Genomic DNA, 57,671 nt, shown 5'->3' with positions numbered 1-57,671 from the left:
GCGAATAAATAAAAGACTATCTTAACGTGTGATTACGCGGTGCCACCCACGGTCATTTTATCGAGTTTCAGTGTCGGTTGCCCTACACCCACTGGCACGCTTTGCCCTTCTTTACCACAAACGCCCACGCCTTTATCCAGCGCAAGGTCATTACCTACCATGGAGATCTGCTGCATAGCTTCAACGCCAGAACCAATTAAGGTCGCACCCTTCACTGGTGAGGTAATTTTACCATTTTCAATTAAGTAAGCTTCAGAAGTTGAAAACACAAATTTACCTGATGTGATATCCACCTGACCACCACCAAAATTTGGTGCATACAATCCTTTTTCAACACTGGCGATAATCTCTTCCGGTGTTGATTCACCCGCTAACATATAGGTATTCGTCATGCGAGGCATTGGTAAATGAGCGTAAGATTCACGGCGCGCATTCCCTGTTGGCGCTACACCCATTAAACGCGCGTTATGCTTATCTTGAATATAGTTACGTAGAATTCCATTCTCAATCAACACATTGTATTGACCCGGAACCCCTTCATCATCAATCGCTAATGAACCGCGACGCCCAGCAATGGTTCCATCATCCACCACAGTACACAGGGAAGATGCGACTTGCTCGCCCATTTTTCCTGAGAAAACAGAGGTGCCACGACGGTTAAAGTCACCTTCTAGACCATGACCCACCGCTTCATGGAGCAGAACACCTGGCCAACCAGCACCTAATACTACAGGCATCATGCCAGCAGGAGCGGCAACTGCCGATAAATTGACTAACGCCATGCGTACCGCTTCACGGGCATACTGTTCCGCAAGCACCTGTCCTTGATGAATTTCGAGGAAATATTCATAACCATAACGACCACCGCCACCGCTTGCTCCGCGTTCACGTTTGCCATCATGTTCCACCAGTACACTCACCGATAAACGCACCAGAGGACGAATATCCGTCGCTAATGTGCCATCGGTTGCAGCGACTAACACTTGTTCATATACACCAGTTAAGCTGGCATTCACTTCAATCACGCGAGGATCTTCAGCGCGCGCCACTTGGTCAACGCGATGCAGCAATTCAATTTTCTGTTCACGCGGTAAGCTACGCAAAGGATCCGCTTCAGAATAGAGTTTTTTGTAGTCTACATTGGTTAAAATCTGTGACTTTCCAGCGCCTTGTTCACTGACGATACTGCGGGCTGCTGTGGCACTTTGGGTGAGTGCCAGCAGTGAAATTTGGTCTGCATAGGCAAAACCCGTTTTTTCACCCGTAATCGCTCGAACTCCAACACCTTGGTCAATATTGTAGGAGCCATCTTTAATGATTCGGTCTTCTAAAACCCATGATTCATGGTAGCTAGACTGAAAAAAGAGATCCCCATAATCAACACGGCGCTCAGATAGCAGCCCTAAAACATCATACAGATTATCTTGACCAAGACCGTTGGCAGCCAGCAAATGTTCGCTGACAGAAGCTAAACTCATATTCGTTACTCTTATTTGGTTTATTTTTTAATCAATGATGTTAATTGTGGTCTAAAGCGGTTATGTTTCACCACTCGGATCTGTTCACGCATCACTTTTAAGCTGTTTGGCTGGACATTCACGACCAACGCAGAAACTGCATCCACATTCTTTTTCATCACTTTACCCCAGCCATCTACGGCAAGAGTATGTCCCCATGTACGACGCGTACCATGCACCCCAACTTGCGCTGGCGCTAAAACATAGCACTGGTTTTCAATCGCACGGGCTCTTAACAGTGGCTCCCAGTGAGCTTGTCCAGTATAACGAGTAAACGCCGCAGGAACGGAAATAATCTCTGCGCCGTGTTCACGTAATGCTTGGAATAAGCCTGGGAAACGTAAATCATAACAAATGGTCAACCCTAAGCGGCCTACTGGCGTATCAACCACAGTCAGGTGCTCACCACGTTGATAAATAACCGATTCGTTATACTCGCCTTGTTCATCTTCGATGTTCACATCGAACATATGAATTTTATCGTAACGCGCAGTAATATTCCCTTTGGCATCAAACAGTAAGCTACTGCTGGTAATACGTTCGGGATCTTCACGGCTAATCAATGGCATTGAACCAATCAGGATCCATACATTGTAACGGATAGCCATCCCACGGATAGCGTCTTGTAATGGGCCATGACCTTCTGCTTCAGCCTGTTTACGATAGGCTGCAGCATCAGCAAATAGCAATGCATTTTCAGGAGTAAGAACTAACTGCACGGTATCAGGCAACTGTTTAATTTGCTGCTCTATCTGTGCCAAGTTGTGTTTTGTATTCTTACCACTACATAACTGCAAAAGTGCAACATTACCCGTTTTCATTACTCTTGAGTCTCCTTAAGCTGACGTAGTACTTCATCAATTTTAGGTTCATCCAGGCTACCGCTTACGCGATAGCGAATAACCGAAATTTTACTCCACAACGGACCAAGGACTTTCGATGCCGCAAATACTGCCGCGCCCGCAAACGGGTTAATCACAAATGCGGTGGCTACACCTACTGTAGCAGAAATTTCAGGGGTAATGACCGCTTCCGCATTAATTTGACGCTTAACAAGGTCAATATTACCATTCAAGGCAATATCCGCGACTAATCCATCAATATAAAGATCCTTCGAGGTTAGAATACCTTGATTGATGACCGCATTGCCTTTAATCGAATCAAAGTTAAAGTCATTACTGAACGTATCCCGGAAATCTAATTGAAGTTTGCGCAATAATGCATCAAAACTGACTAAACGTAGTAACTGTCCAGCTCGACCGCCCCCCATATGAGCAATCGCGCCTTTCCCTAATTTCGCTGACATTTTCCCATTCAGTGTGGCAACCTCAGGTTCCCAAGGAACCTGTGCCCAATTTAGATCAAATTCAATCGAATATGGGGAGTCGATAATCGGCACCAAGACACCAAAATAAGCTGCTGTTTCATCGAACGCCTCGCCGGTAAGCGAGCCTGCAATCTCAGTCTTATTACCATCATTACTGCGCCATAGAGCATCCAGCTTTAACTCACTGGCACTGTTTTTCAGTGAACCCGCGGTTAATTTTAAAGTGTGCTGCCCTTGAGGTGTAATTTTCGCCGTGATTTCTCCCAACTTTTGTCCACTCACCCAACACTCGGCGCAATGGATATTCACTTTAGGCCACTGGCTAAAGTCGAACACTTCCGACGGAGAGGTCTTTTCACTTGAAGCCAGCGAGCCTTCAGGATTGTAATACAAATACTCAATATTCAACGCCCATGGCTGCTGCTTCCAAATCTGTAGCTGTCCTTTTAGGTTTGCGCTTTCTACGTTGATTTGTTGTTCATCACGGTATAAATCGTAAGAGAAGCTCAAATCTTTCCAACGCTGTCCCGCCAAATAAACGGATGGCGCTTTAACTTCAAGGGTATCTGGGTAGCCAATTTGCCCCACATGCTCACTGGCTGAAGACGATAAAAAGCCACTCGCTAATTTCTCCCAATTGACATCTTCTACGGCAGGTAAATCCACCAAGATGGTCGAGCCGTTTGGTAATGCCGGAACCTGATTATTCCATGGGGCAATGTGCGCTTTTTGTAGTTTCAATGGCGAGCTGGTAAGCGACCACTGAGAGTTAAAACCAAGGCGTTGACCAATATCACCACCTACCGTTAATTGCTCCGTCGTGCCTTTGGCTTGAACGTTCATTTTACCAAGCTGTTGCAGTAGTTCGGTGTTCAGCGCAGGTAACTGACTTTTTAGCTTATTTAACCCCGCCGTAATCTCAATCTGTAAGCCTGTCGCTTGTTTAGATGATTCTGGTAACGTGATATGAATTTGGCTTTTCCAATCACTCACGCCAGAGACTTTCCCTTTGATATCACTTGGCAACATAGGAACTTTATTCAGTTCCCAATTTCCGCCAAGGTTAATATCCACCAAATAATCTTTCGGGCGCGTTGATGTCGTGAAATCCAAAGAAACTGGCTGCTCTAACCATTGTCCCGTGATGTTATCGCTGACTAAATCCCCATTGGTAAACTTGAAGCTTCCTGTCAATCCGTGCAATGTGCTATCGATTGGGCGTACAAACACATCATTTTTATTAAGATTAACTTGCCCTTTCGCGACAACGTCTTTTCCAGCCGATAATGGAATAGCAAGATTAAGCTTACCTGTTACGGTACCATCGATTTGTAGCTCATCCAGCGTGTCGCCAAGGGAATGTTTGAGTGGTGTATGGGTGAAATATTGTTGGATCTGTTTGCCCGTTCCACTCACTCCCGCATCGATATATAACATTTCATCGAAGTAATCATGGATCACCGCATCGAGATTTTCTGCCGTTGCATCCCCTAATTTCACCGAGTCCGTATGCATCGCTAAACTTGCACGGCTAAAGTCTAAATCGAGGTTTAAATCCAATAATGCAGGCCATTGGTCATCGTATTCGAATGTACCATCACGCAGCGGCACATACACTTGGAACTGCCCATCATTTTTATAGTAAGGGTAATGAGCGGGGTCACCTTTATATACCAACGTCGCATTTTCTACATGTCCGGCAATAATCGCTTTGGTCAGATAATCAGCGAGCTCCTGCCCCATCAGCTTTTGCGGGAAATAGCGCCAAGCTTCTCCTGCATCATCGGTACTGATCCCCGCGAGAATGGCCAAATCGGCAATATCATGCTGTTTCGCTTTTGCATAGCTAAAGTCACCATTGGCTTTGACGGCCTTAGCTTGCAAATTCATACCGGAACTCCACAATTTGAATTCGCTGCTGTTATTGATCCAGTTTAATTTGCCGCTGGCGTTACTAATTTCAAACGGAGCTTTAAATTCATCGCGATAATCCACGATACTATCTTTAAGCGAAAATGAGAGAATGCCTTGTTGAGCTCCGCCAATAAGTACCCCGGAGAAATGGTTTACAGAAGGAAGTTCTTTCCATTTTTTCCAGCTAACATCCTGCCAATCCATACTGATTTGCGTATGGTCTTCAGTGTCTTGCGTTAGGTCGAGGGCAAATTCCGAGACTAATCCCGTCGGCTGACGATGCTGCCAATCTTGCACTAATTCTGGCGTAATAAACGAGAATGTCGGCAACACTTCACTTAAACGTTCTAGCTCAATATTTTTAGCACGAATGCGCCAGTGATCTTTATTTTGATATTTTGCTGATGAAGGCAAATACAGAACGGAGACACTCCCTTGCGGCCAAATGTATTCATTGGTTTTCAGGGTATCTAGCTCAGGAATATTAAACAGCCAACCGTTGCCTTGGCGCTTCATTCGCACCAGTAAATCATTCACTTGAAGATTTTGCGTGAGAGGCTCTTCCCCCCAGTTCGCCTCACCTTGGCGTAGCTGGATCAGACCATTATCTATACGATTATTCTTGAGGGTGATCCACGATGATAAACTGAAGTTGGCGTCCCGTAGCCCCGTATTATCGCGTAGCCACTTGCTGAGCCAAGGCTGCATATCAATGTTATCGGCCTGCAAATAGAACATGCCGTCACTGAGTACGCCATTTTTATCCGACACATCCAGCTTCACTTGCAGATAACTATTTTGCTTATTTAGTGTTTCAAGGCTAACGAAACCTTGGGCGCGGTGACGGGCATCTTGGTTAAGCCATGAAAGTTCTGGTAGCAGTAACGTCATCTTTTGATCTGATGGCGTCAAAAATGTCACTTGGCTATCTTTTAAAATAAAATGGTCAAACTGCCTTAAAAACAGGTCATCCACGCCATCATAGTTCGTAGTTTCATCTTCCGTCCCATCAAAACTAAGCGGGACTTTATAATCCACATTCAGTTGATAAAACGTCAAATCACGAAAACGCCAACGCAAAGATAATAGCGAATTCCAAATATCTAATTCGATGGTGACTTTGTTGACTTGTATATCGGTGGTTGGGTTTTTGATAGCAACATCGGAAATGATAAGCTCGGGGCCATAATAGCGCCAAGCTCCTTCAATCTGACCAATATCCAGTGAGATATCACTGTGACTTTCAGCGTAAGTGATAATTTCTTGGCGATAATTATCGATATTGGGTAATAGAAAACGCAAACTGGTGAGTACCAACGCACACAGCAACAATACGGCAGCGGTTGTCACGAGTACGATACGTGGCAGTCGTTTCACCAGTTTCTCCTTCAAGCAGAATGCTACATCATGACAACATCAAAGCGTTCTTGGCTATATAACGGCTCAATCTGCACTTTAACTTGTTTCCCTACAAAGATTTCAACTTCCGCTAATGCGTGAGATTCATCCCCGGTTAACACATCCACTACCGCTTTTGATGCGTAAACTAAGAATCTATCAGCATCGATTGTGCGGTGAACTCTCACGATTTCACGCAAAATTTCATAGCACACGGTTTCAACTGATTTCACCGTACCACGACCTTGGCAAGTTGGGCAGGTATCACACAGCACATGCTCCAGACTTTCACGGGTTCTTTTACGTGTCATCTCAACTAATCCTAGTTGAGAGAACCCATTAATGGTGGTTTTTACCTTATCTTTACTTAAAGCTTGTTCAAGTGAGGCTAACACACGGCGGCGATGTTCAACATCAGACATATCGATAAAGTCGATGATAATAATACCACCGAGGTTTCTTAAGCGTAATTGGCGCGCAATGGCTTGGGTAGCTTCAACGTTGGTATTAAAGATAGTTTCTTCTAAATTACGGTGACCAACAAATGCGCCCGTGTTGATATCGATGGTGGTCATCGCTTCAGTTTGGTCGATGATCAGATACCCGCCCGACTTCAATTCAACCTTTCTGTCCATCGCACGTTGAATTTCATTTTCCACATCGAACAAGTCAAAAATAGGTTGATTGCCTTGGTAAAGCTCAAGCTTCGCCGTCATTTCCGGCACATATTCCGCAATAAACTCTTCCAACTGCGTGTAGGTTAAACGAGAATCCACACGAATACGGTCGAGGGATGCGCCTGCAAAATCGCGAATAATGCGGTATGCCAGTGAAAGCTCACCGTAAATTTTAGTGCGCGTGACATTACGTTTTTTTCGTTCAATCACTTTCGCCCATAAGCGTTTTAAAAATGCGGCATCTTGTTTGACGTCATCTTCAGCCACACCTTCTGCGGCAGTACGAATGATAAACCCGCCATTTTCATCGCAATATTGTGCGACGCACTCTTTTAAACGCTCTCTTTCTTCTTCACTATCAATACGCTGAGACACGCCAACATGGGAAGCCCCCGGCATGAAAACCAAGTAACGAGAAGGCAGTGTAATGTCTGTGGTGAGCCTTGCGCCTTTGGTGCCGAGTGGGTCTTTAACCACTTGGACAATTAAATCTTGCCCTTGCTTTACCAACTCAGCGATATCTCTGACATGAAAGTTTTTCTGCTCATCACCTGCAATGCATTCAGTGTGAGGCATAATGTCTGAGGCGTGTAAAAAGGCTGCTTTGTCCAGACCAATATCAACAAAGGCCGCCTGCATACCGGGTAAAACGCGGCTCACACGACCTTTGTAGATATTCCCTACTAGCCCTCTTTTCGCCTCTCTTTCAACGTGTATTTCTTGTAAGATCCCACCATCAATATAAGCTACGCGCGTTTCAGATGGTGTTACGTTTACTAATAGTTCCGTAGTCATGAATTCCCCTTCCCATCACCTAACGCTAAAAATCGTTGTATTAATTCTTCTGTTTCGACCAATGGTAAGCCCACCACGGCATGATAGCTGCCATTAATGCGTCGAATAAAACGTCCACCGAGGCCTTGGATACCGTAAGCACCGGCTTTATCCATTGGCTCGCCAGATTGTATATAATCCTGTATTTCTAGCAAAGATAACTCGCGGAATGTCACATCTGTCGTAATCAATGAGGTTAACGTCTCATGGGAGTTTGATACGGCAATGGCGGTCATTACCTGATGTGTTTTACCGGAAAGGTCACTGAGGATTTGCTGAGCATGGGCAGCATCTCGCGGTTTTTCTAATATTTTACCGTCAAGAACCACAATAGTGTCTGCGCCCAAAACAGGATGATCCGCAGGGGCGATTGCCACGCCCGCACGGGATTTATCTCGCGCTAAACGTTGGACATAAGCCTGAGGCGATTCCCCTTCTTGCCATTTTTCTTCCACTTCGGGACGCAAGATTTCAAAGGAATAACCTAGGAGTTGGACTAATTCACGTCGTCTCGGTGAACCTGATGCAAGATAAATTAAGCTCATAAATTGTCATTCCAGTTATCATCAACGGCCACAATCTTAACATACTGAAAATTGACGGCGAATTTTTCGTAACAGTAAAAATAACCATGGCCACAGAATACCATTCACCAAACTATTCCAGAATACTTGCGGGTGGAATAAGACTTGTGATGAAAGAAATTCACCCCAGAATACGGCAAGGTCTTGCACCACCGTTAATGCAACAATAATCAAAGCTTGCTGCCACAGTGCCATGTTACGTAAAAGCTGATGCTTGTATGCCACGAGATAACAAATGATGCTGAAGGAGAGCGCATGTACGCCCAGCGCTGATCCTTGAATAGAATCGACAATAATTCCTAAGATAAAGCTAGTGCCCACACTGACGCGATGCGGTAATGCCATTACCCAGTATATTAAAATCAACAGTAACCATGATGGTCGGTAAAATGCCAATTGTTCAGGCCAAGGCATTACCTGCAAAATCAGTGCTATAAAAAAAGATAGCCAGATAATGATGCGCCCATTGCCGCGATACTCATCCATTATGATTTCCTCTCCATCCTTTCATCATACCGTTTCCCTCACTCTATCTTATGGTTGAGGTTGAGGTTGAGGCTGTACAGGTTGCATGGACGGCGGTAATGGTGGTCCTTGAATTTCGCTCGGCGTTGGTAACACCTGCGGCAACACTTTCATTAAACGCTCATTTGCAGCACGGTAAACATCGGATGGCTGTAATGGGGTTTTCGGATCATTTTCATTGCCCCACAGCAGGAGTAAATAACGTAGACGTTGTAACTCAGCGCTTGGTCTTGCAGAAATAATGGTATAGGCACGTTGAGTATCATGCTTCACCGCTGAAACAACCGCGACAGGATACCCTTCAGGGAATCGTCCACCTAACCCCGAAGTCACTAACACATCACCAACACGAATATCCGTATTTCCAGGAAGTGGTTCTAATTGCAGGTCATCAGCACAACCTGAACCCGCAGCAATAACACGGATATCATTACGCAAGACTTGCACAGGCAATGCATGGGCAGTATCGCAAATTAATAAAACGCGGCTATTAAAATTACTGGTACCAATGACCTGACCTACCACGCCTTTATCACTGATAACTGGCTGACCTTCATAAACACCGTCATTACTGCCTTTATTTATTACGACTTGGTCGCGATAAGGCGTGTTCGCACCTGAAATGACTTGTGTCACCATCATGTGTTCATCTTGGCGTAATGGGGAACCTAACAGTTCGCGTAAGCGGGCATTTTCTTGTTTGAGTTGCTCAAGCAGCAAGTTATCCGCTTTTTTTAATAATAACTCTTGGCGCAGGGCTTTATTCTCAAACTGGAGTTGATCCCGCGTTGAAAGGGTGTCAGAGATATTATCGAGGAATTGACGTGGCCCGTTAGCTAAAAAATAGAATGGGCTAACCGCCGTGTCTAAATAATTACGGATTTTATTGAAAGGCTCAAATCGATGGTCAATCACCACCAGCACCAATGCAATTATCACTGCAATAAAAATGCGTAACTGTAGGGAAGGACCTCGCCTAAAAATTGGCTTCATGTATGGCTAAGTTTCGCTAATGGTCGGAGAATAAAAAAATAGTCAAAGCAACTGGAGCTAAAAAACTCCAGTTGCTTATGGCGTGATTTAGTCTTCGCTAAACAGGTCACCGCCGTGCATATCAATCATCTCTAACGCTTTACCGCCGCCACGAGCAACGCAAGTTAAAGGATCTTCAGCAACGATGACCGGAATGCCAGTCTCTTCCATTAATAAACGATCTAAATTACGCAGAAGAGCACCACCACCCGTTAATACCATACCGCGCTCTGAGATATCAGACGCTAATTCTGGTGGGCACTGTTCTAACGCTAACATTACCGCACTCACGATACCGGTCAGTGGCTCTTGTAATGCTTCTAAAATTTCGTTGGAGTTCATTTTGAATCCGCGAGGCACACCTTCAGCCAAGTTACGACCGCGAACTTCAATTTCATAAACTTCATCTGTTGGGAAAGCAGAGCCGATACCATGCTTAATGCGCTCAGCCGTTGCTTCACCAATTAAGGAACCATAATTACGGCGTACATAGTTGATAATTGACTCGTCAAAACGGTCACCACCAATGCGTACAGAAGAAGAGTAAACAACACCGTTCAGGGAGATAACTGCGACTTCAGTGGTACCACCACCGATATCGACAACCATCGAACCTGTTGCTTCAGAGACAGGTAAACCAGCACCGATTGCCGCTGCCATTGGCTCTTCAATTAAGAAAACTTCGCGGGCACCTGCACTTAATGCAGATTCACGGATAGCTTTACGTTCAACTTGAGTTGCACCAACAGGCACACAGACTAAAACACGAGGGCTTGGACGCAGGAAGCTGTTGCTATGAACTTGCTTGATAAAGTGTTGTAACATTTTTTCAGTTAAGAAAAAGTCTGCAATCACACCATCTTTCATTGGTCGAATTGCAGAAATGTTACCCGGTGTACGCCCCAGCATCTGTTTCGCTTCACCACCAACCGCTGCCACGCTTTTTGGCGAGCCTGCGCGATCCTGACGAATTGCAACTACAGAGGGTTCATTTAATTTGACGCCTTGTCCTTTGACATAAATGAGGGTATTGGCCGTACCCAAGTCAATTGACAGGTCATTAGAAAACATGCCACGAAATTTTTTAAACATAACGAAAGGATTATCCTGCAAGCTGGGGACGAATAAAAACCCGTCTACTCTACCAACCACTTGAAGCTGCCTCAAGGCGTAAATCAATCACTTCATAAATATGGTTAATTCATCTATTTTCACATACTAAAATCGTACATGCTTCTATAACAAAACGAAGCAGATAAAAACCTCGAAAATTGCCCTTAATTCATATGCATCGAAAATAACCCATCATTCGCGCACAATAAACAGACAACCTCTGGTTGTTATATACTCCATCTTTGCGTTCTTCCCAGTGTGACAAGCGATTATGTCTACAAGTTCAAATAAATTTTTTATATTTTAATTATTGCTATACATCTAGCTTTTTAACAACAAAATAAGTGAACTTAAATTTCGCTGATTCTATTATCAACTTTAAATTAAGCCATAACCATGTCGATACGCTGATGTATTCGTCAGAGTAGGACATTTTGCATGATAAAAGCCTAGTTATGCCAGAAAAAAATGCATTTTTACAAATTAATTACATAAGTAATAGTGTGAATACCATTCTGACGTCAATGAAAACGATTTTACCTGTGTGTAAATTAAAAAAAACACTTATTTAATCATAAAATTAGGGGTGGATCATGAAAGCGCTCGTTTTACAGCAACAAGACGATAAAATCGTCCCAGAAATCCTCAATGTACCTACTGAGTCATTACCCGCTGGCGATGTCATCGTCGATATTCATTGGTCGACAATTAACTATAAAGATGCGCTAGCTATTAATGGAAAAGCAGGCGTTGTCCGTCAATATCCAATGGTGCCCGGAATTGACTTCTCAGGCATTGTTCATCACAGTGAAGATCCCCGCTTTCATATTGGCCAACACGTACTATTAACAGGATGGGGAGTTGGCGAAACACATTGGGGTGGACTCGCCACACAAGCAAAAGTCCCCGCAGATTATTTAACCCCTCTTCCTGAAGCATTATCACTGAAGCATGCCATGACCATCGGCACCGCAGGATTTACCGCCATGTTATGCGTAAATGCCCTTGAAGATGCAGGGATCACCCCTGAAAGTGGCGAAATTGTAGTAAGTGGTGCCAGTGGCGGTGTCGGTAGTGTCGCCACCCGATTACTTTCTTTATTAGGCTATCACGTTGTGGCGATTTCAGGTCGCGCAGAAAATCACGATTATTTACTGAAAATTGGCGCGAAAAGCGTGCTACCTCGCAGCGAGTTTACTCATCCAGCCAAACCGCTTGATAAACAACGCTGGGCTGGCGCTATCGACACTGTTGGTGGTGACGTACTAGCCAATATCTTGGCGCAAGTGAATTATAATGGTGCGGTTGCGGCCTGCGGACTGGCTGGCGGGTTCTCACTGCCAACAACCGTCATGCCATTTATTTTGCGTAATATCCGTCTGCAAGGGGTCGATTCCGTTTACTATCCTTCGGCAAAACGCCCAAAAGTGTGGGAACGCTTAGCGCAACTCTTACCTGATGCGTTTTATGAGCAAGTTAGCTGCGAAATTTCATTAGAAGAGTGTGTAGATCACGCAAAAAAACTCTTAAAAAACGAAGTCACTGGGCGTACCCTAGTAAATCTTCAAAATTAAATCATCAACACACGTAATTGTGTCGCCACAATGTGGGTTACGGCACAATTTATAAAATAAATTCGGGTAATTTCTCTGATAAGACCAGTATTTTGCTGCTATATGCAACGAAATAATTATAATGCTCTTCCTTGTCAGTGGAAAATCTATTTATTTTTATGATAAAAGATGACAAACCGTCGACATCGCGTTATGTTGTCGGATTATTGACATATCGTCGGAGTTAGCAACACAATGACAGAAGATACTCATATTTTGCTCCTTAACGGCCCGAACTTAAATATGCTGGGTTCCAGAGAACCTGAGAAATATGGGGCTCGACCGCTTTCTGAAATTGTATCGAACCTGATGCAAGAAGCAGAAAAATTAGGGGTGAAACTGAGCCATTTTCAGTCAAATGCAGAGCATGAACTTATCGATAGAATTCATGCAGCACAAGGTAATGTTGATTACATAATAATCAACCCGGCCGCATTCACGCATACAAGTGTTGCTCTGCGTGATGCGCTATTAGCAGTTTGTATCCCATTTATCGAGATCCATCTGTCTAATATTTATGCTAGAGAACCCTTTCGTCATCACTCCTATTTCTCCGATATGTCTAATGGAGTTATTTGTGGTCTTGGCGCAGATGGTTACAGTTTTGCATTACAAGCCGCGGTTAACCGTGTGCGACTAATTAATTCAATCCAAATATAAGAGTACGGAATCATATCCATGGATATTCGTAAAATTAAAAAGCTGATCGAGCTTGTTGAAGAGTCTGGCATTTCTGAACTGGAAATTTCTGAAGGTGAAGAGTCAGTACGTATCAGTCGTGTATCACCAGCATCTCAAATGATGGCTGCACCTCAACAGTTCTACTCAGCACCAGTTGCTCAACAACCTGCATTAGCTAACGCGGTTGCTCCAGCACAAGAAGCAGCGGCTCCAGCAGCACCTGCGGCAGTTTCTGGTCACCAAGTTCGCTCACCAATGGTTGGTACTTTCTACCGCTCACCAAGCCCAGAAGCAAAACCATTCGTTGAAGTTGGTCAAACAGTCAAAGTTGGCGATCCTCTTTGCATCGTTGAAGCGATGAAAATGATGAACCAAATCGAAGCAGATAAAGCTGGTGTTGTTAAAGCTATTTTGTTGCAAAACGGTGATGCAATAGAATTTGACGAGCCATTAGTTGTCATCGAATAACGAGGCGTTTCCATGCTGGAAAAAATTGTTATCGCAAACCGTGGAGAAATTGCACTGCGTATTCTGCGTGCATGTAAAGAACTCGGCATCAAAACTGTTGCGGTTCACTCCACGGCAGATAGAGATTTAAAACACGTATTGCTGGCAGACGAAACTATTTGTATTGGTCCAGCCGCATCGGCAAAAAGCTACTTGAATATCCCTGCAATCATTGCCGCTGCTGAAATTTCAGGCGCACAGGCGATTCACCCAGGATACGGTTTCCTGTCTGAAAACGCTGACTTTGCAGAGCAAGTAGAACAATCAGGCTTCATTTTTATCGGCCCAAAAGCTGAAACCATCCGCCTAATGGGCGACAAGGTTTCTGCGATTAGCGCGATGAAAAAAGCAGGCGTTCCTTGTGTACCGGGTTCTGACGGTCCACTGGGTAACGACACTGAAAAGAACAAAGCAATTGCTAAACGCATCGGCTTCCCAGTCATCATCAAAGCATCTGGTGGTGGTGGTGGTCGTGGTATGCGTGTGGTTCGTAATGAGAAAGATTTAGAATCTTCCATTAACCTGACCCGTGCAGAAGCAAAAGCCGCATTCAACAACGACATGGTTTACATGGAGAAATTCCTTGAAAACCCACGTCACGTTGAAATCCAAGTGATGGCAGATGGTCAAGGTCATGCTGTTTATTTAGCTGAACGTGACTGTTCAATGCAGCGCCGCCACCAAAAAGTGGTTGAAGAAGCACCAGCACCAGGGATCACCCCAGAAATTCGCCGTAATATCGGTGAACGCTGTGCGAAAGCCTGTATCGAAATCGGCTATCGTGGCGCAGGTACTTTTGAGTTCTTATTTGAAAACGGCGAATTCTATTTCATCGAAATGAACACCCGTATTCAGGTTGAGCACCCAGTGACCGAAATGATCACCGGCGTTGACTTAATCAAAGAACAGCTGCGTGTAGCTTCTGGTTTACCATTATCTGTGACTCAGGATCAGATCAATGTTCACGGTCATGCGATTGAGTGTCGTATCAACGCAGAAGACCCGCACACATTCCTGCCTAGCCCAGGTAAAATCACTCGTTTCCACTCTCCGGGTGGCTTCGGTGTTCGTTGGGAATCTCATATTTACGCAGGCTACTCTGTTCCTCCGTTCTATGACTCAATGATTGGTAAATTAATCACTTACGGTGAAACTCGTGAAATCGCGATTGCTCGTATGAAGAACGCGCTGAACGAACTGATCATCGATGGGATTAAAACCAACATCGAATTACAACAGATGATCATGAATGATGAAAACTTTGCCAAAGGTGGAACCAACATCCACTATTTGGAGAAAAAACTCGGTATTCAAGAATAATCCCCTGAATAATCGACATTTTCGTCATTAAAAACAAATACCGGAAAGTCAATTTCCGGTATTTTTTTGCCTATAAATGGCGGGATTATCGGTTTTATTACGCTATTTTTCACACTCCCCCTTCAGATTGTCGTACAATCCCCGATTATTTTTGTCAACATGAGGAGGAAAAGCGGATGGACAAACGTTTTCTTCAATCAAACAGGGAAGCTCGTTGGGCGCTATATCTGACTATTGCCTACATGATAGGTTGGGTACTTTGTGCTTATCTACCCAGTAACACACTTGGTGTTACCGGATTACCGTTATGGTTTGAATGGTCATGTCTGATTCTCCCTATCATCTTTATTTTGCTATGCATCATGATGGTTAAACTCGTATTCAAAGATATCTCGTTGGAGGAGAAAGATGCAGACTGAAGTTCTTCTGCCCTTAATCGGCTATCTGCTCCTCGTTTTTCTCCTTTCGCTCTACGCTTATAAAAAACGCACGAAAGGCGAATTTCTTAATGAGTATTTTCTAGGTAATCGCTCGATGGGCGGCTTTGTTTTAGCCATGACCATCACCGCAACCTACATCAGCGCCAGCTCCTTCATCGGTGGTCCCGGTGCCGCCTACAAATACGGGTTAGGCTGGGTACTCCTCGCCATGATCCAACTGCCTGCGATCTGGCTCTCCTTAGGCGTACTTGGCAAAAAATTTGCCATCTTAGCTCGCCGCTACAATGCAGTTACCCTTAACGACATGCTCTACGCCCGTTACCAAAGCCGTTTTCTCGTTTGGTTTGCTAGCGTAAGTTTATTAGTGGCTTTCTTTGGGGCAATGACGGTGCAGTTTATCGGTGGCGCGCGACTACTCGAAACGGCGGCCGGCATTCCTTATACCTACGGATTAATAATTTTTGGCGTCTCTATCGCGCTGTATACCGCGATTGGAGGCTTCCGAGCCAGTGTTCTTAACGATGCCTTACAAGGGCTGGTTATGTTGCTTGGCACCGTTATTTTGCTCGTTGCAATTATTTACCATGCAGGTGGTTTACCAGCCGCTGTAGAAAAAATGCACGCCATCGACCCGAAATTAGTCTCCCCTGAAGGTGCGAACGATATCCTAAGCGGGCCATTTATGGCCTCATTCTGGGTGTTAGTCTGTTTTGGGGTTATCGGATTACCGCATACCGCAGTGCGTTGTATTTCCTACAAAGACAGCAAAGCCGTCCATAAAGGTATTATTCTCGGTACCATTGTGATGGCAATCTTGATGTTTGGTATGCACTTCGCGGGCGCCTTAGGTCGTGCCATACTGCCGGATTTAACCATTCCAGACCAAGTGATCCCAACCTTGATGGTTCAGGTTCTTCCGCCATTTGCCGCGGGGATTTTCCTAGCAGCACCAATGGCCGCAATTATGTCCACCATTAACGCCCAGTTACTACAATCTTCGGCGACGATCGTGAAAGATATCTACCTTAACGCCGCACCTGAACAAATTAAAAATGAGAAAAAACTGGCGCGCATTTCCAGCTTCTCAACGTTAATTTTAGGCGCGCTATTATTGATTGCTGCGTGGAACCCTCCACAAATGATTATCTGGCTGAATTTATTAGCTTTTGGTGGATTAGAAGCGGTATTCCTGTGGCCACTGGTTCTCGGATTATATTGGGAAAAAGCCAACGGCACTGGCGCCCTGAGTGGCATGATTGTTGGCGGTGTTTGCTACGCCATCTTCGCCTCATTCAAAATTGAAATTATGGGCTTCCACGCTATTGTGCCATCACTAGTTCTGAGCTTAATTGCCTTTTTGATCGGTAACCTTTTTGGCAAAAATCCAGTACAATCGGCACCAAACGAACAGGTAACTAGCACTCATTGATTTTGGCTTTACCTCATGTAAATGAACAAATGCAATGTTCTCAATATTGACGTGAAACATAGCAAACCATTTTAGTGCTCTAAATAATTCACGTCATAGCTAGGCGGCAAACGAGCTAATCTCAAGGAGCATACACAAGTATGTGACTAGGGTTAGCGAGCGCAGCCAACAACACTATGGCGTGAAGAATGACGAGCATCCTAGAAGAGAAAAAACAATGCCTTGGATACAAATCAAACTAAACTCAAACGCCAAAGACGCAGAAGCCCTTGGCGATGAACTCATGGAAACAGGCTCCGTGTCCGTCACCTTCCAAGACAGCCATGATACCCCTGTTTTCGAGCCGCTTCCGGGAGAAACTCGCCTGTGGGGCGATACTGACGTTATTGGTCTGTATGACGCTGAAACCGATATGAAATGGGTGGTCGCTCAGTTAGAAAATAGCCCATTACTCGGCGCTGGCTTCGTTCATAAAATCGAACAAATCGAAGATAAAGATTGGGAACGTGAATGGATGGATAACTTCCACCCAATGCGCTTTGGCCAACGTTTATGGATCTGCCCTAGCTGGCGCGATGTGCCAGATCCTACCGCGGTTAACGTGATGCTAGATCCTGGCTTAGCATTCGGTACGGGAACCCATCCGACGACGTCATTATGCCTTGAATGGCTCGATGGATTGGATCTTGAAGGCAAGACGGTTATCGACTTTGGTTGCGGATCCGGGATCTTAGCTATCGCAGCATTAAAACTCGGTGCAGCGCAAGCGATCGGGATCGATATCGATCCACAAGCTATCCTCGCGAGCCGTGATAATGCAGAACGTAACGGCGTCTCAGAGCGTCTGTCGCTCTATTTACCCAAAGACCAACCTCAAGACCTTCAAGCCGATGTTGTGGTCGCTAACATCCTTGCAGGCCCACTGCGTGAGCTTGCTCCGATGATCAGTGTGCTGCCGCGTGCCGGTGGTCATTTAGGCTTATCTGGCGTATTAGCCAGCCAAGCTGAAAGTGTTGCTGATGCTTATCGTGCCGACTTCAATATTGACCCTGTTGCAGAGAAAGATGAGTGGTGCCGTATCACTGGTGTCAAGCATTTTTAATGGATTTGCGGTAAAAATCAAAGAATAATTTCTTTGAAATTAATTGCAGAATGGATTATCTTACAGCTCAAATATTGCTCAATAGCTGATGATAATCTGTTCTGCTCGAGAAGTGAGTCTTGGATATTCAAAGTAATCGTTATTTTTAGCGCTTGTTGTTAAAAAACACCTAACAACTTGTTAAATAACACTAATTTTATTATTTTCGAAAAAGCAAGATAAAAAAGTTAGTGATAAATAACCGTTTGCTCAAAGTTTGTCCTTTCATATCTCGTAAAAAATGCGTAATATACGCGCCCTTGCAGTCACAGTATGGCCCCCATTTAGTTATGCGAATCGGACAATATCAGTTGAGAAACTGTCTTATTGCTGCCCCCATGGCAGGCATCACAGATAAACCGTTTAGGTCCCTGTGTTATGCGATGGGTGCTGGAATGACGGTATCGGAGATGCTTTCTTCTAACCCACAAGTTTGGAAGACAGATAAATCGAGACTCAGGATGGTTCACCGCGATGAACTCGGGGTACGTTCCGTTCAAATAGCTGGCAATGATCCCGATGAAATGGCCGCAGCAGCTCAAATTAACGTTGAGAGCGGCGCTCAAATCATTGATATCAATATGGGCTGCCCAGCTAAAAAAGTGAATCGTAAGCTTGCAGGCTCAGCCTTACTGCGTTATCCGGAGATTGTAAAATCAATCCTGGAAACCGTTGTAAACGCTGTGGATGTGCCAGTCACACTGAAAATCCGCACAGGCTGGTCACCTGAAGAGCGTAACTGCATAGAGATTGCCCAATTGGCCGAAGATTGTGGTATTCAAGCCCTGACCATTCATGGCAGAACCAGAGCCTGTCTGTTCAACGGCGAAGCTGAATATGACAACATTCGGGCAGTTAAGCAGACTGTTTCCATTCCGGTTATTGCCAATGGCGACATTACTGACCCGCTAAAAGCCAGGGCTGTTTTAGACTACACAGGGGCGGATGCCTTGATGGTAGGACGAGCAGCTCAGGGAAGACCTTGGATCTTTCGGGAAATCCAACATTATCTGGACACAGGTGAAATATTGCCACCGATGCCTATGGCAGACGTGAAAAGCATTATGTTAGGGCATGTACGGGAACTGCACGACTTTTATGGTCAAGGCAAGGGAGCCCGTATAGCGCGCAAACATGTTTCTTGGTACTTACAAGAACATGCACCTGATGACCAGTTTCGGCGCTCCTTCAACGCCATTGAGGATGCCAGCGAACAGCTGGAGGTGTTGGAAGCATTTTTTGAAAATTTTTGCGTAAATAAAAGATAAGAGCTGACAGAACTATGTTCGAACAACGCGTAAATTCTGACGTACTAACCGTTGCAACTGTAAATTCACAAGATCAAGTAACTCAAAAACCGTTACGTGACTCAGTTAAGCAAGCACTGAAGAACTATTTTGCTCAATTAAATAATCAAGATGTTAACGATTTATATGAGCTGGTATTGGCTGAGGTAGAACAGCCTTTGTTGGACATGGTTATGCAATATACCCGTGGAAATCAGACCCGTGCAGCCCTGATGATGGGTATCAACCGCGGAACTCTGCGTAAGAAACTGAAAAAATACGGCATGAACTAATCCTAGTCGGTTAATGCAGTGTTTTTAGAAGCCCTTTCTGATTTTAGAAAGGGCTTTTTTGTTCTCATCGATTTGCACATCTTGCTATACATTTCAATAATCACTCTTCTTTTTAATACAAAAATTATTGATTTAATAAATAAATCAGCCTCGTTTTAATCTGGCACTTTATTTATGAGCATCATCACAGTTCATAGAATCCTATTTTTTATCTCTTGCCATTTTTTATTTAGCTTTATAAATTCAAAAACCTTTTATTTCTCATCATTCGAAATTAACCATAAAATTTGAAAAGGATTTAAATGACAATGATTGATTTAAGAAGTGATACACTAACGAGGCTAAATAAAGAAGATTTAAATAATATAAATTATAATTATATTAGTGATGATTGTTACAATGAAGATATTTATGTCCAAAAATTAGAGTCCTATATATCTGAACTCTTTAATAAAGAAAGTGCCCTATTTATGCCATCGGGTACCATGAGTAATCAGATTGGCTTAAAAGTTTTATCCTCACTCGGTAATGAAGTGATTACCGAAGTCGGTTACCACATCTGTTTTTTCGAATCTTCACAAACCTCCGCACTGAGCGGATTAATCATTAATAATATTAAAACACGAAATGGTATTTTGACCGAAGACGAGGTTATCCAAGCCATCAACAGTAAAGCTCGTTGGTCCAATCTTTATGCCACCCCACAAGTGATCGCAATAGAAAGTAGCATCAGTACCTACGGAGGAATGGTATTCCCCCTCTTAGAAATAAAAAAGCTCAAAAAATTGTGTCTTGAGAGGGGCATGTCTCTATTTTTAGATGGTGCACGGGTACTCAATACTTGTATTTCTCTCAAACTTTCCCCAGAAGAATACGTCAAAGAGATTGACCTGCTTAATATCTGTCTCTCTAAAGGCATTGGCGCGCCATTTGGCTCCGTATTAGTGGGCAGTAAACACCACATAGAAAACGCTAAACGGTATCGAAAATGGTATGGTGGAGCGCTGCATCAATCGGGATTACTTGCTGCCATTGCGTTAAATAAATTAGAGCATTATGAGTCCCAGCTACGCACGGATCACCAAAATGCGGCTCATCTTGCCTCTATTGCTTCAACCTATTTTCAACTCGCTTACCCTGTTGAAACCAATATTGTCATGATAAAAACACCAGATGCCAGGCGTGTTGTCCAAGCGTTAAAAAACGATGGGATACTGGCTATCGCTTGGACAAGCGATATTGTGCGTTTTGTTACCAGCAGTAATATTACGGAAGCTATGATCAATCAACTTGCCCCTCTATTTAAAAAAATAAAAAATATTTAATATGATAAATAAAATCATGACGACTCGATTTTTATCGGGGATCTCTTTTTACAGTTTTCTACCTTTTTTTTCTTTATATCTGATTAATGAAAAAAATCTCGAAGAGAATGATGTCGCCATTATCATTCTTATATTCCTTTTTATTAGCCGTTCATTTTCTCTTTTCACTCACTTTATTATTGATTTCATTAATTATAAAAGAACACTTTTCTTAAGTTATTTAATTTCTTCATCATTTATTATTTCTATCTATTTCACCTCAAGCTTTTATATCCTTCTGTTATCCTCAGCCTTTATTGGTGCGGGCTTTTCTATTGCCAATGTGGGTACAAGTTTATTTATTGCAGAAAATAGTCATCATTCACAAAGAGCCAAGAATTTTTCAATATTGAATGTCATTGTTAATATTTCGTCAGCTGTAGGAGGTGCAGCAGGGGAATGGTTTTATCATGGTTCATATTCGAGCGTTATTTTTCTTCCTTCAGCCATTATGTGTGTCGCTGCGCTGTACTCATTAACCTTAACGGATAAAAAGCATACCTCGCCAATGCAAGGTCAGCCAACGGAAGCCACCACCCGCTTTTTAGCATGGGGACTTTTTCTCTGTTATAGCTCGATTCCCTTCTTTATGTTGGGATTAGTCTTTCGCAATTTAGCTTACTTATTTGAGCTACATTACCAAGGTGCTCGAAGCTATATCAGTGTTGCTTATTTGTTCGCTTTGAATGCATCTATAATCATTCTTCTGCAAATTAAAGTAACTCAATTCATTGATAAACAGGAAAAATCACACCAGACTATCATCTACAAATGTAGCCTTATTTTGATTGCTATCTTGCTGTTATTTTTAAACTTCAATGCATTAGTCTCGCTCTATTTATTAATCATCCTATTTACCTTTAGCGAGTTGATTTGGAGCCCTTACAACAATAGCCTTGCAATAGAGAAGTGCCCATTTACCCGCAAGAAACTCTCACTGTCTATTTGCCTATTTTTCTGGGGATTAGCTGAGTCCCTTGGTGCCTATGTTGGCATTATTGCAAACGATGTCCAAATGCATACTTATATCCCTATTATCCTATTTTTATTACTTATTTCTTTATTCACTGCTGAATACTCTATCCATTTAAGGCGCTCAGATGAAAACCATCCTATTTCTCGAATGTAATATCTCTGGTACAGGTGTCAAAGCCATTAAGCTGGCTAAAAAAAACGGTTATCACACCGTTTTATTAACCAAAGAACGCAATTATTATGCTCAATTAGCTGACAACCCAACGCTCTATGTTAATGAAATTGTAGAGGTTAATACCGATTCCATTGCAGCTATACTCAGTCATGCTCTCGAGTATAACCCGCAAGGTATCGTGGCTTTTGATGATTATAGGCTCGTCAACGCTGCCGCGGTATCCCATGCCCTCGGTTTACCCTCTCCGAGTTTAATTGCCCTGACGATGTGTCGCTACAAGCACCAAACCAGACAACATTTGCACCAACAGAATGCCAATTGTCGTTACAAAGTTTGCAATATCCATGACAAATTTGACCTTAACAATATGCCATTCCCTGTTGTCATAAAACCCTGTGATGACAGTGGGAGTAGCCAAGTTACTGTGTGTTACTCTGAGGAAGAAGCTCGTGCTGCCGTCCATGCATTAACCGAGTTTAGAGTTAACCAACGCGGATATCTGCTCTCCCCATATTATCTTGTCGAAGAATTTATTGGCGGGGAGGAATACAGCGCTGAAGCTTATTGGGACATGCAATGCGATGAATGGAAAATACTGGGCATCACAAAAAAATACACGACATCTGGGCAATATGCCGTAGAAATCGGTCATGATTTTCCAGATGAATCCCTTGATATCGATGACGTCACGAAAACTATCATTGAGTGGCTCACTGAGGTAGGGTTATCCCACACGGTCGCACATGTTGAATTTAAACTTAATCAGGGTGAAATAAAGCTTATTGAGATTAATCCAAGAGTTGCCGGTGGGATGATCGACACTCTTTGCTATCAATCAACAGAGTTTGATTTAATTGAATGCTATCTTGCGTTACATGTAAAAGGTATGACCTATGCGCCCACATTAACGCTCAACAAACAGTATGCGTCTATTCGATTTTTAACCTCCGAAAAACAAGGAACTATCCTTGATTTCCATGCAAACTCCCACTTAGATCTACCGTTATTGTTTAATTTTGTTCCTACTCCAGTGCATGTCAACACACTAAAAGATAGCTATAGCCGGCTTGGTTATGTGATTACAACAGCACCTACACAACACTTAGCCGCAGAAAAGGCAGAAAATTGGCTCAAGAATATATCCATGAGCTATCAATAAAAAACCCAGTACAAACCTGTGTTTGTACTGGGCTAAATGGATTACCGTTACTTGATAGTTTGCCTCTATTAGGCGGCAACAACCTTGGCGTCGGTGAATGCACTTCCATCGCAGGTTAGCTGGAACTTGCTCACCGATTCTTGTAACTCTTCGGTTTGATGCTCTAACGAACTTGCAGCGGTTGCCACTTGTTCCACCAAAGACGCATTTTGTTGTGTCACACTATCCATTTGAGTAATCGCGACACCCACTTGTTCTATCCCCTTACTCTGCTCTTCAGATGCCGTGGTAATCTGCTTCATAATCGCAGTCACGTCATTGATCCCTTGCAGAATATTACTCATCGTTGAACCCATTTCATGAACCAAATGCGTTCCTTTTTCCACACACGAAGTCGATTCAGCAATGAGCTTTTCAATTTCCATCGCAGCATCAGCACTGTGACTTGCCAGCTTACGTACTTCAGCGGCAACCACCATAAACCCTCGTCCATGCACACCCGCTCTCGCGGCCTCAATAGAGGCATTCAATGCCAAAATATTTGTCTGGAAGCTAATGTCATTCATCATACTGATAATGTCAGAAATTTTCTTGGCGCTCTGAGAAATTTCATCCATTGTGCTCACGACGGATTCAACAATTGCATCCCCTTGATTTGCGACTACAAACGCTTCTGCAGCTAGCTGGTTTGCTTGGTGAGTATTTTCCACATTCAATTGCACTGCTGCGGTAATTTGCTCCATACTCGCTGCGGTCTCCTCCAACGCTGCTGCTTGCTCTTCTGTACGAGAAGAAAGGTCGCTATTGCCGTTAGATATTTCTGTCGCACCGCGATAAATACTTTCGCTACCATTGCGGATCGTCAACACCGCATCACGTAAGCTGTTCTGCATCTCTTCTAATAATGGGAAAAGTTTACCGACACAGTTACGACCAAATGGCTCGATTGGCTGGCTTAAATCCCCCTTCGCAATCTTATCGAAATATTGGCGGATCAGCTCCAGCGGTCGTTGCATCATCTTAGCCAAATAGCGGTCAGTGAAGATCAAAATGAGCAAACCAAAAATGGTCGCGATGATAATCACTACTCGCGTCATATTCATATGCTCATCAACCGCTTCCCGCGTGTGTTCAATCATCACATCCGCAGTTTGGTTAAACTGTGTGATAGCCGCGCCGAATGTACGGCTCAACGCAGGTGTGACATTATGGGCATGAGCCAAATAAGCCGCTTTATCATTCCCCATGGAAATAGCTAATTGTGGTTTCACGCCTTCATCGAGCAGCGCTTGCCAGCTATTTATCACTTGGTCGGAAATGGCTTTATCCATCGGGCCTGGGGAAATTGACTTCATCTCCTCAAGATAACGCTCCATATTCACGAGCGCGTCTTTGACTAAAGCGTAATCCCCTTCTTTGCCCTCATTTTTGGTTTCCATCACGCGGGTTAAGCGAGTAACAAAACGAAAATATTGGTCATTGCCCTGACTCAGTACCGTCATCTGTTTCACCAGTTGTCGATCAACATGGATACCGTCAGAAATGCGCGATAAGGACCAACCGCTATACAGGCTTATGCCCCCAAGGTTTAGGCATAAAATGCCAAGTAGTACGAGCATCACAGCACGTATTGAATAATTTCGAAGTTTCTGCATGGAATTTCTCTTTTGATAAAATAAAATGATCTTTGTTTAATTTATCGGCGGTAAAAGAGAAAAATTTAATTATTTTCAATTGCTTTCTGACTTTCAGATATCAAAAAAAGCGCAAAATAATCCGATTAAAAATTAGCTTAATGATTGATTTCAGAGACATAATGCCTGTTTTTTATCCACGGACGTTCTATTTTCATACAATTACCCTATATTCCAGTTTGTGACTAACCTCCCAAAGTATTGCTCTGTTTCTGTAAGCAAACTCCATCATCAGGTTCTGTAAATATAAGCAAAAATCTGTTTTATCTCTTGAGCTTCCCCCTACGGGAAGCTTTATGGTTCAGAGGTTCCATAAGAACTCGAATAAAAGAAATACAAACCTGCTTAAATTTCGCACCCTTATTTTTTATTTAAATAACAATATCTTATTTTTGGAGTAATACTGACATGAAAAAATTGTTATTCACTGCACTATTGGCAGCGTCATTTTCCTCTGTTGCAGCAAGCCAAGTTGTTGACCTGTACAAAGAAGAAAGTTGCGGTTGCTGTCATCTTTGGGGCGAAGCAGTAAAAGCAGCAGGTTATGACGTGAAAATTCACGATGTCACCTATCAAGAGATCGATAAAATCAATCAAGAAGCCAATTTACCTAACTCATTACGCAGCTGCCATACCGCCAAAATTAATGGCAAATTGGTTGTTGGTCACGTTCCTCTCGATAGCTTAGCGAAAATCAATACACTACCTGATGATGTTGCAGGTATTGCTGTCGGAGGTATGCCAGCAGGCAGTTTAGGAATGGAACAGCCAAGTGGATTTAGTCAGCCTTATTCTGTGGTCAGTTTTAAAAAAGATGGCAGTCAATCCATACTTAAGCGTTATTAATTCCACGAATTCATAAAGCCGATAAGCCAATAAGCCAAAAAAAAGGTACAGCAAACCCTCGCTGTACCTTTGGCAGTGATTACTACATCTTAATTTGAAAAATTAACGGTATATCGGTAATACATTAAACTGCGCTAACAACTGACAAATAATACCAACAACACCAAAGGCTATAACTGCATAGATTAGCCCTTTGCCTCCCCACACTTTAAAGGTCGAGTTAGGGAAACGCTCTCTCACTTTTAATGCCATGACTGCCGGGCAAATAATAGCCCAGATACACGCCGCCATCCCCGCATAAGCAATCGCAATTAAAAAACCATTTGGGAATAACATGCATAAAACTAGAGGAGGTATAAAACATAACAGTGCCGCTTTCATTCTGCCTGAAGAGTTATCATTAAAGTTTAATGACGCCAGAATGTAGTCGAATAAACCAATTGCTACCCCTAAGAATGAACAAAATACAGCGCTAATCGAGAACCATAATAAGAACGTTGCAATATGTGGGCTACTTAATACCGCATACAGTGATTCAATAAATGCGTCGAGGTTTCCGCCTTTATTAATTATGGTGAGGAATTCTGTTCGAGGTAAATTTCCCATGGTACCTAATATCCAAAGGAAATAGAGTATTAAAGCCAGTACACAACCAATCACACAGCTTTTAACCACTTTACGTTCATTTTCATGATACAGCTTATACAAGCTACAAACGTTACCGTGATAACCAAACGAAGTGATGGCATAAGGAATAATAATAAAGACAAATGGCAGTAAAGATAACTGACTATCACCCACTGGAGACGTTAATAATAAGTCAGTTTTGACAATTAAGAATAACCCTGAGAAAGCAAGAATAAATAAAACAATTTTAATAAATAAAAATAATGATGTTAATCGACTTGCCGCAATACCACTCCACCAAATACTTGCACCTAACAGTAAAGTGAAGATAACAAATATCACTCTTAAGTTAACATCAAATCCATATATTGCCGACGCTTCTTTGATAACAGATCCGGCCGCAGAAATATAAGCATATATCAATATATATAAAACAAATATTAATGCTGCATTGGCAATATAACAGGCCCATTTTGGTAATAATTCTTTTGAAATATAAAAATAGTTAGTGCCGGCTCCATATTTGGATATACATTCTAAAATATAGATCCCTGAGTGAAACATAAAGAAACAAACAATCAGTAATATTACTATCGAGTTAATAAACCAAGCTCCAGCCATAATGGTTGGCAAGCTAAACATACCTGCCCCGATCATGGCTCCGCCTAGCACAAAACCCCCTACCATTATGGAGGGTTCTTTCTTGGCTGCCGAATTGTTCATGTTGGTCACCTTAAAAATAAGGGATAAGGTTCCCGCATTGCACGGGAACCCGCAGATCTGACTATTACAGAACTACCTATTATTTAATGGGTTTCAATCTTGCAGTGAAGTGTCTTAATACTGGTGGCTCATATTCGAAATCTAAACCTTTCAGCGTTGCGAATTTATCTTTCAAGCCAATCAGAGCATCTGCAATGTAATCCATATGGTCGTTGGTATAAACACGTCTTGCGATAGTTAAACGCATGAATTCCATATCAGCATGTTTTTGTTTGCCCGTTTCAGGATCACGACCTAATAGGAATGAACCAATTTCAACAGCACGAACACCTGACTCTAAATACAGCGCGTTAATCACAGCTTGCGCAGGGAATTGGTCACCTGGGATCTGTGGAACCAGTTTTTTACAGTCCACGAATACCGCGTGTCCACCGGTAGGATACTGAATTGGAATACCGCCTTCACGTAAGCGGTCCCCCAGATATTTCACCTGACCGATACGATAATGCAGGTAATCTTCCCCAGCCCCTTCTTCTAAGCCTTGTACCATTGCCGCCATATCACGACCCGCTAAACCACCGTAGGTCACGAAGCCTTCCATTGGTACGCAGCGCTGTCTTGCCAACGTAAAGATTTTCTCGTCATTCTTAATACAGACCAGACCACCAATGTTTAACAGTGGGTCTTTTTTCGCTGACATAGTGAGCGCATCAGCGTATTTATACATATCCAGAATGATTTCTTTAATTGTGGAATTTTTATATTTTGGATCACGCTCTTTGATGAAATATGCGTTTTCACAGAAACGTGCAGAGTCCATTACCACAAAGATATTATGCTGTTTCGCGATTTCATAAACTTCCTTCAAGTTATCCATCGCGACTGGCTGACCACCCGCACTGTTACAGGTGATGGTAGAAACAATCGCTACCACGTTTTCAGCACCATGTTTTGCAATATTATCTTTTAATTTTTGAATATCGAAATTACCTTTCCAATCATCATAAGTTTCTGAGTCATAGGCTTTTTCGGTAACAATGTTAATCGCTTTACAACCATTTAATTCAACGTGAGCAGCGGTAGTATCAAAGTGGAAGTTAGAAATAAATACCGGCTTTTTCGCGCCGCCTTGTTCTTGTTTCACTTTCAGTAAAACAGGGAATAACATATTTTCAGCACCACGACCTTGGTGAGCAGGAATAACATAGTCGTAGTCAAACATCTCTTTAACTTTATCTTTTAAATCATAATAGTTACGAGAACCCGCGTACGCTTCATCACCCGTGATCATCGCGGCCCATTGGTGGTCGCTCATTGCGTTAGTACCGGAGTCCGTTAACAGGTCAATATACACCGCGCTACTTGGTAACAAGAATGGGTTATAACCCGCCTCTTTTAATGCTGCTTCGCGTTCTTCTCTTGATGGAATACGGATGTTTTCTACCATTTTAATACGGAACGGTTCTACGATTCTTTTAGCCATGATAATACCTTTAATTTTTCATTAAATAATAAAAACAGAAATTCGAACTTATAAAAATAAGCGAATAGATCTTGAGAGAGAGAAAAAAGAAAGGTTATTTGTGCGGAAAGAAAAAGGCTAAAGAAATATCAATATTGAACCATTTCTTCAAATAGAAGAAGCGCCTCGACATTAACAACTCACTTAAAAGAAACATACTATGGCTCCCATTAGCAAGGAATTAGTACAACCTTGAGTATGGTATATAACAATTCTTAGATAAATATAATATCAATTGTCTATTATTTGTACCTGCATCACAAAAAGCTTTAAATACTACTCCGCACTATGATTAGGGTCACAATATTATTTATTTTAATCACTATTAAATAAACGTTAATAAATTGAGGTCATTTTATAATTAAATAATAGATAGTAATTTAAAACTTAATTTTTTAACGTTAAAAAGCTATTTAAAGTCAAATTTATTTTAATTAAGTAAAGCCTTATACAAAGGCTTTACTTTTGAATATTAATCTAACAATTACTCTGCATCTTTGCCATATTTTGGCGATCTCGGTCCATAGAGAATGCCATTTGGTTTACCTGCGGAGAGGAGTCTGGCACTTGTTATACCCGCAATACCATAACTCTTATCTGTTATAGTATCTGCGATTTGATTAACAACCGCGGAAACCAAAATACCGACAATACCGTTGGATGATGAGTTATTTTCAGTACTAGAAGCGGTTGCTGAGCCACTCCAGAGTAACGTTCCAGTGCGGGCATCAACAAGCTTAGCACTTGCTGTCACGCGAGTGTCACTCGCAATAACCTGATAACTTGTTCCATACTCGGTAATGCTCAAATATAAGATAGCATCATTACCGAATATTTCGCGTAATTTGGCGGCAGGAACGGCTTGAATATCTCCCGCATTCATCAAACCATTTTGTTTGAATGTTTCCTCAACCACCGCCACAGGGAATACATAGTAACCAGCTTCAGCTAATGGCAACATCGTTTGAGATAAAAGCCCGTGACTTGCTTGCACTTCTGTTGTGCTATTTTGAGGCAATAACACAAGAATACTTTTTGGCTTACTTTGTTTAAAAGCACTGTAATCTGTTTTAGTTGGTTGAGCACAACCAGATAACAGCCATACCATAACCAAGCTGCTAATGATCATTAAACGTTTCATTTTATTTTCCCTTTCTTCTTCATTAGAAAATCCATGTAAACAGCAGATTCTGGATATAACGCTTTCTCCGTTTTAAATTCAGCCATCGCTAAATCCACTGCGCCTGTCGTTGCATATAACAACCCTAAATGAGCATGCAATCCAGGTGCAACTGTCAAACCTTTAGCTTTACTTGTTTCAATATTTTTCTTCAGGGTATCAATTTGTTCTTGAGGACTGGTTTCTGTTTGTTGGTAATGTTGATATACCGTTTTCTGATAACCATCCCAGTTATATAATGGCTTAGGCTCATTTGCACAACCATTAAGAAAAATGGCGCCCGCTACAATAAATAATAATTTAACTTTCATCATATTCCCTTACTTTTTTATTATTTTGCAGGCTGCCAAGCACCACTTTCAATGCCGGAAACTAAGTTATTAACAGCTTCTCTAATCGCTAAATCCAAAACTTTGCCATTTAACGTTGAGTCATAACTTGCCGTTCCACCAAAACCTATTACTTCTCTATTTGATAATTCATATTCCCCAGCACCTTGTGAGGAAAATACCACTTCGGAAGTTTGAACATTTACAACATTTAAATTAACTTTGGCATAAGCAACTTGTGTTTTGCCTCTACCTAAAATACCAAATAACTGACGATCACCGACTTCTTTACGTCCAAATTCAGTGACATCACCAGTAATAACATAAGTCGCCCCTTTCAACTGCTGAGTCTGACCTTTAATACCGGCTTCTTCTTTTAATTCCTGCATGTTGGTACGATCTAAAACATTAAATCGACCCGTTTGTTGTAAATGTGTTGTCAAAATAGTTTTTGATTGATTACCTAAACGATCAACACCATCAGAAAAAATTCCATTCATATAACTCGAACGATTATCAAACTTCCCTATTGATATTGGGCTTTTAGGTCCTGAGTAATTCGTATTATACGTAGCAACTTTTTCAACGGCTAATGAGCGAGATGATTCACTAGCACAACCACTTATTAATGCACTTGCAACTAAAAAGGCTGCGATACCAATTCTTGATTTATTCATTTAGCACTCTCAATTAAATTTTTATTTGTATTAATTATTGCGCTTATATTCTGCATCAAGAGTCTTTCTTATTCCAGCACAAATAGCTAAATCAATTTCACCCATAAAATATAGTTAATCCAATAAAGATAACCCGTATAATTTAAAAACAAAAATGTCATTTACCTTACAGATAACAAGATTGATCCTTATTCAATCAAACAATGTATAATTAAGTATGATATTAGTTAACCCCACAATGAAATATATATTTGTTTAGTTAATATAAACTAATATAAAAATCCATAAAGAGAGACTTTATGGATTTTATATTTAGAAAGCTTAATTAGCGATCATTTTCCAAACAGTTTTTGCGTGTACTCTTTGGATACTGCGCTTCGTTTACCATCCGCCTCAAAGTAACGGTCAACATGGCATTTTTGCTCGTTAATATCGCAGAAAATTCCATTGGCAAACGTCATGGCCGTTTTATCAAAATCGCCACCTTGCTCAATTGCTTTCGCGCGTTTATCACCTAAATATTTTTTCGTTAGTGCCACTGAAACGCCCTCTTTGGCGCTAACGCACACATATTTATCGCATAACACATTCTTTTCTGGGGATTTTAACGCTGAAGTCGATTTTGCTGACGCCAACATTGGCAATGCTGCGATCGCAAGCCCTACAAGACACATCGCTTTTAAGTTCATATAACGCCTTTTTTGAGTAATAACACAGCTGCAATATCCCATTAGAGTTGTATTTTGTGGATAAATTCCCACTCGCCATCACTATTTCATGTTTACTGCTAACTCTATCCACTTAGTGCATGATTTTAACTTTTCATTAACACTTTCAATTGTTATTTATTGCAGAAAAGATGAGTGTATAAGCGACAATTTAAATAATAAAAATACCTGCAACTCTACATTCAACCCAATTAAGCACCCCATAAGAGAGTGATGTATGACAACAGAGACAGTCGCGATTAAATCTTTTGGCACCACAAAAACCACCTCGAAAGTGTTATTTATCTGCTGGATGAGCATTCTATTTGAAGGCTATGATGTTGGCGTGATGGGCGCTGTTCTTCCCACTCTTGCAGAATATAAACAGTGGAACCTCACCCCTTTAGAACTTGGCGCTCTTAGCAGCTACGCTTTAGTCGGCATGTTTTTTGGGGCATTTATTATCGGTACGCTGAGTGAACTCTACGGGCGCCGCCGTATGCTTTTAGCCTGCGTCACGCTCTTTTCATTGACGATGCTTGCCGCTGCCCTAGCCCCAACACCTTGGATGTTTGGGTTGATGCGTTTTATTGGTGGTATTGGACTTGGAGGTGTTATTCCCGTCGCAGCCGCGTTAACCATCGAATATTCTCCTGCTGAAAAACGTTCTTTTAACTACGGCATTATGTATTCCGGTTACTCATTGGGGATCCTCAGCGCCGCACTGGTCGCCATGTGGTTACTAGAACAATTTGGATGGCGCAGTGTGATTGGCTTTGGTGCATTACCGCTTTTGTTAATTTGGCCGATGGCACGCATCTTGCCTGAATCCCTTGAATTTCTGACGCACAAAGGACGCCACACCGAAGCACAATCTCTGGCACAGAAATTAGACGTTGAATATCAAGCACCACCCGCACAGCAAAAACAGCAACCTCAACGTTTGAAAGAGATAGTCTCCGTGGTTTTTGCGTGGACACATTTGCGCGCAACCGCATGTTTCTGGATAGCGTTATTCTGCGGCATGTTGCTGGTGTATGGCTTAAATACGTGGCTGCCGTCGATTATGCGCAAAGAAGGCTATAACTTGGGCTCCAGCCTAACCTTCCTTGTGGTGTTTAGCTTAGCATCCGCATTAGGGGGCTTATTCTTAGGAAAAATTGCAGATAAACGCGGCGTTCGCGGCTCGGTTGCCTTTTTCTTCTTGCTCGGCGCAATAGGCATTGGCTGCATGGTTTTCAAACAAAATATCTATATTAACTATTTACTTGTAGCGTTTGCTGGGGTCGGCAGCATTTCCGCAGCGCTGATTTTGACGGGCTACATCGCCAATTACTACCCATCAAAAGCCCGTGCTTCAGCGACCGGCTGGGCATTAAGCTTCTCACGAATTGGCGCCATGACAGGCCCCATGTTTGGGGCGTATATCGCCAGTTTGGGGATAGCGACCAGCTGGAACTTTATCGCTTTCTCGGTCGTGGCGGTGATAGCGGCAACTGCCGTGATTTTACTACCACGAAAACGCCCATAGATAGCGGGTTAGCCAGTAAATTGGCAAATAGGGGCATATCGCCCCTATTTGATTTTGGAATTAATATCTTTATTTTGAAACTAATACGCAAGACGGTAATGCACCGTCTCGCCTGCGGCTAACTCTGGTGAATCACTGTAATTACTTGATAATTCAATAAACCCACGTAATTCAGGAATATATAATTTTTGATACCACTCTAACTCTGAGCGGCGATGCAATTGATTGCTGGCAAAATCGAGGAGCAAACATTTCCGTCCGCTTCTCGCGGACTCCATCACCAACAAGCCATCGCCCCAGATAACCATATCTTGCAGATGGTTATAACCCGCTTCCTTGATCAGCTTAAAATTCCCGTCTTGATACTGATAAAGGGAAAATAATCGGCGAGAAGGCTCTTGAGCCGCTAAATAAATATCCCCTTTCTGATTTTGAACCGCCTCATTAATACGAATAGGCAACCATCGATGGCTCACCACGTTTTTCTGCGCAATGTTCACCACCACTTCAAGAGAGCCCATTTCGTTACCGTAGCTGTACCATACAATCACATTGCCATCATGAACCGCATAAGAAAATGTTGAATTATCTGCGATTTCTTCAGGATAAAAACGCTTCACAAGCTCACGTGGATCCAGCAAATATTGCCATGTAAGCCCTTTATCCGCGCTGGTGAAGATCTTTTGGCTGTCGATCAGGACATAGGGCTCCCCCTGACCACTTTGGTACATTTTTCCGGTAATTGCCGCATAAATGTATTCACCATACCCGTCCTTCCAGGGCGTTAGAGGTGTAATCGAATTGTCCGCTAAATTCACAGTGCGATACCCATCGCGCACCATTAAAAGGCACTGAGACTCTTCACACACCGCGTTATAAAAACTGTCGCTAAATTGTGTAATAAAACGCACGCCATCTTTATTGGCAAATAACACCTGATAGCTGTCTTCCTGTGCAGGCGAAAACAAATCTGAACGATGGTAATAGTAAGATGAGCGACCATTTTTCTGCGCAATAATCAGCGTGCCGTCTTTCGCAGGGTAAGTTTTGGCGTAATCATAATCCGCAATATAAGCATTGCTATCTTGGCTATTCTCTTTCCACTGCCATGGCGTATCATCCCCACCAAATACCAGTATCAATGTTGAGCCTAAACACACCAAGAAAACGGCACCCGTCACCAGAAAGCGCCAACTTAGAAATGGATTCATTAGCGTACCTCCATAACATAAGTATCTTTACCTTGTTGGCGTCGTAATGCGCTCAAGACAGCTTGGGTTTGGTAATAGCCATTACCCCGTTTCGAAAATCGATAATAAGCCGCCATACCAAGGGCAATTAAGAAACAGATACCCAATGTTATCGAGCTAGCAAAACCAATAAATATCAGGTCATTATCGAGCAAATACAGCCAATCCCAATAATCCCAGTGATTTCCCCTGTCAACAATATCGCTAATTGCTGTCGCGCCAAAAATCGCCAAGAATAATGCCAAAATAATGCCCGTGATCCCCCATAACGCCAGATACAACCCGCGTTCTTGCGCCATACCTCGAGCAGACAACGTGTAAGCTAAATTATCTTGGTGGTTATACAGACCAAATACGACGCTATCAGGAAACCCATCTTCGACTTTGGAGTGATAGACTTCGACCTCATCCCCTTGAGCGAGAAAAAAGCTGTGGTTATTAAAGAAGGGTTTTGAGCCATCTAACTTGAGGTTTAAATGGCTTTTATTCACTTGAAGCTCTATTTCATTGCGGATGTATGTTCCCCCACGATAATAATATTCAATCGTCTTGATACTCTTAATATTCACTTTGCCTTTTGTCACCTGTAACGCGGTTTCAGGGATAGGCTTTTGCTTTCGAGAATTTATTTTGAGTGGTTTGGATTTCGGGTTTTTAATTCCTTCAATCTGAATCAGATTTTCGCCAGAAATTACCTGAAACTTGCCCGCTATCACTAAATCTAATGCGCGTAAGATGGTTTTTCGTTTTCGGCTAAAAATAGTGAAGGTTTGTGAAATGCACATAGACAGCAAAACTACCCCCACAAAAGCCGCCATGCCTAATAATGACCCTAACACAATTAACCATGTGCTATCTTCATCATTAAACACGCAAAAAAATGCGGGGATAAAGAGTGCAGCAAGCCCAAAAGATAGCAGGTACTGCTTTACTAACCCTTTGTCAAATTTAAGGTTTCTATCGGGTTCCAAACGGCCATGTTCTGGGTGATACACCCAATTGAGCCAATAGCTCCCATCATTCAGTTGTTCAGCAGAAATAATCAACCTGTCGTCTTTATTCAATCGTTCCAAAAATATTTGGCTGTTTTCAAAATCTTCAGCATTGAAAAAAAACACGTTATCCGAAGTGATTAGTCTCACCATGCCCTCTGGTGAAACCTGTTTATAATCGCACTGAATTAGCTTAGCGTGAAAATATTGAACACCCATCAATGATGCCTATTTGTTATAGTTAATTTAACATTATGATAATAAATAAAGGTATATTGCCCTAGTTAAACTTGCCCTATACTAGAACAATTCAGATAATTACAGGCTCAAGGGCATAATCAGCTAAAAGCTGATAAATGCCTGTTTTACTCTTAAAATGCAACCAGACTCTAGTAAAGGAAATAATTACTGCTAGACTGACGCAAATGAGTTATTTTGAATCCATTACATCCCAAAATACCGTTATTTTATCCCTACCGTTAACAACAAATTTGAATAAATACGATGACATCAAAACCGGCCTACAAACAAATTCAATCTTACATTCTGCGGAGTATTGATTTAGGGATTTTCAAACCCGAAACTCAGATCCCCACTGAACTTGAGTTATGTGCCCAATTTAATGTTAGCCGTATGACGGTGAATAAAGCGATTTCTGAACTCAGCCAGAAAGGCATCTTAAATCGGATTGCAGGAAAAGGGACTTTTGTTGCCACTCAAAAACATGAGCTTCCCGTCACGAAAGCCTTTGATATTTTTGATGAAATTTCAGTTAGTGGGAATAAATATGCCGGCCACCAGCTACAGCTAAAAATCATCCCTGCTACCGCAGAAATTGCCCTACAACTTGGCGTCACAGAAGGTAGTGATATTGGCTACTGCAAATTACTGCATTTTGAAAATGACATTCCACTGATGCTAGAAGAACGCTATGTGAATCATAATATTGCCCCTGAATTTGTTCAGCAGCATTTTGGCAATAGTGAAACTCCAAGCGGCTATTTACAACGCCATTTTCCGGTCAGTGAGATGGAACACACCATAGAGGCAATTTTGGCTACTAAGCCTATCGCTCAAGCCTTATCCATCAAAGAACATGCCCCTTGTTTGCAGCTAAGCCGCCGTACATGGACAGGCAGCACGTTGATCAGCTACGTCAATATGATCAGCGCAGGCTCCCGCTATAAATTGAAATTACATTCCCGCATTGAAAGTTAATCTTTGGTCATAAACATTCATCAAATAAAACACGCATAAAAAATGGGGCACTCTGGCCCCAAAACGACTGATAAACAACGAAAATACCGTTCGATAATCTCCACATCACAGACATTACGTCAGGTATCAACACATCAACATCACAACAAATCATTTTCTCACAACAAAGATAACTACATGCCTTGATAAATAGGTCCTTCTCCCCCTTGCGGTGCTGTCCACGTAATATTTTGCAGAGGGTCTTTAATATCACACGCTTTGCAATGCAGGCAGTTCTGCGCATTTATTTGCAGTTTTTCCTGCATCTGATCACTCACTATTTCGTATACACCCGCAGGGCAATATCGTGTTTCCGGTGAAGCATAAGTGGATAAATTCACGCGAATAGGAATTTCATTATCTTTTAAACGTAAGTGGCAAGGCTGCTCTTCTGCATGGTTCGTATTTGATAAAAACACCGACGAAGGTTTATCAAATGACAACTTGCCATCCGGTTTTGGGTAATGGATCGGCTGAAATTCACTGGCAGGTCTAAGCCCTTGATGGTCATCCAGTTTGAGTTTAAGCGTCCAAGGGCTACGACCCTTTAATAACCATTGCTCTGCACCGAACATCAACGACCCCATCACTAACCCTTTTTTCATATATGGCTTGAAATTGCGGGTCTGATAAAGTTCGTCATACAACCAGCTTTTTTCGAATTTCTGCTGAAACTGGCGGGTAAATTCCGCATAATCGACGCCATTTTCGGCGAACGATTCAAATAAAGCCTCTGCCGCTAATACGCCGCTTTTCACCGCGCAGTGGCTGCCTTTAATGCGTGCTGCATTCAAAAAGCCCGCATCATCACCAATTAATGCGCCGCCGGGGAAGCTTAACTCTGGCAATGCGGGTAAGCCCCCCGCCACCATGGTACGCGCCCCATAACTCACACGCTCGCCGCCTTGCAAAAAAGCACTGAAGGCAGGATGGGTTTTCAAACGCTGGAATTCATCAAATGGAGATAAATAGGGATTTTCATAATTTAGCCCCACTACCAGCCCCACTGCCACCAAGTTTTCTCCATAGTGGTAAGCGAATCCACCCCCATAGGTTTGGTTATCCAACGGCCAGCCGATTGAATGCACCACGAGCCCCGCTTGATGCTGCTCTTTAGGAATTTGCCAAATTTCTTTGAGACCCAGTCCATAAGTCTGTTTACCGCGGTTTGCCGCTAAATCAAAATGAGAAATTAACTGTTTACCTAGTTGCCCTCGGCACCCTTCAGCGAAAAAAGTCATTTTGGCTAATAGGTTCATACCAGCTTGATACATAGCCGTTGGGTTGCCCTGTTTGTCTAGCCCCATGTCGCCAGTGGTGACGCCAATAACCTGCCTCGCATCATCAAAAAGGATTTCGGTAGCCGCAAACCCCGGGAAAATATCGACACCGAGTTGCTCCGCTTCTACTGCAAGTGCTGCGCTGACTTGCCCAAGGCTACCAATCACATTACCGTGGTTTTTCAGGCTAGTAGGTAACAAAGATAATGGCAATTTGCTGGCTTTGTTCTCTTTGAGCCATAAAAAACGATCTTCACTGACGGCAGTGAGTGAGGCTGAAATGGTTTGCTGCCAGTCGGGTAATAACTCATTCAGTCCACGGGGATCGATGACCGCGCCCGATAAAATATGCGCCCCAACTTCGGCGCCTTTATCAATTAAGCAGACGCTAAGCTCCCGACCAGTTTGTAACGAGAGTTGTTTAATGCGAATTGCCGCCGATAATCCTGCGGGCCCACCACCGACAATCAGGACATCAAACTCCATGGATTCTCGCGTACAAGACGCCGAAACATTCGCACTATTGTCGATAGTCATTTTGCTCTCTCCTACGCCAGCGCTTTATCGAATTCAGGTAAGATCTCAAACAGATCCCCCACAATGCCGTAGTCTGCCACTTGGAAAATCGGCGCTTCCGGATCGCTGTTAATCGCCACGATCACTTTGCTCTCTTTCATGCCCGCGATATGTTGAATGGCGCCGGAGATCCCAACCGCAATATACAGATCTGGCGCGACGATCTTGCCCGTTTGTCCGACTTGATAATCATTTGGCACATACCCCGCATCCACTGCCGCACGGGAAGCCCCCACCGCAGCCCCTAATTTGTCGGCAATGGTTTCCAGCAACGCAAAATTCTCACCGGAACTTAAACCGCGCCCCCCTGAAATCACCACTTTGGCAGAGCTTAATTCTGCACGGCTCATCTGGGTTAATGACTGGCTAGTGAGCGCCGAAAGTTGGGTGAACTGCGCAACAGATACAGGTTCGATTCCTACAGGGGACTGGGTTGCAGTCGCTCCTGAAAATGCTGAGCTGCGTACGGTGATCACCACCTGATTGCCATTGTTTTGTACCGTTGCCAACGCATTTCCAGCATAAATTGGGCGGACAAACGTTTGTGCATCCACCACTTGGGTAATATCCGAAATCTGGGAAACACCCAGCGTGGCAGCGACACGAGGGGCAATGTTTTTACCAAATGTAGTCGCAGGAAAAATAATGTGGCTATAGCCCTGCGCCACGGCAACCACCGCGCTCGTCATGGATTCCGCCAGCGCATTTTTGAGCGGTTCGGCATCGATGGTGATTACCTTTTCGACGCCAAGAATGGAAGCCGCAGATTGTGCCACTGCAGCCACTTGGCTTCCCGCCACCAGCACATGTAGGCTTCCACCCTGTGCAATGATTTCGCGTGCCGCCGTTATGCTGTTATAGATTGAAGATTTAATGGTTTGGTTATCGTGCTCAACAACGACTAAAACGGATAATTGGCTCATGTTCAGGCTCCCTGTTAAATCACTTCTTTGGCTTGCAGTTCAGTCACTAACGTGGCGGCATCATTCAACATGGTGCACTGCCCAGAACGCTTTTTCGGTTCAGTCACGTTGACGATTTTTACTTGCCCTAATGGGCTAAAATTCAGTGTCGTAATATCAATGATGTCTAATGGTTTTTTCTTTGCCTTCATGATGTTAGGCAATGTGGCATAGCGAGGTTCATTTAAACGCAAGTCGGTAGTCACAATCGCAGGCAATCCCATGGATAAGGTTTCTAAGCCGCCATCGATTTCACGCGTGACTTGCAGCGTTTCGCCCTCGACCATAATCTGCGACGCAAATGTAGCTTGTGCACAACCCAATAGCGCCGAAAGCATCTGCCCAGTTTGGTTGCAATCATCATCAATAGCTTGCTTGCCGAGCAAAATTAAATCCGGTTGCTCTTGATTCACCACTTGCTGCAAAAGGCGGGCAATATCCAGCGGCTCTAGCGCCATCTCGGCGGTTTTTTGAATCAAAATGGCTCGGTCAGCCCCAATCGCCATTGCACTACGCAGCGTATCTTGCGCCGAGGCTTCGCCGATGGAGACAGCGACGACTTCGGTGGCTTTGCCCGCTTCTTTTAAGCGTACCGCCTCTTCTACCGCAATTTCATCGAATGGGTTCATCGCCATTTTGACATTCGCCAGCTCAACCCCTGAGCCATCGGCTTTAACCCGCACCTTAACGTTATGGTCAATCACCCGTTTTACTGCGACTAAAATTTTCATAACCACTCCTATCGCGCACTTTGTTACTGCTATTTTTGAGTTGAGGGAGCCCATAGCAGTGAATATTTTCACTGCTAGGACGCCATCACTGACTATTTTTATCGTTGGAAAATTAAGATGTTACCTAAGAAATAAACCTTATTTGGTTTCTGGCAATATCAGGCTTGGCGCCACTGACATTGGCCAAATTTTTACCGCGACATAGTAGATAATACTGGTGGCGACTAAACCGACAATCCACGAAATATCCACGCCGCCTAGGCTATCGACCAACGGACCTGTATAGAATCCGGTGGCAATAAATGGCATTTGGATCAATACGCCAACCACGTAGGTGATGATCCCCACTTTGTTCCAGCGACCATAACGGCCATTCGGGTTGGATAATTGCGGAACATCGTAGCGACCTTTCGTCACCCAGTAGTAATCCACTAAGTTAATCGCACTCCATGGCGTAAAGAACGCTAATAAGAACAGCAAGAAAGCCGAGAACAGTTTTAAGAATGAGTGTTGCCCAGCAAGACCTAACGCCGTCGAAAAGCTCACCATGAGGATAATAAAAAACAGGCGCTGACCACGGGATATCTGGTGTTTACCACGGAAACCACACCAAATTGCCGCCATCGACATAAAGCTGCCGTAAGCATTCAGAGCGGTAATCGTCACTTTGCCAAAGAAAATACTGATATACAGCAGCGCTGCAATTAACCCCGTGCTGCCTAAGCCAACAATGTAGGAAACTTCATGACCTGCAAATTGATTACCGGCAAGCGCTGCCGCAAACACCCCTAAGATCATTGAGGCTTGAGTTCCGATCACTGTCCCTGAACCTACAGCTAAAAACGCTTTGATGGTTGGGGTTTTGGTCGGCAAATAGCGGGAATAATCTGCCACATAAGGGCCAAACGCAATTTGCCAAGAAGCCGACAGCGACATGGCTAATAGGAAATTCGTCCAGTCAAAATGACGATTTGATAATAATACCGAGACGTCATTCATATAGAACAGACGGAAGAATAGGTAGAAGAAGGCGATAACACCGACGACACTCGCCACTTTACCGAGAATGTGGATGATGCGGTAGCCGCAGATAGTGATACCGATGATCACAATTCCGAAAATCACGATCCCCATCCAATCACTGACGTTCAGTAATTGCCCCACCGCCTGCCCCGCCAATACTGTCCCACTGGCAGAAAACCCAACGTACATCATACAGACTAATAAAATCGGGATGACCGCACCATAAACCCCAAACTGCACGCGACTGGAGATCATTTGCGGTAGACCCAGCTTCGGCCCTTGTACAGCATGGAGCGCCATCACTGCGCCCCCCAGTAATTGACCGATAAACAAGCCAATCAACGACCAAAAGACATCGCCCCCCAGTACAACAGCGAGGGCACCGGTGACGATTGCGGTGATTTGTAAGTTAGCCCCAAACCACAGCGTGAATTGGCTCGACAACGTCCCGTGTCGTTCAGATTCAGGAATATAGTCAATGGAACGTGCTTCGATAAGCGGAACATTATCTTGGCGAGACTGCTTTTGCCCGATGATATCGTTGGAAACTGTCATGGTAATTCCTCTTTAAGCAAGGCTGGCTTAAAGAATGAACCAATTAGTCGTCAGTAATGAATTCTCTATGTTGTGAGCACAGACATTTGACGTGATGCAGGTATGTTATTGTTTTATCTACCCGTCATTAATAATTGAAATACATTCTTAAACCTGATTGTTGTTGTGTTTTTAAGTCCATGATCCTGTTGTCAGGGTAGTGCTCCTGTTATTGCTTAGATACTCATAGCTGGAAAAACCCCGATAAGTCCTGTCTTACCTATCGGGTCGAACACATCAAAATTAAGCGTCGAGAACGGCGCGCGAAATAATGATTTTTTGAATTTCTGACGTCCCTTCAAAGATACGCAAAATACGGGCATCTCGTACATAGCGCTCTAGGGGTAGATCGCGAATATAACCATACCCCCCATGCAATTGCAGCGCGGCATCCGTCACAAAACCGGCGCATTCCGCCGCAAACAGTTTTGCGGTGGCTGATTGCAAACTAAAACGCTGTCCAGAATCACGCAGTTCCGCTGCGTTCCATGTCAGCATACGCGCGGCTTCCAGTTGTGTGTGCATATCGGCAAGTTTCCATTGCGTTCCTTGATAAGCCGCCAGCGGCTTCTTACCAATCTGACGCTCTTTCACCCAGCCTAATGTACTTTCCATGGCTGCACGGGCGATCCCCAATGACGTTGCCGCCACTTCTACACGACCTTTATCCAACACTTCCATCGCCGTATGGAAACCCTTGCCCTCTTCACCTAGCAATGCCGATTCTGGCAGCCAACAGTTGAGCGCTAATTCATAGATAGTGCTACCACGCAGCCCCATGGTCTTTTCTGGCTGAGAAAATGCGACGCCTTCCGTCCCTTTTGGGATCATAAAAGCACTAATGCCACGAGCGCCTGCTTCGACGTCCGTTTTGGCGTACAGCACGATGAAATCTGCCTCTTTGGCATTGGTAATATAGTGTTTGTTGCCACGAATGCGCCAACCGCCATTTTCACGGGTTGCTGTCGTGCGCATATCCGCGGGGTTTGAACCTGCGGCTGGCTCGGTTAATCCAAATGCGCCAAGTAATTCACCACTTGCTGCTTTTGGTAACCAATAATTTTTTTGCTCTTCTGTTCCGCCAATCAAGATAGAATCTGTCGCTAAGAAATGGGCCGTCAATGCGGAGGATGTGGAGGCACAAGCCGCTGCCACCGCTTCAACAATCATGCTCATGGCAATACTACCAATCCCAAAACCGCCATATTGCTCCGGTAAGTTAATTCCCCAACAGCCCATTTCCCCCAGCGCGGTTAAGCTTTCCGCACAAAAAATTTCTTCTTCATCATAGCGTTGAGCGTTCGCTTGCAGGATATCGCGACACACTTTTTCAACGGCCTCTACAATGGCGTACTCGGTTTCATTAATATCAAAACTCATTGCATCGTCTCCGCGCTTTTTATCGTTGTGGTTGTAGTAGCTGCTGTGGCTGTCGATTTATAGTGTTCATTGCCTTCCCCAAGAACAGGGGCTCTTTGGGTGACCTTCGGTTTCACGCCATTAAAGAAAACAGGCTGAGAAATCAGAGGAGTACCGCCATCATTTAAGTGGGTTAATACTTGGCGAACTTCGGCATGCTCACTTTGCGTCGCTTGCTGTAAATTGTGAATTGGCGAGGCAGGAACGCCAGCATTCAGGAGTAAGTCACACACTTCCTCGACACTTTTTGTTCCTGTCCAGCGCTCAATTTCTTCACGTAGCGCCGCTTGGTTTACCGTACGAGTCGGGTCATTCAAGTAACGCGGGTCTTGGGATAGCTCCGGTTTCCCCATACATTCACAGAAACGTTGGAACAGTTTTTCACTGGCAATCGCAATCACCACCAAACCATCTTTTGCTTGGTAGGTATCAAATGGCGTTGAAACAGGGTGACGATTACCCACTAAACTTGGCGCCTTACCATTGGCAAATAAGTTAGATAACCCAGTGAGCTGCATACTGAGCAGCACATCCACCATGGCAACATCCAGATATTGCGCGCCTTCACCGTGACGTTCGCGAGCAAACAGCGCGCTGCTAATCGCCCATGAGGCAAATACGCCCGCACAGACATCTCCGATGGATTCACCACTGCGTGTAGGGCCTGACTCTGGGGAACCTGTCACGCTCATCAACCCAGACATGGCTTGCGCCACAATGTCATACGCTGGGTAGCTCGCTAGGGGGCTGTTTTGTCCAAACCCTGAAATGCTGGCGTAAATAATGTTGGGATTAAGCTGTTTAACACTGTCGAAATCGATCCCAAGACGCTTGGTGACACCGGGGCGGAAGTTCTCCACCACCACATCACTCTCTTTGATCAATTGAAATAAAATCTGACGATCGCCATCGTCTTTAAGATCTAACTCAATGCTGCGTTTTCCACGATTGATCAGCCCGTAATAAACACTTTCACCGTCAATAAAAGGACCAAGATGACGGCTATCATCACCATGATCAGGCACTTCGATTTTGATCACTTCGGCGCCCAAGTCTGCCATCATGCCAGTGCAGTAAGGCCCTGCTAGCACGCGGCTTAAATCAATTACTTTGATCCCAGCCAGCGGTCCGTGTGGTTTTTGAGTCATTGCCGCATTCATCGTGAATTCCTTATGTGAGGCTAAAAGGTGCCGACTCCATGGAGCCGGCATTCGACATTACTTGACCATTGGCAAGTTAAGGCCTTGCTGCTTCGCACAATTAATGGCGATGTCATAACCGGCATCCGCATGGCGCATGACGCCAGTTGCTGGGTCGTTGTGCAGCACACGAGCAAGACGTTTATCTGCGGCATCGGTGCCATCACACACAATCACCACCCCAGCGTGTTGCGAGAAGCCCATTCCCACGCCGCCGCCGTGATGCAAGCTCACCCACGTCGCGCCGCCTGCGGTGTTCAGCAGCGCATTGAGTAATGGCCAGTCAGAGACGGCATCTGAACCATCTTTCATGGATTCGGTTTCACGATGTGGGCTGGCAACAGAGCCAGAATCAAGATGGTCACGACCGATGACGATAGGGCCTTTTAGCTCCCCGCTTTTCACCATCTCGTTAAACGCGCGCCCCAATCTTTCACGGTCTTTTAGTCCTACCCAACAAATACGCGCTGGTAAACCTTGGAATGCAATACGCTCGCGCGCCATATCCAGCCAGTTATGCAGATGCTTATCATCTGGGATCAGTTCTTTGACTTTTTGGTCTGTTTTGTAGATATCTTCTGGGTCACCCGACAGTGCCACCCAGCGGAATGGACCAATTCCTTCGCAGAACAGTGGACGAATATACGCAGGCACAAATCCTGGGAAATCAAAGGCATTATTCACACCTTCATCTTTGGCCATTTGGCGAATGTTGTTGCCGTAGTCGAACGCGGCTGAGCCACGCTTTTGCATTTGCAGCATGGCATCCACCTGCACCGCCATACTTTTCTTCGCGGCTTTAGTCACTTCGGCTGGCGCAGTTTGTTGCTTGTCACGCCACTGGGATAATGTCCAACCTTGTGGTAGATAACCGTGTACTGGGTCATGGGCGCTGGTTTGGTCAGTGACTGAATCTGGCGTGATATTGCGTTTGACTAACTCGTTATACACATCCGCCGCATTGCCTAATAAGCCCACAGAGACTGGCTTACCGCTCGCTTTGGCTTCTTCGATATAACCCAACGCTTCATCCAGTGAAGTGGCTTTTTTGTCTACGTAACGGGTTCTTAAACGAAAATCGATACGGCTTTCATCGCACTCAACCGCAATCATGCTAAAACCAGCCATAGTAGCCGCTAAAGGCTGCGCCCCCCCCATACCGCCTAGGCCGCCAGTTAGGATCCAACGCCCCGCAGGGTTACCATTAAAATGCTGTTTTGCCAGTGAAACGAAAGTTTCGTAAGTGCCTTGCACTATCCCTTGTGAACCGATGTAGATCCATGAGCCGGCAGTCATCTGCCCGTACATCATCAAGCCTTTGCGATCTAATTCGTTGAAATGATCCCAATTCGCCCAATGAGGAACAATGTTGGAGTTAGCAATTAAAACGCGAGGCGCGTCTACATGGGTTGGGAAAACCCCGACAGGTTTACCGGATTGCACCAGCAATGTTTGGTCGTCTTCGAGGGTTTTTAAGACATCTAAAATTTTGTCGTAACATTCCCAGTCACGGGCTGCACGTCCAATGCCACCATACACCACCAAGCTTTGCGGATGCTCAGCGACATCTGGGTCTAAGTTATTTTGGATCATGCGGTAGACGGCTTCAGTCAGCCAGCTTTTGCAGCTCTTTTGGCTACCGTGCGGGGCACGGATCACGCGCGTTGAATCTGTACGGTTTAACATTCTTTTATCCCCTATCCATCCACTTGTTTTAACGCAAAATTAACAATTTCGGTTATTTATCATTGTTGAGTTAGTGGCTGCCAGATCATTCTCATACCGTAGGAATCTTTTAACTTGGCATTAAAATCAATTAGTTAAATAAAATCAAAGAACGGTTGAGAACAACTCTTTTTGCCCTGTTTGCTTAGTTGATAATTAAATATATATACATTTGATTCACAAAGTATATACATTGAAATTTGAATTTTTGTCGCTACAGTGGAGAAGGGAGATGGAGAAAAGTTAGACAACAATAACTAGGGTGCTGTTTCTACACAAAAACTTGTATATACATTTGATTTTCTATGCAGAAACAAACAAATAACAGAAATGAGAGATACTTCACATTCCGTAAGAATAGAAAAATTAACAGTTAAAACGACTAAAACCTATCTTTATAAGATTATCACCTGCCATTTCATCGCATGATACCTCTGAATAGGTAATATCTATTTATGCAATAATTTATTTTCTCCGTGAGGTAGCCTATCCCAAAATGAAATATACCAATAAGTGAGTTTTCATGACTAAAATTAATCAAAACATACCCTATTCCACCGAAAACCTTCCCTCTATTGAGAGTAAAATATCGAATAAAAATTCATTCTCCAACTTTGTCTGTCGAATAAATAATGCATTAGAATCATTTTGTAATTTATTCAAATCACCAATAAAAAATAGAAAAAGTGAATTAAATATAAAAAATAACATTGCCTTTATTAAAAAAAACTTCAGTATTAATAGTAAATATAAAAAAGAAATTATTCATGATGAAAAATCAACTGCTATTATATTGAGAAAAAAAATAGAAAGATTTAAACCTAACACTAATGATAGTTGCACATCTACTCACCTTGGCCGTACTCATGAATGTAATGGATATACTTTTGATAGAAACCTATCTGATAAATTCAACAAGGATTTCAATAGAACAAACACTCACTTACACACTCCATACCGCCAAGAAAATTCAGTTAAAATTAAAGATGCAAGGGTTCTCACTGCAAAATTTGGATTAAAAAACGCACAATTAATATCGCAAATTGCTCATCAAGGCTTTCTTGCAGATCCCACAATACTTTTACAAAAAATAAATAAAAATGAACATTACTATATAGGGGAAGGGGATATTCAAAAATCTAAAAATAACAGTTCAATTGAGGATATGAAAACCACCTTTAGTATTAAAGAAACAAAAAATGGGGATTGCATTATTACAGCGAATAAAACATTTGAATATATAAATACAAGTGAAGATTTCGGCAGTGCATTACCGGGATTGTCAATTTCAATCGAAAGAAAAACATATCTAACTAAAGACAATGAAAAACATCTTAAACTAAATAATCACAAGGGTATTTTTAACTTTATTAATGATAATAAAGATGATTTTAAAATTACAATCAAAAAAAATAATATGGAAGAATTAATAAGAAATAATTCGCATGATGAGTAAGCGGCTAAGCCCTAGTCACATACACAAGTATATGACTAGGGTTAGCGTTCACGGTCAACACCGAAACAGCTCAAAGTATGACGAAATTTATGACGAAAATACTACCCGCCGAGATAAGCGCTGCGTACCGCTTCATTCGCCAGCAAGGCTTTTCCGCTATCTTCCAGAACAATATGCCCATTTTCTAACACATACCCACGATCAGCGAGTTTCAATGCTTGGTTAGCATTTTGCTCCACCAGAAAGATGGTCATCCCCTCTTCCCGTAGCTGCAAAATAGTGTCAAAAATTTGCATAATGATAATTGGTGCCAGCCCCAATGAAGGTTCATCCAATAACAGTAATTCAGGCTGACTCATCAGCGCCCGTCCAATGGCTAGCATCTGCTGCTCACCACCGGACATGGTTCCTGAACGCTGGCTACGACGTTCATGCAGCCGTGGAAATAACGAATAAACCCGTTCAATACGCTCGTGATATTGATGGCGATCCGCAAAAAAACCGCCCATAGCCAGATTTTCCTCAACAGTCATGCGGGAAAACACCCGCCTCCCTTCCGGCACTAGCGCAATGTCTTTACGCATAATTTGCGGTGTCGGTAGCTGAGTAATATCCGCCCCCCGATAAAGTACCTGACCAGAGGATGCGCGAGGGTCGCCACATAACGTACTGAGTAACGTCGTTTTTCCTGCACCATTGGCACCAATCAGCGTGACAATTTCCCCTTTTTGGATATTTAAGCTGACATCATGCAGCGCCTGAATTTTCCCGTAATGGGTGGAAACTTGTTTAAATTCCAGCATCAGTAAGCTTCTCCCAAGTAGGCTTTGATCACATCCGGATGCTGGCGAATTTCGTTCGGTGTTCCGTTCGCCAGAGGTGTTCCTTGGTTCACCACATAAATGCGGTCAGAAATGCCCATCACCAGTTTCATATCATGTTCTATCAATAAGATAGAGACATTATGATGGGTTCTCAGCTCTGCAATTAGCTCATCCAGATCGTTAGTTTCCTTCGGATTTAACCCTGCCGCTGGCTCATCCAGCATCAAAATTTCAGGTCGCGTCACCATACAGCGGGCAATTTCTAGGCGACGCTGTTGACCATACGCCAGATTCCCCGCTTGACGGTTAGCAAATTCAGAAAGATTGACCCGCTCTAGCCATTTCACCGCGTTATCTACCGCTTCGGCTTCTGCTCGGCGAAATGCAGGCGTTTTCAGTAAGCCTGAGAAAATACCGCTTTTCAGATGTTGGTGCTGAGCCACTAATAAGTTTTCAATCACCGTCATTTCTTTGAATAAGCGAACATGCTGGAACGTACGGATCACCCCAAGGCGAGCAATGGCTTGACCCGGAAGCCCTTCAAGATGCTTATCCCGATAGAGGATCGCCCCGCTCGTTGGCTTATAAAACCCAGTCAAACAGTTAAATATGGTGGTTTTCCCTGCACCATTGGGGCCAATCAGTGAAACGATTTCCCCTTGGTTCAACGTCAGTTCCACGTTGTTGACCGCTAGCAAACCGCCAAAGCGCATGGTTAAGCCACTGACTTGCAATAACGGTACAGCCGAAGGCTGAATAGACGTCGTCATGATCCGCCTCCTTGTGCACTTTTCAATTTCATTTGGCGGCGCTGCATTGGTAACAAGCCTTGTGGACGCCAGATCATCATCAGCACCATCAATGCCCCCAGCAGCAACATGCTGTATTCATTCAGATCGCGCATCATCTCCCTTGATACCACCAAGATGATCGCAGCTAAAATCACCGACGTTTGCGATCCCATTCCACCAAGCACCACAATCGCCAATACAAAGGCAGACTCAGCAAACGTGAAGGATTCAGGGCTGATAAACCCTTGTCGTGCAGCAAATAACGCTCCTGCAAACCCTGCAAATGTTGCACTGATTGTAAAGGCGGTTAATTTAATACGTGTCGGGCTTAAGCCTAATGATCGACACGCAATTTCATCTTCACGTAGCGCTTCCCACGCTCGCCCTAATGGCATCCGTAATAAGCGGTTGATCACGATCAGTGTGATCACCACCAGCAACAAGGCGACAAAATAGAGGAAAATGATCCGGTCGCCGGGGTTGTAATCTAAGCCGAAGAAGTTATGGAATGTGTCCCAACCCTCTTTAGCAGTACGGCTAAACTCTAAGCCAAAGAAGGTCGGCTTTGGCAGCTGGCTGATCCCATTCGGGCCGCCGGTGATCTCCGTATTATTTAATAATAAAATACGTACGATCTCCCCGAACCCAAGAGTGACGATCGCCAAATAGTCACCCCGCAGGCGCAGTACTGGAAAGCCCAACAAGAATCCTGCTAATGCCGCCGTTAAGCCGGCAATCGGTAAGCTTTCCCAGAAACCGAAATCATAATAGTGATTAAGTAAGCCAAAGGTATAGGCGCCGATAGCGTAGAAGCCCGCATAGCCGAGTACCAATAATCCGGATAACCCAACCACCACGTTCAAGCCGAGCCCCAGCATCACGTAGATTAAGGTTAATGTGGCAATATCGACGCTACCGCGAGAGACTAAAAATGGCCATATAATCGCCCCAATAATGATAGCAAGCCCGATAATTTTTTGTCTGAGCGAGCCGCCGTCAAAATCCGGTAACGCCCACGATTTTTTGGGCACGCCCTGCCACACTTTGCTTAACGCGGGGCGAATTAATTGATACACAAAGATAATGGCGATACCGACGAAGATCCAATTCCAACGAACGTCTCCCCCAGATTCCACTATCAACTTAGTGCCATCGAGACCTAATTTTAGCCCCATCATAAATACCGCTAAAATAAAGAAGGTGACGGAAGCAATAATGGCGCTGATCCAATTTTCTTTTCTCATACTTTTTCGACCTCCGGGCGACCCAGAATGCCAGTTGGCATGATCAACAGAACACCAATCAATAAACCAAATGAGACGACATCTTTATATTCCGTGCTTAAATACGCCGAGGTCATGGCTTCCGCCACACCGAGGATCAAGCCGCCCAGCATTGCGCCTGGAATACTGCCGATTCCACCTAATACGGCTGCGGTGAAGGCTTTCATTCCCGCCATAAAGCCAATATACGGGTTAATTACGCCGTAGAATTGCCCTAATAACACGCCTGCAACCGCCGCCATCGTCGCACCGATCACGAAGGTCAAAGAGATCACGCGGTCAGTGTTGATACCCAGCAAACTTGCCATTTTTAAATCTTCCGCACACGCACGGCAGGCGCGCCCCATACGGGAATAACGGATGAATAGCGTGAGTGCCAGCATCGCAAGGAAGGTCACAACCCAGATAGTCAGTTGCATTTTGGTGACAATGGCAGAGAAGCCATCACTTTCACCTAATACCCACTGTCCAGTAATCAGGCTTGGCAATGCCAGATCGCGAGATCCTTGAGACAGACTGACGTAGTTTTGTAAGAAGATGGACATCCCGATCGCCGAGATCAGCGCAATCAGGCGCTTAGAGTGACGAACAGGACGGTAAGCAACGCGCTCGATACTCCAGCCATAGGAGCTTGATACCACAATGGCCGCCACAAACGCCGCCGCAATGAGGATCCAGCCCACATCGATACCGAGCATCATTAAGCCCGCAATGACAATGAACGAAACGTAGCTACCAATCATGTACACTTCACCGTGGGCGAAGTTGATCATCCCGATGATGCCGTACACCATGGTATAGCCGATAGCGATCAGCGCGTAAGTGCTTCCTAACGTTAAGCCATTGAGGAATTGCTGAATAAAATACAGAATTTGGTCTGACATAAGATTATCCTTTCAAACTACTGTCCCTCTATGGAGAGCAGAAGCTGGAAGCCCGTTACCAAGCTTCCAGCTCATCACTGAATACGCATTTCTCAATTATCAATACAAGTGAGAATTACTCTTGTGCAGTAGAGGTTCCGTCTTTGTGCCATTCAAACACTCCGAATTCGAAACCTTTCAGGTCACCATTTGGCTTCCAGCTTAATTGCCCCATAACGGTATCCACAGGGTTAGCTTTCAGATCTTTCGCCAGCACATCAGGTTCCGTGCTGCCTGTACGCTGCATCGCCGTAGTTAAGCCTTGAATTGCTGCGTAAGTTGTCCATACAAATGGTCCTGTTGGATCTTCTTTTTTCTTTTTAATCGCATCGACGATGGATTGGTTAGCTGGAAGTTGGTCATAACGTTTCGGTAATGTCACCAACATACCTTCTGAGGCGTCTCCTGCAATATTCGACAGTGAGGAGTTACCCACACCTTCAGGCCCCATAAAGCGAATGTTCAGACCTGATTGTTTCGCTTGGCGTAAGATTTGCCCCATTTCTGGGTAGTAGCCACCGAAATAGACAAAATCGACGTTCTCTTTTTTCAGTTTAGCGACCAGTGCAGAGAAGTCTTTATCACCCGCAGTGACACCTTCAAACATGACTTCTTTCACGCCAGCTTTGTTTAAGCTTTCACGTACTGAGCGAGCCAAACCTTCGCCGTATTGCTGTTTATCATGGACGACTGCAATGCGCTTCGGTTTAATTTTTTCGATAATGTATTTCGCCGCTGTTGGGCCTTGGTCAGAATCCAAACCTGTTGTGCGCATGATAAGCTGGTAGCCACGCGTGGTTAAATCCGCATTGGTCGCCGCTGGGGTGATCATTAGAACGCCTTCGTCTTCATAAATATCTGAAGCCGGCTGAGTGGAGGAAGAGCAGAGGTGCCCAATGACGTGCTTGATGCCGTCGTTAATCACTTTGTTGGCGACCGCAACTGCTTGTTTTGGGTCACACGCATCGTCGTATTCAACGGCAACCAGTGTATCGCCGTTAATTCCACCCTTCGCATTAATATCCGCAATAGCTTGGCGAGCGCCCGTAAATTCCATATCACCATACTGAGCAACGGGGCCTGACATAGCGCCGACAACTGCGATTTTAATCTCTTTCGCCCATCCAGCTGGACTTAATGCCATTGCGATACAACCCGCTAATAATGCTTTATTAATATTCTTCATTCGTGCGTCCCCGCCATCAATATTGTGTATGATTGTGAGTGTTTGTGATTGATTTATAATCAATTATTATAGGTGACAGGTTCAATGCCTGATATTTCAAAATACGGCCAATAAGGCTATATATTTCAGACCATTAAACAAGAGAATTATGCTAAATAGCAAATGAATGAGACAGCTATTTACATCAATTGCAGAATAAAAAACTAATGATAAAACGTGTATTTTTTGTAAATGCTAGTGTTATATTCCAGTTAAATTTGGCTTAATCCGAGGGAAACTCGGAAAATTCATCAATACCAAATTTTTCTCTTTGAAATTAAAAAATCGGTTACAGATCACTCTGCTGTTAGAATAGCGTGCAACATGCACCATGAAATGGATCAAAACAACATGAGACTTACCATCATCCCTCTGGTCAATCCTACTGAGCAACAATACATCGACTTATCGAAGATCTGGCTAGACCAGAATCGAACACAACTCGAACAACGCCTTGAGTCTGGCGTGCATTTTTATGGAGCGCGTTTTAACGATCGCTTATTGGCAGCTGCTAAAGTGGTTATTTATCAACAACAAGGTACTATCTGTGATTTTAATGTCCGTGAAGTCACTCGCCGTCGCGGTGTGGGATTGTATCTTTTACAGGAAATTTGCCGTCAACAACCTGAAATCCACCATTGGATCTTTGACTTGCAGGGAGTGGAACCGCAAAACAAAATCGCTTTGGAGAAATTTCTTGTTGCCTGTGGTTTTCAACCCACCGAAGAAACCCATCATTGGCAGCTAAACATCGAGCCATCAGTATGAAACTTAATAAAATTCATCACGTTGCTATTATTTGCTCTGATTTTTCTAAGAGTAAGGATTTTTACTGCCAGATCCTTGGATTACAGCTTCTCGCAGAATATTACCGTCCAGAGAATGACTCATGGAAAGCAGATTTAGCTTTTGGAGAGCATTATCAGATTGAGCTGTTTAGTTTCGCCAATCCGCCCAAAAGACTCAGTTATCCTGAAGCCACTGGGTTACGTCATTTAGCGTTTGAAGTGGATAATATAGAAGAATGGATTGCCTATTTGGCACAAAATCAGGTGGTGTGTGAAGGGGTAAGAATCGACCCGTATACTCAGAAGCGTTTTACCTTCTTTACGGATCCAGATGGACTGCCTTTAGAACTTTATTCCCGTTAATTACTAGGGGAAAGGAATAAGTTATCTGCATCTATTTTCCAATCAGAGGAAATAAATGCAGATAACGTAGACGGGCAAGAAACATTACATCTCGTCGTCTTCATCTTCCATCGCAAGACGCAGCTTTTTCATGGCATTCTTTTCAAGCTGGCGAACACGCTCAGCGGAAACACCATATTTGTCGGCCAGTTCTTGCAGCGTCGTTTTGTTGTCATCATCCAACCAACGAGCACGAATGATATCTTGGCTGCGCTCATCTAATGATGCTAATGCATCTGCTAAGCGATCAGTCGCGTGGCTTTCCCAGTTATCATCTTCAATGGTATTGGCAAAATCAGAAGACTTATCTTGGAGAAAAAGCACCGGCGCAACAGGGCCACCGAAATCACCGCTATCATCGTCGTCAGACATATCAAATGCCATGTCTTGCGCCGCCATACGGGATTCCATTTCCAGCACATCTTTGGTGCTCACGCCTAGCTCTTGTGCAACCATATCCACCTCTTCTTGGTTAAACCAACCAAGGCGTTTTTTATTCTTTCTTAAGTTAAAGAATAACTTACGCTGGGATTTTGTTGTTGCGACTTTGACAATACGCCAGTTACGTAAAACGTATTCATGAATTTCCGCTTTGATCCAATGCACGGCGAAAGACACCAAACGCACACCCACTTCAGGATTAAAGCGACGCACAGCCTTCATCAGGCCGATGTTGCCTTCCTGAATTAAGTCAGCTTGTGGTAAACCATAGCCTGCATAGCTACGCGCGATGTGAATAACAAAGCGCAAATGGGATAAAATCAGTTGCTTAGCAGCTTCGAGGTCACCATCGTAATGCAGCCTTTCTGCCAGTTCCTTTTCTTCCTCTGCGGTCAGCATCGGGTAAGCATTGGCAGCTCGCATATAAGCTTCAATACTTCCTTGTGGAACAAGCGCTAGTGATTGCATGTCTTTGGTCATTAAGATCCTCTATGAATTGTACTGAAATGGGAGAGAGTCGATACAGACAAACCGTAGTCTATCAGCTTAGCCGCGTTAAATAAATTATATACAAGAATAGTTAACCGCAGGTCAATATCTGACACATAATTAGAAAAGAAGTTCGCAGAAATTTATTTTTCCCATCAGTGCCAATAAGTTAGCACCGATGGGAACAACTAAATTATTCTGGTCTGAAATGGCGTAAATGTTGTAATGTTGCCAGCCATGCCGCTACCCAGCCCACAATTGCAGACATTAAAATAATCAACAGAGCCTCTTCCCACAGTAGCCCTTCAATGTGGAATTGCGTACCAAATACGCTTGCTACTTGCGCGACTAAATCGGACAACTGCCACACGAGTAAGAATGTCATAATGAGGGCGATCACCGCACCCAAGGCGCCTAATACCACCCCGCCATTTAAGAATGGGCGCATAATAAAGCCATCAGTAGCACCAATGAGCTTCATCACATTGATGGTATCGCGACGAGCAAAAATATTTAGCCGCACACTATTACCAATCACTAAGAACAATGAAACAATCATCAAAATGCCAATCACCGATGCCACTTGCCCTACCAACCGAGTTAATGCAGCTAGGCGTGAGAACCAGCTATCATCCATTCGAACTTCTTCAATGCCGTTAACTTGGCTAACACGGTCGCGCAATGTTGCTAAGGCATTCGAACCTTCAAAATCCAGTTTCGGGGTGATAATTGCCACTGCTGGTAGAGGATTCTCTTCTAGCATATCTAATGCGGTACTAAAGCCAGACCAGCTACGGAATTCCGATATCGCTTGGTCGCGAGATAAGTAATTCACATGGGCAACGCCATCAAGGGCTTCAAGCTGGGTCACCACATTTTGTCCCCCTTGCTCATCGAGAGACTTATCCAGATAGACCGTCAACTGAGGCGTCGGATACCACTGCTCAGCCGCTTGAGAAACATTCTTCCAAACGATATAACACAGACTTGGTAGCGCTAATGAAATGGCAATAACCATCACAGTTAAAAAGGTTGCCAGCGGTTGACGTAGCATATCAGCCAGCGCATTTAACCAAGAGTAGCGCCACTGCTCACGCCAGCCACCTTTGAGTGCTTTGCTTTTTGATTGCATGGCACGTTCTGGCTTCGCTTTGCGGACATTCTTAGCCATGTTGACCTCCAAGCATCCGACCTTCGCTTAAGGTCAATACACGCAAATTACGGCGTTCAATCAACGCAATATCGTGGGTTGCCATTAATACCGTCACCCCCACACGGTTAAATTCTTCAAATAAACGCATAATGCCTTCAGATAACTCGTTATCAAGGTTACCTGTCGGCTCATCCGCGAGAAGCATCGTTGGCTTATTCACTACTGCGCGTGCAATACCCACGCGCTGCTGTTCACCACCAGACAGTTGGATTGGGAAGTTTTTCGCTTTATCCAACAAACCGACTTTATCCAATGCAGCGCTCACGCGTCGGCGAATATCTTCGCTACTTGCACCAGAAATAATTAGTGGCATCGCCACGTTGTCATAAACAGTGCGGTCAAATAACAGATGGTGATCTTGGAAAATCATGCCGATCTGTCTGCGCAGAAAAGGGATCTCTCTGTCTTTTAGTCGGCTGATATCGTGACCATTAAACAGAATATGACCCGCACTTGGGCGCTCAATACCACAAATCAGTTTAAGTAATGTACTTTTACCTGCGCCTGAGTGACCCGTTAAAAATGCCATTTCCCCAGGGCGTAGATGGAAATCTACCCCTTGGAGCGCTTGGCGGCCACCGCGATAAGCTTTACTCACATGTTCAAAGCGGATCATCGAAAATTATTCCTCTCGGGCAAATAGAGCCTCGATAAAGTCATCGGCTTTAAATGGGCGTAAATCTTCAATACCTTCACCAATCCCGATATAACGAATTGGAATACCGAACTGATCGGCGATTGAAAAGATTACGCCACCTTTTGCTGTACCATCGAGTTTTGTCAGTGTAATACCGGTTAAACCTACGGCGTCATTGAAAATTTTAGCCTGACTAACCGCATTTTGTCCGGTGCTCGCATCGAGGGTCAACATAATTTCATGAGGGGCTGACTCATCAAGCTTCTTCATCACGCGGACAATTTTCTTCAATTCTTCCATTAAGTGCGCTTTATTTTGTAAGCGCCCTGCGGTGTCGGCGATCAACACATCGACACCTTTTGCTTGAGCAGATTGAATCGCATCAAAAATCACGGAAGCTGGATCAGCACCAGTATGCTGAGCGACAACTGAAATATTGTTACGATCGCCCCACACTTGCAGTTGTTCAACTGCCGCGGCACGGAATGTATCACCCGCCGCCAACATGACGGACTTACCTTCTGATTGATACTGACGTGCTAATTTACCAATCGTTGTAGTTTTACCCACACCGTTAACACCAACCATCAGAATAACATAAGGTTTTTTACCTTCGATCTCTAATGGTTTGTCTACGGTGGCTAAAATATCAGACATTTCTTCACGCAGCTTACCGTACAACGCTTCGGCATCTTTTAGCTCTTTACGGGAAGCGTGCTGCGTTAAGTTATCAATGATTTTACGGGTAGTTTCAACACCGACATCCGCAATTAATAACTGCTCTTCTAGCTCTTCAAAAAGGTCGTCATCGATTTTTTTGCCCTTGAATAGACCAAGGAAACCAGAACCTAAATTTTGACGAGTTTTTAATAAGCCTTTCTTCAGACGGCTGAAAAAGCCTTCTTTTTTCGGTTTTTCCTGCTCAACTGGCTGAGTTTTCGCAGCGTCTTCTTCCGCTTGCTTTTGTGCTTCTTCCTCGGCTAAACGTGCCGCCTCGGCCCCTTCTTCTGCAATACGAGCTGCTTCTTCTTCCGCTAATCGAGCTGCTTCT

General features: G+C 43.7%; 51 protein-coding genes. 18 read left to right on the top strand and 33 right to left on the bottom strand.

The genetic code is table 11. The features are described from left to right. Positions 1 to 32: 32 nt before the first annotated feature. From tldD to PR799_RS10665, 8 genes are all read right to left on the bottom strand, one after another. On the bottom strand, positions 33 to 1,478 hold the full coding sequence (gene tldD / locus PR799_RS10700) for a metalloprotease TldD (protein ID WP_154627748.1): 1,446 nt from the start codon (positions 1,476 to 1,478) through the stop codon (positions 33 to 35). A gap of 20 nt (positions 1,479 to 1,498) precedes the next feature. Continuing rightward, positions 1,499 to 2,338 (bottom strand): deaminated glutathione amidase, encoded by an 840-nt coding sequence (gene nit1 / locus PR799_RS10695; protein ID WP_272522027.1) that lies wholly within the window; start codon positions 2,336 to 2,338, stop codon positions 1,499 to 1,501. Beyond that, positions 2,338 to 6,135: an AsmA2 domain-containing protein YhdP gene (yhdP, locus tag PR799_RS10690; protein ID WP_272522026.1), complete on the bottom strand. Its 3,798-nt coding sequence runs from the start codon at positions 6,133 to 6,135 to the stop codon at positions 2,338 to 2,340. Before yhdP ends, nit1 begins: the two co-directional genes overlap by 1 nt. A gap of 23 nt (positions 6,136 to 6,158) precedes the next feature. Next, positions 6,159 to 7,628 (bottom strand): ribonuclease G, encoded by a 1,470-nt coding sequence (rng, locus tag PR799_RS10685; RefSeq protein ID WP_154603465.1) that lies wholly within the window; start codon positions 7,626 to 7,628, stop codon positions 6,159 to 6,161. Then, positions 7,625 to 8,212, bottom strand: a complete 588-nt coding sequence (locus PR799_RS10680) for a Maf family protein (RefSeq protein WP_154627751.1) — start codon at positions 8,210 to 8,212, stop codon at positions 7,625 to 7,627. The genes rng and PR799_RS10680 overlap by 4 nt, the downstream gene beginning before the upstream one ends. A 36-nt stretch (positions 8,213 to 8,248) precedes the next feature. Next, entirely contained in the window at positions 8,249 to 8,737 is a 489-nt protein-coding gene (mreD, locus tag PR799_RS10675; protein ID WP_154603467.1) for a rod shape-determining protein MreD, read from the bottom strand. A 48-nt stretch (positions 8,738 to 8,785) separates the two neighbouring features. Beyond that, positions 8,786 to 9,769 carry a rod shape-determining protein MreC gene (gene mreC / locus PR799_RS10670; protein WP_272522024.1) on the bottom strand — a complete coding sequence of 328 codons (984 nt, stop codon included), beginning with the start codon at positions 9,767 to 9,769 and terminating at the stop codon, positions 8,786 to 8,788. Between the two features lie 87 nt (positions 9,770 to 9,856). Further along, positions 9,857 to 10,900: a rod shape-determining protein gene (locus tag PR799_RS10665; RefSeq protein ID WP_006662897.1), complete on the bottom strand. Its 1,044-nt coding sequence runs from the start codon at positions 10,898 to 10,900 to the stop codon at positions 9,857 to 9,859. Between the two features lie 614 nt (positions 10,901 to 11,514). Here PR799_RS10665 and acuI point away from each other — a divergent pair. The 12 genes from acuI to PR799_RS10605 all read left to right on the top strand — a co-directional run bounded on the left by acuI (position 11,515) and on the right by PR799_RS10605 (position 23,304). After that, positions 11,515 to 12,495, top strand: a complete 981-nt coding sequence (gene acuI / locus PR799_RS10660; protein WP_272522023.1) for an acrylyl-CoA reductase (NADPH) — start codon at positions 11,515 to 11,517, stop codon at positions 12,493 to 12,495. A gap of 234 nt (positions 12,496 to 12,729) precedes the next feature. Then, positions 12,730 to 13,194, top strand: a complete 465-nt coding sequence (gene aroQ / locus PR799_RS10655; RefSeq protein ID WP_154627754.1) for a type II 3-dehydroquinate dehydratase — start codon at positions 12,730 to 12,732, stop codon at positions 13,192 to 13,194. Between the two features lie 18 nt (positions 13,195 to 13,212). Beyond that, positions 13,213 to 13,683, top strand: a complete 471-nt coding sequence (gene accB, locus PR799_RS10650) for an acetyl-CoA carboxylase biotin carboxyl carrier protein (protein ID WP_006659070.1) — start codon at positions 13,213 to 13,215, stop codon at positions 13,681 to 13,683. A 12-nt stretch (positions 13,684 to 13,695) separates the two neighbouring features. Then, the gene (gene accC / locus PR799_RS10645) at positions 13,696 to 15,042 is read left to right on the top strand and encodes an acetyl-CoA carboxylase biotin carboxylase subunit (protein ID WP_036956076.1); all 1,347 of its coding nucleotides are present in this window, start codon (positions 13,696 to 13,698) and stop codon (positions 15,040 to 15,042) included. Between the two features lie 176 nt (positions 15,043 to 15,218). Next, complete coding sequence (locus tag PR799_RS10640) at positions 15,219 to 15,461, top strand: DUF997 family protein (RefSeq protein ID WP_108478429.1); 243 nt, start codon at positions 15,219 to 15,221, stop codon at positions 15,459 to 15,461. Next, positions 15,451 to 16,911, top strand: a complete 1,461-nt coding sequence (gene panF, locus PR799_RS10635) for a sodium/pantothenate symporter (RefSeq protein WP_154627757.1) — start codon at positions 15,451 to 15,453, stop codon at positions 16,909 to 16,911. The genes PR799_RS10640 and panF overlap by 11 nt, the downstream gene beginning before the upstream one ends. Positions 16,912 to 17,128: 217 nt before the next feature. Next, positions 17,129 to 18,013, top strand: a complete 885-nt coding sequence (prmA, locus tag PR799_RS10630; protein ID WP_154627898.1) for a 50S ribosomal protein L11 methyltransferase — start codon at positions 17,129 to 17,131, stop codon at positions 18,011 to 18,013. Positions 18,014 to 18,342: 329 nt separating this feature from the next. Next, a complete protein-coding gene (dusB, locus tag PR799_RS10625; protein ID WP_036956067.1) occupies positions 18,343 to 19,320 on the top strand; it encodes a tRNA dihydrouridine synthase DusB in 978 nt (325 codons plus the stop codon). A 14-nt stretch (positions 19,321 to 19,334) separates the two neighbouring features. Then, positions 19,335 to 19,631: a DNA-binding transcriptional regulator Fis gene (gene fis / locus PR799_RS10620; RefSeq protein ID WP_004258438.1), complete on the top strand. Its 297-nt coding sequence runs from the start codon at positions 19,335 to 19,337 to the stop codon at positions 19,629 to 19,631. Between the two features lie 302 nt (positions 19,632 to 19,933). Next, the gene (locus PR799_RS10615; RefSeq protein ID WP_272522019.1) at positions 19,934 to 20,956 is read left to right on the top strand and encodes a threonine aldolase family protein; all 1,023 of its coding nucleotides are present in this window, start codon (positions 19,934 to 19,936) and stop codon (positions 20,954 to 20,956) included. 1 nt (position 20,957) lies between these two features. Further along, positions 20,958 to 22,124: an MFS transporter gene (locus PR799_RS10610; RefSeq protein ID WP_272522018.1), complete on the top strand. Its 1,167-nt coding sequence runs from the start codon at positions 20,958 to 20,960 to the stop codon at positions 22,122 to 22,124. After that, positions 22,096 to 23,304, top strand: a complete 1,209-nt coding sequence (locus tag PR799_RS10605) for an ATP-grasp domain-containing protein (protein WP_272522016.1) — start codon at positions 22,096 to 22,098, stop codon at positions 23,302 to 23,304. The genes PR799_RS10610 and PR799_RS10605 overlap by 29 nt, the downstream gene beginning before the upstream one ends. Positions 23,305 to 23,372: 68 nt before the next feature. On the opposite strand, the gene PR799_RS10600 is transcribed toward PR799_RS10605, so the two are convergent. Continuing rightward, entirely contained in the window at positions 23,373 to 24,959 is a 1,587-nt protein-coding gene (locus PR799_RS10600) for a methyl-accepting chemotaxis protein (protein WP_272522014.1), read from the bottom strand. Between the two features lie 447 nt (positions 24,960 to 25,406). On the opposite strand from PR799_RS10600, the gene PR799_RS10595 reads away from it, so the two are divergent. Continuing rightward, positions 25,407 to 25,844, top strand: coding sequence for a DUF411 domain-containing protein (locus PR799_RS10595; protein ID WP_154627761.1), 438 nt, complete (start codon positions 25,407 to 25,409; stop codon positions 25,842 to 25,844). 102 nt (positions 25,845 to 25,946) lie between these two features. Here the strand turns inward: PR799_RS10595 and PR799_RS10590 are convergent, their stop codons facing one another. The 6 genes from PR799_RS10590 to PR799_RS10565 form a co-directional block, all read right to left on the bottom strand. After that, a complete protein-coding gene (locus tag PR799_RS10590; protein WP_154603474.1) occupies positions 25,947 to 27,194 on the bottom strand; it encodes an aromatic amino acid transporter in 1,248 nt (415 codons plus the stop codon). A 79-nt stretch (positions 27,195 to 27,273) separates the two neighbouring features. Then, on the bottom strand, positions 27,274 to 28,677 hold the full coding sequence (locus tag PR799_RS10585; protein WP_036956054.1) for a tryptophanase: 1,404 nt from the start codon (positions 28,675 to 28,677) through the stop codon (positions 27,274 to 27,276). A 523-nt stretch (positions 28,678 to 29,200) separates the two neighbouring features. Next, positions 29,201 to 29,857, bottom strand: coding sequence for a DUF799 domain-containing protein (locus tag PR799_RS10580; RefSeq protein ID WP_272522011.1), 657 nt, complete (start codon positions 29,855 to 29,857; stop codon positions 29,201 to 29,203). Continuing rightward, positions 29,854 to 30,207 carry a DUF4810 domain-containing protein gene (locus PR799_RS10575; protein ID WP_442959918.1) on the bottom strand — a complete coding sequence of 118 codons (354 nt, stop codon included), beginning with the start codon at positions 30,205 to 30,207 and terminating at the stop codon, positions 29,854 to 29,856. Before PR799_RS10575 ends, PR799_RS10580 begins: the two co-directional genes overlap by 4 nt. Before the next feature lie 20 nt (positions 30,208 to 30,227). Next, positions 30,228 to 30,902 (bottom strand): CsgG/HfaB family protein, encoded by a 675-nt coding sequence (locus tag PR799_RS10570; RefSeq protein WP_272522009.1) that lies wholly within the window; start codon positions 30,900 to 30,902, stop codon positions 30,228 to 30,230. 332 nt (positions 30,903 to 31,234) lie between these two features. Beyond that, positions 31,235 to 31,591, bottom strand: a complete 357-nt coding sequence (locus PR799_RS10565; protein ID WP_154627763.1) for a YcgJ family protein — start codon at positions 31,589 to 31,591, stop codon at positions 31,235 to 31,237. Between the two features lie 256 nt (positions 31,592 to 31,847). Here PR799_RS10565 and PR799_RS10560 point away from each other — a divergent pair, with 256 nt between their 5' ends. After that, the gene (locus PR799_RS10560) at positions 31,848 to 33,140 is read left to right on the top strand and encodes an MFS transporter (protein WP_154627764.1); all 1,293 of its coding nucleotides are present in this window, start codon (positions 31,848 to 31,850) and stop codon (positions 33,138 to 33,140) included. Between the two features lie 80 nt (positions 33,141 to 33,220). Here PR799_RS10560 and PR799_RS10555 read toward each other — a convergent pair whose 3' ends face one another. After that, positions 33,221 to 34,351 carry a hypothetical protein gene (locus PR799_RS10555; protein WP_272522008.1) on the bottom strand — a complete coding sequence of 377 codons (1,131 nt, stop codon included), beginning with the start codon at positions 34,349 to 34,351 and terminating at the stop codon, positions 33,221 to 33,223. Then, positions 34,351 to 35,535, bottom strand: a complete 1,185-nt coding sequence (locus tag PR799_RS10550) for a hypothetical protein (RefSeq protein WP_272522007.1) — start codon at positions 35,533 to 35,535, stop codon at positions 34,351 to 34,353. The genes PR799_RS10555 and PR799_RS10550 overlap by 1 nt, the downstream gene beginning before the upstream one ends. A gap of 351 nt (positions 35,536 to 35,886) precedes the next feature. Between PR799_RS10550 and PR799_RS10545 the strand changes: the two genes are divergently transcribed. Continuing rightward, positions 35,887 to 36,600, top strand: coding sequence for a UTRA domain-containing protein (locus PR799_RS10545; RefSeq protein WP_154627767.1), 714 nt, complete (start codon positions 35,887 to 35,889; stop codon positions 36,598 to 36,600). 173 nt (positions 36,601 to 36,773) lie between these two features. Here PR799_RS10545 and PR799_RS10540 read toward each other — a convergent pair whose 3' ends face one another. The 7 genes from PR799_RS10540 to hutU all read right to left on the bottom strand — a co-directional run bounded on the left by PR799_RS10540 (position 36,774) and on the right by hutU (position 46,109). Then, positions 36,774 to 38,456, bottom strand: coding sequence for an electron transfer flavoprotein-ubiquinone oxidoreductase (locus PR799_RS10540; RefSeq protein WP_272522006.1), 1,683 nt, complete (start codon positions 38,454 to 38,456; stop codon positions 36,774 to 36,776). Between the two features lie 11 nt (positions 38,457 to 38,467). After that, positions 38,468 to 39,418, bottom strand: a complete 951-nt coding sequence (locus tag PR799_RS10535) for an electron transfer flavoprotein subunit alpha/FixB family protein (protein ID WP_272522005.1) — start codon at positions 39,416 to 39,418, stop codon at positions 38,468 to 38,470. Between the two features lie 14 nt (positions 39,419 to 39,432). After that, positions 39,433 to 40,188: an electron transfer flavoprotein subunit beta/FixA family protein gene (locus tag PR799_RS10530; protein ID WP_154627770.1), complete on the bottom strand. Its 756-nt coding sequence runs from the start codon at positions 40,186 to 40,188 to the stop codon at positions 39,433 to 39,435. Positions 40,189 to 40,326: 138 nt separating this feature from the next. Beyond that, positions 40,327 to 41,766, bottom strand: coding sequence for a purine-cytosine permease family protein (locus PR799_RS10525; RefSeq protein ID WP_154603483.1), 1,440 nt, complete (start codon positions 41,764 to 41,766; stop codon positions 40,327 to 40,329). A gap of 282 nt (positions 41,767 to 42,048) precedes the next feature. After that, positions 42,049 to 43,185: an acyl-CoA dehydrogenase family protein gene (locus PR799_RS10520; RefSeq protein WP_154627772.1), complete on the bottom strand. Its 1,137-nt coding sequence runs from the start codon at positions 43,183 to 43,185 to the stop codon at positions 42,049 to 42,051. Next, positions 43,182 to 44,384, bottom strand: a complete 1,203-nt coding sequence (locus PR799_RS10515) for a CaiB/BaiF CoA transferase family protein (RefSeq protein ID WP_154627773.1) — start codon at positions 44,382 to 44,384, stop codon at positions 43,182 to 43,184. Before PR799_RS10515 ends, PR799_RS10520 begins: the two co-directional genes overlap by 4 nt. 57 nt (positions 44,385 to 44,441) lie before the next feature. After that, positions 44,442 to 46,109 carry a urocanate hydratase gene (gene hutU, locus PR799_RS10510; RefSeq protein ID WP_272522003.1) on the bottom strand — a complete coding sequence of 556 codons (1,668 nt, stop codon included), beginning with the start codon at positions 46,107 to 46,109 and terminating at the stop codon, positions 44,442 to 44,444. 562 nt (positions 46,110 to 46,671) lie between these two features. Here hutU and PR799_RS10505 point away from each other — a divergent pair. Continuing rightward, positions 46,672 to 47,604 (top strand): hypothetical protein, encoded by a 933-nt coding sequence (locus tag PR799_RS10505; RefSeq protein ID WP_272522002.1) that lies wholly within the window; start codon positions 46,672 to 46,674, stop codon positions 47,602 to 47,604. Positions 47,605 to 47,705: 101 nt separating this feature from the next. On the opposite strand, the gene livF is transcribed toward PR799_RS10505, so the two are convergent. From livF to PR799_RS10480, 5 genes are all read right to left on the bottom strand, one after another. Continuing rightward, on the bottom strand, positions 47,706 to 48,407 hold the full coding sequence (gene livF, locus PR799_RS10500) for a high-affinity branched-chain amino acid ABC transporter ATP-binding protein LivF (protein WP_154627776.1): 702 nt from the start codon (positions 48,405 to 48,407) through the stop codon (positions 47,706 to 47,708). Continuing rightward, positions 48,407 to 49,198, bottom strand: a complete 792-nt coding sequence (livG, locus tag PR799_RS10495; RefSeq protein ID WP_154627777.1) for a high-affinity branched-chain amino acid ABC transporter ATP-binding protein LivG — start codon at positions 49,196 to 49,198, stop codon at positions 48,407 to 48,409. Before livG ends, livF begins: the two co-directional genes overlap by 1 nt. Next, entirely contained in the window at positions 49,195 to 50,463 is a 1,269-nt protein-coding gene (locus PR799_RS10490; protein ID WP_154627778.1) for a high-affinity branched-chain amino acid ABC transporter permease LivM, read from the bottom strand. Before PR799_RS10490 ends, livG begins: the two co-directional genes overlap by 4 nt. After that, positions 50,460 to 51,386, bottom strand: a complete 927-nt coding sequence (gene livH, locus PR799_RS10485; protein ID WP_154627779.1) for a high-affinity branched-chain amino acid ABC transporter permease LivH — start codon at positions 51,384 to 51,386, stop codon at positions 50,460 to 50,462. Before livH ends, PR799_RS10490 begins: the two co-directional genes overlap by 4 nt. Positions 51,387 to 51,501: 115 nt before the next feature. Continuing rightward, positions 51,502 to 52,611, bottom strand: a complete 1,110-nt coding sequence (locus PR799_RS10480) for a branched-chain amino acid ABC transporter substrate-binding protein (RefSeq protein ID WP_132496626.1) — start codon at positions 52,609 to 52,611, stop codon at positions 51,502 to 51,504. A gap of 390 nt (positions 52,612 to 53,001) precedes the next feature. Here PR799_RS10480 and panM point away from each other — a divergent pair, with 390 nt between their 5' ends. Further along, positions 53,002 to 53,418 (top strand): aspartate 1-decarboxylase autocleavage activator PanM, encoded by a 417-nt coding sequence (panM, locus tag PR799_RS10475; RefSeq protein ID WP_272522001.1) that lies wholly within the window; start codon positions 53,002 to 53,004, stop codon positions 53,416 to 53,418. Next, on the top strand, positions 53,415 to 53,801 hold the full coding sequence (gloA2, locus tag PR799_RS10470) for an SMU1112c/YaeR family gloxylase I-like metalloprotein (protein ID WP_154627781.1): 387 nt from the start codon (positions 53,415 to 53,417) through the stop codon (positions 53,799 to 53,801). Before panM ends, gloA2 begins: the two co-directional genes overlap by 4 nt. 84 nt (positions 53,802 to 53,885) lie before the next feature. On the opposite strand, the gene rpoH is transcribed toward gloA2, so the two are convergent. The 4 genes from rpoH to ftsY all read right to left on the bottom strand — a co-directional run. Continuing rightward, positions 53,886 to 54,761, bottom strand: coding sequence for an RNA polymerase sigma factor RpoH (gene rpoH / locus PR799_RS10465; RefSeq protein WP_108478418.1), 876 nt, complete (start codon positions 54,759 to 54,761; stop codon positions 53,886 to 53,888). Between the two features lie 202 nt (positions 54,762 to 54,963). Next, positions 54,964 to 55,941 carry a permease-like cell division protein FtsX gene (ftsX, locus tag PR799_RS10460; RefSeq protein ID WP_132496629.1) on the bottom strand — a complete coding sequence of 326 codons (978 nt, stop codon included), beginning with the start codon at positions 55,939 to 55,941 and terminating at the stop codon, positions 54,964 to 54,966. Then, positions 55,934 to 56,599 (bottom strand): cell division ATP-binding protein FtsE, encoded by a 666-nt coding sequence (gene ftsE / locus PR799_RS10455; protein WP_154627782.1) that lies wholly within the window; start codon positions 56,597 to 56,599, stop codon positions 55,934 to 55,936. The genes ftsX and ftsE overlap by 8 nt, the downstream gene beginning before the upstream one ends. A gap of 6 nt (positions 56,600 to 56,605) precedes the next feature. Then, positions 56,606 to 57,671, bottom strand: a 1,066-nt coding sequence (gene ftsY, locus PR799_RS10450) for a signal recognition particle-docking protein FtsY (protein ID WP_272522000.1), incomplete at its 5' end; no start/stop codon positions are given.

This window comes from Providencia sp. PROV202, assembly GCF_028479565.1.
In the GTDB taxonomy this organism is placed as follows: Bacteria; Pseudomonadota; Gammaproteobacteria; order Enterobacterales; family Enterobacteriaceae; genus Providencia; species Providencia zhijiangensis.
This window is presented reverse-complemented; position numbering and strand designations above follow the sequence as displayed.

Excerpts from the sequence above, each read along its gene's own strand:
- ftsX (WP_132496629.1), bottom strand. The coding sequence starts at position 55,941 with ATGGCTAAGAATGTCCGCAAAGCGAAGCCAGAACGTGCCATGCAATCA.
- PR799_RS10580 (WP_272522011.1), bottom strand. The coding sequence starts at position 29,857 with ATGAAACGTTTAATGATCATTAGCAGCTTGGTTATGGTATGGCTGTTA.
- PR799_RS10540 (WP_272522006.1), bottom strand. The coding sequence starts at position 38,456 with ATGACTATCGACAATAGTGCGAATGTTTCGGCGTCTTGTACGCGAGAA.
- ftsE (WP_154627782.1), bottom strand. The coding sequence starts at position 56,599 with ATGATCCGCTTTGAACATGTGAGTAAAGCTTATCGCGGTGGCCGCCAA.
- PR799_RS10480 (WP_132496626.1), bottom strand. The coding sequence starts at position 52,611 with ATGAAGAATATTAATAAAGCATTATTAGCGGGTTGTATCGCAATGGCA.
- PR799_RS10570 (WP_272522009.1), bottom strand. The coding sequence starts at position 30,902 with ATGAATAAATCAAGAATTGGTATCGCAGCCTTTTTAGTTGCAAGTGCA.
- PR799_RS10565 (WP_154627763.1), bottom strand. The coding sequence starts at position 31,591 with ATGAACTTAAAAGCGATGTGTCTTGTAGGGCTTGCGATCGCAGCATTG.
- PR799_RS10550 (WP_272522007.1), bottom strand. The coding sequence starts at position 35,535 with ATGGTGAGACTAATCACTTCGGATAACGTGTTTTTTTTCAATGCTGAA.
- accB (WP_006659070.1), top strand. The coding sequence starts at position 13,213 with ATGGATATTCGTAAAATTAAAAAGCTGATCGAGCTTGTTGAAGAGTCT.
- PR799_RS10505 (WP_272522002.1), top strand. The coding sequence starts at position 46,672 with ATGACTAAAATTAATCAAAACATACCCTATTCCACCGAAAACCTTCCC.
- PR799_RS10665 (WP_006662897.1), bottom strand. The coding sequence starts at position 10,900 with ATGTTTAAAAAATTTCGTGGCATGTTTTCTAATGACCTGTCAATTGAC.
- fis (WP_004258438.1), top strand. The coding sequence starts at position 19,335 with ATGTTCGAACAACGCGTAAATTCTGACGTACTAACCGTTGCAACTGTA.
- PR799_RS10575 (WP_442959918.1), bottom strand. The coding sequence starts at position 30,207 with ATGAAAGTTAAATTATTATTTATTGTAGCGGGCGCCATTTTTCTTAAT.
- PR799_RS10530 (WP_154627770.1), bottom strand. The coding sequence starts at position 40,188 with ATGAAAATTTTAGTCGCAGTAAAACGGGTGATTGACCATAACGTTAAG.
- tldD (WP_154627748.1), bottom strand. The coding sequence starts at position 1,478 with ATGAGTTTAGCTTCTGTCAGCGAACATTTGCTGGCTGCCAACGGTCTT.
- PR799_RS10615 (WP_272522019.1), top strand. The coding sequence starts at position 19,934 with ATGACAATGATTGATTTAAGAAGTGATACACTAACGAGGCTAAATAAA.
- dusB (WP_036956067.1), top strand. The coding sequence starts at position 18,343 with ATGCGAATCGGACAATATCAGTTGAGAAACTGTCTTATTGCTGCCCCC.
- PR799_RS10610 (WP_272522018.1), top strand. The coding sequence starts at position 20,958 with ATGATAAATAAAATCATGACGACTCGATTTTTATCGGGGATCTCTTTT.
- PR799_RS10605 (WP_272522016.1), top strand. The coding sequence starts at position 22,096 with ATGAAAACCATCCTATTTCTCGAATGTAATATCTCTGGTACAGGTGTC.
- panM (WP_272522001.1), top strand. The coding sequence starts at position 53,002 with ATGAGACTTACCATCATCCCTCTGGTCAATCCTACTGAGCAACAATAC.
- PR799_RS10590 (WP_154603474.1), bottom strand. The coding sequence starts at position 27,194 with ATGAACAATTCGGCAGCCAAGAAAGAACCCTCCATAATGGTAGGGGGT.
- accC (WP_036956076.1), top strand. The coding sequence starts at position 13,696 with ATGCTGGAAAAAATTGTTATCGCAAACCGTGGAGAAATTGCACTGCGT.
- PR799_RS10520 (WP_154627772.1), bottom strand. The coding sequence starts at position 43,185 with ATGAGTTTTGATATTAATGAAACCGAGTACGCCATTGTAGAGGCCGTT.
- PR799_RS10525 (WP_154603483.1), bottom strand. The coding sequence starts at position 41,766 with ATGACAGTTTCCAACGATATCATCGGGCAAAAGCAGTCTCGCCAAGAT.
- aroQ (WP_154627754.1), top strand. The coding sequence starts at position 12,730 with ATGACAGAAGATACTCATATTTTGCTCCTTAACGGCCCGAACTTAAAT.
- livF (WP_154627776.1), bottom strand. The coding sequence starts at position 48,407 with ATGCTGGAATTTAAACAAGTTTCCACCCATTACGGGAAAATTCAGGCG.
- panF (WP_154627757.1), top strand. The coding sequence starts at position 15,451 with ATGCAGACTGAAGTTCTTCTGCCCTTAATCGGCTATCTGCTCCTCGTT.
- livH (WP_154627779.1), bottom strand. The coding sequence starts at position 51,386 with ATGTCAGACCAAATTCTGTATTTTATTCAGCAATTCCTCAATGGCTTA.
- PR799_RS10640 (WP_108478429.1), top strand. The coding sequence starts at position 15,219 with ATGGACAAACGTTTTCTTCAATCAAACAGGGAAGCTCGTTGGGCGCTA.
- mreD (WP_154603467.1), bottom strand. The coding sequence starts at position 8,737 with ATGGATGAGTATCGCGGCAATGGGCGCATCATTATCTGGCTATCTTTT.
- PR799_RS10515 (WP_154627773.1), bottom strand. The coding sequence starts at position 44,384 with ATGAATGCGGCAATGACTCAAAAACCACACGGACCGCTGGCTGGGATC.
- rng (WP_154603465.1), bottom strand. The coding sequence starts at position 7,628 with ATGACTACGGAACTATTAGTAAACGTAACACCATCTGAAACGCGCGTA.
- PR799_RS10585 (WP_036956054.1), bottom strand. The coding sequence starts at position 28,677 with ATGGCTAAAAGAATCGTAGAACCGTTCCGTATTAAAATGGTAGAAAAC.
- nit1 (WP_272522027.1), bottom strand. The coding sequence starts at position 2,338 with ATGAAAACGGGTAATGTTGCACTTTTGCAGTTATGTAGTGGTAAGAAT.
- PR799_RS10555 (WP_272522008.1), bottom strand. The coding sequence starts at position 34,351 with ATGAATCCATTTCTAAGTTGGCGCTTTCTGGTGACGGGTGCCGTTTTC.
- livG (WP_154627777.1), bottom strand. The coding sequence starts at position 49,198 with ATGACGACGTCTATTCAGCCTTCGGCTGTACCGTTATTGCAAGTCAGT.
- acuI (WP_272522023.1), top strand. The coding sequence starts at position 11,515 with ATGAAAGCGCTCGTTTTACAGCAACAAGACGATAAAATCGTCCCAGAA.
- PR799_RS10490 (WP_154627778.1), bottom strand. The coding sequence starts at position 50,463 with ATGAGAAAAGAAAATTGGATCAGCGCCATTATTGCTTCCGTCACCTTC.
- rpoH (WP_108478418.1), bottom strand. The coding sequence starts at position 54,761 with ATGACCAAAGACATGCAATCACTAGCGCTTGTTCCACAAGGAAGTATT.
- PR799_RS10595 (WP_154627761.1), top strand. The coding sequence starts at position 25,407 with ATGAAAAAATTGTTATTCACTGCACTATTGGCAGCGTCATTTTCCTCT.
- hutU (WP_272522003.1), bottom strand. The coding sequence starts at position 46,109 with ATGTTAAACCGTACAGATTCAACGCGCGTGATCCGTGCCCCGCACGGT.
- PR799_RS10535 (WP_272522005.1), bottom strand. The coding sequence starts at position 39,418 with ATGAGCCAATTATCCGTTTTAGTCGTTGTTGAGCACGATAACCAAACC.
- mreC (WP_272522024.1), bottom strand. The coding sequence starts at position 9,769 with ATGAAGCCAATTTTTAGGCGAGGTCCTTCCCTACAGTTACGCATTTTT.
- PR799_RS10545 (WP_154627767.1), top strand. The coding sequence starts at position 35,887 with ATGACATCAAAACCGGCCTACAAACAAATTCAATCTTACATTCTGCGG.
- PR799_RS10680 (WP_154627751.1), bottom strand. The coding sequence starts at position 8,212 with ATGAGCTTAATTTATCTTGCATCAGGTTCACCGAGACGACGTGAATTA.
- gloA2 (WP_154627781.1), top strand. The coding sequence starts at position 53,415 with ATGAAACTTAATAAAATTCATCACGTTGCTATTATTTGCTCTGATTTT.
- PR799_RS10600 (WP_272522014.1), bottom strand. The coding sequence starts at position 24,959 with ATGCAGAAACTTCGAAATTATTCAATACGTGCTGTGATGCTCGTACTA.
- prmA (WP_154627898.1), top strand. The coding sequence starts at position 17,129 with ATGCCTTGGATACAAATCAAACTAAACTCAAACGCCAAAGACGCAGAA.
- PR799_RS10560 (WP_154627764.1), top strand. The coding sequence starts at position 31,848 with ATGACAACAGAGACAGTCGCGATTAAATCTTTTGGCACCACAAAAACC.